This window comes from Allobosea sp. 05T439, from assembly GCF_056396005.1.
This window is the reverse complement of record NZ_JBFTKP010000028.1, coordinates 1-55,015: the sequence shown is the minus strand read 5'-3', so window position 1 is coordinate 55,015 and position 55,015 is coordinate 1. Positions and strand designations below refer to the sequence as shown.

Below are 55,015 nucleotides of genomic sequence, written 5' to 3'. Positions count from 1 at the left end.
ACCGGGAGCATTTCCAGCTTGACACCGATCTTGTCGGCGACCGCCTGTGCGAGATCGATCTCGAGCCCGACGATCTTGCCGGACGGCTCAAGGAAGCCCCATGGCTTGTAGTCGTTCTTCACGCCGACGGTGAGGACACCCTTTTCCTTGATCTTGGCGAGCGAGTCCTGCGCGAATGCCGGCATCGCGGCGAGCATCGCGGCGCAGGCGAGCGCGAGCGTGAAGGTACGTTTCATGGCAACCGGTCCCCGTTGTTCTGTTGGGGCCTAGAGTTTCGACCTATCCCCATTTCGAATTGTCGTCATGCGACGGTTTCTTGACGCTCAGCGTCAAACCGCCGTTCGGTAAGGGACACGTTCGCCGCGCGGCGGGTGATTGAAGCGGGCGCGATAGGCGCGAGAAAAATGGCTCGCGCTCGAAAAGCCGCAAGCGAGTGCGACCTCCAGCACCGACAGGCTGGTCTGGCGCAGGAGATGGCGGGCCCGCTCCAGCCTGAGGCCGAGATAGTGCTCTCCGAGCGAACGCCCGAGATGCAAGCGGAACAGCCGTTCCAACTGGCGCAGCGAGACGCCGGCCGTACGCGCGAGTTCGCCGCGCGAAAGCGGCGTTTCGAGATTCTGCTCCATGCGCCCGACAACCCGTAGAAGCGGCGCATGGCTGACGCCGAGCCGCTCGCGCAGCGGCATGCGCTGCGGMCCCTCGCCTTCGCGTACATGGGTCTGAAGGAACCACTCGCTGACGGCGAGAGCCAGTTCGCTGCCATGCTCGCGTGCGATGACGGCATGCATCATATCGAGCGGGGCTGTGCCGCCGCTCGATGTCAGGCGGTCACGGTCGATCTCGTAGAGCGAACGCCGCAGATCGAGCTCCGGATAGTCCTCGATGAAGGCTGGCGCATGTTCCCAGTGAATGGTGAAGCGGTAGCCCGTCAGCACATTGGCGCGCGCCAGGATATAGGGTCCGCCCGAGATACCTCCGAGCTTCACCCCGCGGCGCGCCAGCTGCCTGAGCCAGGCGAAGGTGGGCTGGTGCTGGAAGGCKGCAGGGTTTCCGCCAGCGCAGACGAAGACGTAGTCGAGACGGGCGTCATCGCMGACAGCGAAATCAGGCTGGATGCGGACGCCATTGGAGGCAGGCGCCGGTGATCCGTCGATCGAGACGTGGCTCCAACGATACAGGTCCCGCCCCGAGAGCCGGTTGGCGGCGCGCAGCGGCTCGATCGCCGTTGCATAGGCCAGCAGCGCAAAATCCGGAATCAGCAGGAAGCCGACATGGGTCGGCGCCTCTTCTTCACGCCTGTCGTTACTGGTCAAGATCGCGTCGCTGATAGTCATGTCCGTCAGACTATGTTCGTCAATCTCAGGATGACAAGCCCGGCGCGAATTCCTGTCCGGCATAGACGTCCCGGGTGCCCCGATGCGCTATTCGATTTTCTCCCTCGCCGCACAGACACTCAAGGGTCACCGTGGCTGGACCCCGGCCTGGCGCGATGCTGCGCCGAAGGCGGAATACGACGTCCTGGTCATCGGCGGCGGCGGCCATGGGCTGGCAACGGCCTATTACCTCGCGAGCCAGCACGGCATCACCAATGTCGCGGTGATCGAGAAGGGCTATATCGGCTCCGGCAATGTMGGGCGGAATACCACGATCATCCGCTCCAACTATCTGCTGCCCGGCAATACCCCGTTCTACGAATGGTCGCTGAAGCTCTGGGAGGGGCTGGAGCAGGACATCAACTACAACGCGATGGTCAGCCAGCGCGGCGTGCTGAACCTCTACCATTCCGACCCCCAGCGCGACGCCTATGCCAGGCGCGGCAATGCCATGCGGCTTGCCGGTGTCGATGCCGAGTTGCTCGACCGCGAGCAGGTCCGTGCCATGGCGCCCTTCCTGAACTACCGGGATGGCCGCTTCCCGATCCAGGGCGGTCTTCTGCAGCGCCGTGGCGGCTCCGTCCGGCATGATGCCGTCGCCTGGGGCTACGCCCGTGCCGCCGACCAGCGCGGTGTCGATATCGTGCAGAATTGCGAAGTCACCGGACTGACGATCGAAGGCGGCCGCATCACCGGCGTCGAGACGACGCGTGGCGCGATCAGGGCCAGGAAGGTCGCACTTGCGGTCGCCGGCAACTCCTCGCGGCTCGCCGGGATGGCCGGGATGCGGTTGCCAATCGAAAGCCACGTGCTGCAGGCCTTCGTCTCCGAGGGCGTGAAACCGCTGATCGACAACGTCGTCACCTATGGCGCCGGGCATTTCTACATCAGCCAATCAGACAAGGGCGGGCTCGTCTTCGGCGGCGATATCGATGGCTACAATTCCTACGCCCAGCGCGGCAACCTGCCGGTGATCGAGGACGTGATGGAATCGGCCATGGCCTTATGGCCGGGCCTTGGCCGCATCCGCATGCTGCGTCACTGGGGCGGCATCATGGACATGTCGATGGACGGCTCGCCGATCATCGACCACACCCCGGTCCAGGGCCTCTATCTCAATGCCGGCTGGTGCTATGGCGGGTTCAAGGCGACGCCGGCCTCCGGCTGGTGTTTCGCCCACCTGATCGCCCGCGACGAGCCCCATGAGGTCGCGACCGCCTATCGGCTCGACCGCTTCGCGACGGGCCGCCTCATCGACGAAAAGGGCGCTGGCGCCCAGCCGAACCTGCACTGAGCCGGCTCAGGAACCTTTCTCCATGCGCATTACCTGTCCCCATTGCGGCGCCCGCGACGTCCAGGAATTCACCTATCTCGGTGACGCCAATCCGCAGCGCCCCGAGGGAATGGCAACGACGGAAGCGGCGATGCACGATTATGTCTATCAGCGCGACAACCCGGCCGGGCGGCATCGCGAGCTCTGGTATCACGGCGCCGGCTGCCATGCCTGGCTGGTCGTGACGCGCGACACGAGGACCCACGCCATCGAGACCGTCGAGACGGCCAGGGCGCGCGCCACGGGAGATAGGGCATGAGCGCGAAGCAGCCCTTCCGCCGCGGCGATGGCGGCCTGATCGACAGGGCGAACGTCGTCAGCTTCCGCTTCGACGGCCGTTCCCATCAGGGCTATGCCGGCGACACCCTTGCTGCCGCCCTTCTGGCCAATGGCGTGCGCCTCGTCGGCCGATCCTTCAAGTACCACCGGCCCCGCGGCATCCTTTCGGCAGGTCCAGAGGAGCCGAATGCACTCGTCGAACTGCGCGCCGGCGCGCGCCGCGAGCCCAATACGCGAGCGACCGTGGCCGAGCTCTATGACGGGCTCGAGGCGCAGAGCCAGAACCGCTGGCCGTCGCTCGATTTCGACATCCTGTCGATCAACTCGCTGCTCGCGCCGGCGCTGACCGCGGGCTTCTACTACAAGACCTTCATGTGGCCGGCGGCCTTCTGGGAAAAACTCTACGAGCCGCTGATCCGCCGCGCCGCCGGCCTTGGCCGCGCCGCCATGGAGGACGATCCCGACCATTACGAGAAAGCGTTCGCCTTTTGCGACGTCCTCGTCATTGGCGGTGGGCCGGCCGGGATCTCTGCCGCGCTGGCGGCCGGCCGCAGCGGCGCCCGCGTCATCCTGTGCGATGAGGATTTTCGACCGGGCGGCCGGCTGATCGCCGACAAGCGCGAGATCGACGCCCGCGCCGGCTCCGAATGGGTCGCCGACGCGCTGGCGGAACTCGCCAGCCTTCCCGATGTCCGGATCATGACACGCACGACAGTGTTTGGCGTCTATGATCACGGCATCTACGGCGCTGTCGAACGCGTCTGCGACCATCTGCCGGTGCCAGCCGCGTATCAGCCACGTCAGCGCTCCTGGCGCATCAGCGCCAAACGCGCGGTGCTGGCGGCTGGCGCGATCGAACGGCCTGTCGTCTTTGCCGGCAACGACACCCCCGGCGTCATGCTGGCAGGTGCGGTGCGGATCTATCTCAATCGCTACGCCGTACTGCCCGGGCGCGAGGCGGTGGTCTTCACGGCCGGCGACGATGGCTGGGCCACGGCCCGTGATCTGGCCGCTGCCGGCGCGAAGGTCGTAGCGATCGTCGATCCGCGTCCGCAGGTGGATTCGGCATTGGTCGCACTCGGAAACGCGATCGGCGCGCGCGCCTTCGCCGGCAGCGCGGTCAGCCGCGCCTCCGGCGGCAAGGCCCTCAAGCAGGTCACGATCCGCGACGCGTCCGGCCGCGAGACAAGCCTTGCCTGCGATCTGCTTGCCGTCTCGAATGGCTGGAACCCGACGCTGCACCTGACCTCGCATCAGAACACGCGGCCGATCTGGGACGAGGCGATCCAAGCCTTCGTGCCGGGCACGATGCCGGCCGGGCTCAGCGCCGCCGGCAGCGCTGCCGGGCATTTCAGCCTGGCGCAGGCACTGGCGGACGGCGCCCGCCTCGGCAGCGAAGCTGCGGCCGATTGCGGTTTCGCGGCGAAGCCGCTGGCCTCCGCAGCGAAGACCGATCCTGAAGCGGTCTCGGTTTCTCCGCTCTGGCGGGTCAAGGGCGGCAAGGGTAAGGCTTTCGTCGATTTCCAGAACGACGTGACCGATACCGATGTCGAGCTGGCGGCGCGCGAGGGGTTCCGACCGGTCGAACACCTGAAGCGTTACACCACGCTCGGGATGGCGACCGACCAGGGCAAGACCTCGAATATCTCCGGCCTCGCGATCATGGCCGAGCAAACGGGCAAGACCATTCCCGAGACGGGGACGACGATCTTCCGGCCGCCCTATACGCCGGTCGCCATCGGTGCGCTTGCCGGACACCATCGCGGCCCGGATTTCCGGCCGATGCGGCTGGCGCCCACCCATCAATGGTCGAAGGACCAGGGCGCCGTCTTCGTCGAGACCGGGCTGTGGCTGCGCGGGCAGTATTATCCGAAAGCAGGTGAGGACCACTGGCTGACCACCGTCAATCGCGAGGTGCTCGCCGTGCGCAATGGCGTCGGCATCTGCGACGTCTCGACCCTCGGCAAGATCGACATCCAGGGCGATGATGCCGCCGAGTTCCTGGAGCGGGTCTATATCAATGGCTGGAAGGCCTTGCCCGTAGGCAAGGCGCGCTATGGACTGATGCTGCGCGAAGACGGTTTCGTCATGGATGACGGCACGACCTCGCGCTTGGCCGAGACGCATTTCCTGATGACGACCACCACGGCGAACGCCGCCAAGGTGATGCAGCATCTCGAATTCTGCCATCAGGTGCTCTGGCCGACGCTCGATGTCCGCATGGTCTCAGTCTCGGAGCAGTGGGCGCAGGCCGCGGTTGCGGGACCGAAGGCCCGCGATGTTCTGCGCGGCGTCGTCGATGCGCAACACGATCTCTCGAACGAAGCTTGCCCCTATCTCGCGGCGCGCAGCGTCACGGTCGGTGGCAGCATCCCGGCGCGGCTGTTCCGGATCTCCTTCTCGGGCGAGCTCGCCTATGAGCTCGCCGTCCCGGCCGATCATGGCGATGCAATGATGCGTGCCCTTATGTCGGCAGGGGCGCCGTACGGTATCACGCCCTATGGCACCGAGGCGCTCGGTGTGATGCGCATCGAGAAGGGCCATGTCGCAGGCAACGAGCTCAACGGCCAGACCACGGCCCGCGATCTTGGCCTGGGCCGGATGATGTCCGCCAAGAAGGACTTTGTCGGTCGCGTCATGGCAAGGCGCGAAGCCCTGATCGAACCGGATCGTCCCGCCCTGGTCGGCTTCAGGCCGGTGGAAATCGGGCAACGACTGCGAGCCGGCGCGCATTTCATCGGCCTCGGCAAGCCTGCGGCGATGGAGCATGACGAGGGCTACATGACCTCGGTCGCCTATTCCCCGGTGCTGAAGCACTGGATCGGCCTCGGCTTCTTGAAGAATGGCCCGAAACGCATCGGCGAACGCATCCGCGCCGTCGACCCGGTGCGCAACGGCGATATCGTCCTCGAAATCTGCAATCCGGTCTTCGTCGATCCCGAAGGAGCGCGCCTCCATGGCTGACGCCGTGACAACTGCCTGGACGCCACGCGGCTCCTGGGCCGGCATTCTGGCCTCGGGCGCCTTTGGTGCCGCCGGGCAGCCCGGCATCACGATCGAGGCGCGCGACGGCCTCGGCATCGCCAGCCTGATTGCTGGGGAGGGTCGGGATGAGGTGCTCACGCAGGCGCTCCAGCGCCGCACCGGGCTCGGCCTGCCGGTGACGCCGCGCATCGTCTCCAGCACGAGCCACAGTCTGGTCTGGGCCGGCCCGGATCAGTGGCATCTGATCGCGACGGATCGGAACGGTTTCGATGAGCTGCTGCGCGATCTCGCGCCGCTCGCGGCCGTCTCCGACCAGTCCGACGGGCGGGCTGCGCTGCGGCTTTCCGGACCGAAGCTGCGCGAGACGTTGGCGAAGGGCTGCATGCTCGATCTGCACCCTTCCGTCTTCCCCGCCGGTGCCGCCGCCTTGACAAGCATCGCTTATATGGGTGTGCATCTCTGGCGGATCACTGACGATCCGGAATCCGGTGACGCCGTTTTCGAGATCATGGTCGCACGCAGCATGGCAGGCAGTTTCTGGTCCTGGCTTTCCGCCTCCGCGGCGGAGTTCGGCTGCAGGGTGACGGCAACGGGACGAGGTTGAGCGCAGCGCGTCGCGCGCCCTCCAACCCGAAACCCGTCCCATTGTCCCAGCGAAGGGCCGCCCCTCGAAGGGCGGCATCAGCCATGTCCGACCGCATTTCGATCCTCACCCTTTCCTGCCCCGACCGTCCCGGCATCGTCGCCGCCGTCTCGACGCTGCTGTTCGAGGCCGGCTGCAACATCCGAGACGCACAGCAGTTCGACGACACCGAAACGGGCCGCTTCTTCATGCGCGTCGTCTTCGAGCGCCTCGCCGAGAGCAGGTCGCACGCCGAGATCACGGAAGCCTTCGGGAAACTGTCCCGGCGCTTCGCCATGGATTTCACGCTGCGCGAGCAGCATGTGCGGAAGCGCGTGATGCTGCTGGTCTCAAAATTCGACCACTGCCTCGCCGACCTGCTCTATCGCTGGCGCATCGGCGAGCTGCCGATGGAGATCGCCGGCATCATCTCTAACCACGGTCGCGACAGCATCGCCTCGACCGATATCGGTGACCTGCCCTTCCATCATTTGCCGATCACCCGACAGACCAAGATGGAGCAGGAGGCCCAGATCTGGCAGCTCGTACAGGAGGCCCGGACCGATCTCGTCGTGCTTGCGCGCTATATGCAGGTCCTGTCGGACGGGCTCTCGGCCAAGCTGCTTGGTCGCTGCATCAATATCCATCATTCCTTCCTGCCCGGTTTCAAGGGCGCCAAGCCCTACCATCAGGCGCATGAGCGCGGCGTGAAGCTGATCGGCGCGACCGCCCATTACGTGACGCCCGATCTCGATGAGGGTCCGATCATCGAGCAGGATGTCGAGCGCATCTCGCATCGCGATACGCCCGACGCGCTGGTGCGCAAGGGCCGCGATATCGAGCGGCGGGTGCTGGCGCGCGCCGTGCTGCATCATCTCGAGGACCGCGTCGTTCTGAACGGCAAGAAGACGGTCGTCTTCACCGACTGAGGTCGCCGCGATCGGGGCGATCAACGCCCGGGTCGTCTCAATCGTTGCGACATCCCTGGCGACGGAACCGACGCCAGGGATGATGACAGCGGGTTTCCAGCCATCCGCGGCTGGGAGGCGCGGCATTTCTGCTTGCTGTTGCATCACGCGGGCGGCAAGGAAGGATCGATGGCATCGTCACCTCTCCATCGTCTGGCAGCCGCCATCGGCCGCGTTGCTGCGCTGCCGCTACGAGGCCTGATCTCGTTCCTGATCCTGTTCGACGAGCTCGCGCGCCCGCTCTACCGCCCGGCCATTCGCTGGCTGTCGGAACGGCGGTTCGTGGCACGCGCCGAGGCGGCGATCGCCCGCATGCCGCGCTTTGCGATCCTGGCGCTGCTGGCAGCGCCGTTCGCGGTCGTCGAGCCTCTCAAGCTCGTCAGCCTCATCGTGATCGCGCGCGGCCATGTGATCAGCGGCCTGATCATGCTCGGGCTGGCGTATCTGGCGAGCTTCGTGATCGTCGAGCGCATCTACAATGCCGGCCGAAAGAAGCTCCTCACCATCAGCTGGTTCGCGCGCGGAATGGCTGTCATCACCGATTTGCGTGCGCGCACGCTGGACTGGGTGAGGCGCAGTCCGATCCATGCCTTCATGCTGCGCACGCGCGACGCCGTCCGTTCATGGTGGCGCGCACGACGGATCTGATCCCTTCAGGTCAGGAGACCTTGCGCGCGAGCACGAACAAGGCCCCGGTGGCAAGCAAGGACAGCAACACCATGAGCCCCGCCGTTGGCATCAGGCCAGCCCGCTCGATCAAGACCGCACAGACAAGCGGCGCCGCCGCCTTGACCACCAGCCCCGGCGCCGAGAGCTTGCCAAGCATCGCGCCGTATCCCGCCGGGCCGAAAAGCTGGAGCGGCACGGTTCCACGCACGATCGAACTCAGTCCGACGCTGATCCCGTAGGCGATCGCAAAGAGACCGGCGAGCACTGCGGTCGTCTGGCCCGTCATCAGCAGGACGAAACCGAGCGGCATCATCGCCGCCGAAACCCATGCCGTGGTCATCGGCGAGAGAGAAGCGCCGAACAGCATCTCCGCCAGCCGCCCGGCGACCTGGGCAGGGCCGACCATGGCACCGATGCCGACCGCGACTGCAGCGCTCAGGCCTAGCCCCTGCAATATGCTCAGCAGATGCACCGACATGGCTGAAACGACGAAGCCCTGCAGCGAGAAGGCGAGAGCGAGCAGTACAAAGGCGAGCCGGCGCGCCTCGCCTTCGAGATAATCGGCATGGAGCAACGCCGGAACGCTCGCGGCATGCCCGCGCTCTGCGGCCCGTTTGACACGCCCTGGCAGCCCAAGGAGATGCAAGGGCACGCAGAGCCCCAGCTGTAGCAGGCCGTAGAACCGGTAGATCTCGCGCCAGTCGAACTGCGCGAGCAGCGCCGTCGTCAGGGGCCAGAAGATCGTCAAGGCAAAGCCACCGATCAGAGTGAGCTGGCTGATCGAGCGCCGCGCACCGGCACCGCGCGACTGCGTCAGTGCCGCAAAGGCGGCGTCGTAGAAGACCATGGTCGAAATCATGCCAAGGGCAATCATCGCCGCGAAATAGCTCGGGCCGCCGCGTGCCTCGGCGAGCGCCAGCAGTGCCAACCCGGCAAGGGCCGAACCGATCGTCATCACCAGCCGTGCTCCTCGACGGTCCACCTGCCGGCCGACGGCGGGAGCAACGACACCGCCGGCAAGAAGGCTCGCGGCGAACCCGGCATAGGTCCATTCAGGAGCCCATCCGAAGCTTGCGGTCATATTCCGGGCCAGCACCGCGAAGGTATAGTAGAGGCAGCCATAGCCGGCGACCTGTGTCACGCCGAGGGTGAGGATGAGGCCGAGTCCGCGCCCCGTCGAGGGCACCGGCAAGGGCGAAGGCAGGCTCGGCATCGAGATCAGGTCATCCGGCAGACGGCATCACGGGGTGCGACCGGATGACCATTCTTCGACTCGCGGCCGGAGACAACGCCATCCTGCGAATACCTGAGCAGACATCATCGGCATGGGCGAACGAACGACCGGTCGGCAGCGGCGACGCGATAAAGTGTTACGCCGGGCTGCGGCGCCCCTGACCGCGAACCGCCCAAACAATCGTTACAACTCGGCACAACCACAATCTTTATCTTTGACATTCGCGTTGTTAGTGGCCAGTAACGCGCCCATAGAAGTATTCATAGATTAGATTTTTTCTAAATTAATAGTACAACTATTGCCTACCCTCTTGAAATGAACCGCCCACCATTCTGACAGCAGAGAGCCAACCGGTATGAGTGCCCAGGACGAGCCCCGCCGCAGTACAGCCACGACCACCCTCGCTGGTCGGGCAAAACGCAGCGCAGCGGGCAGCCTGCTGTTGGCACTGTCCCTCACAATTGGCCCCGCAATCGGAACAAGCTTCGCGCAGGCGCCAGCAAGCGCGCCGACCACCCAGCAGCCGGCGCCCCCCCCAGCCGCGACGACCGCGCCTGCGACGCCGGCGCCGAACATGGCCGCAAGCCCGAGCGGCGCCCATGAACAGACGGCTGTTTCCCAGCAACTGCCGGCACCGCAAGCTCCCGCCCCGGTCGCCGCTGCTGCGCTTCCTCATGACCTTTCGCCCTGGGGCATGTTCATGGCGGCGGACATCGTCGTTAAGGCGGTGATGCTCGGGCTTGCCTTCGCATCGCTGGTGACCTGGACGATCTGGCTCGCCAAGAGCCTGGAGCTGATGGCTGCCAAGACCAGGGCGCGGCTGGCCGCACGCCGGCTGGACGAGGCGGACAGCCTCGAGATCGCCGCCGAGAGGATCTCTGCCGGCCATGCACGACGCAGCGTCGTCGCCGAGCTGGTTCAGGCCGCTCGCGATGAAGTCCGCCGTTCGGCTGATCTCTCGGATGACGGCATCAAGGAGCGCGTTGCGATCGCGTTGTCACGGCGCGAGGCGCGTGCCGGCCGGGATATGGCGAAGGGCACCGGCCTGCTCGCGACGATTGGTTCGACCGCCCCCTTTGTCGGCCTGTTCGGCACTGTCTGGGGCATCATGAACTCCTTCATCGGCATCTCGCAGTCGAAGACCACCAATCTCGCCGTGGTCGCGCCCGGCATCGCCGAAGCCCTGCTGGCGACTGCGATCGGCCTCGTCGCGGCGATCCCCGCAGTCATCATCTACAATGTCTTCTCGCGCTCGATCGCAGGCTACCGCGCCGTGCTGTCGGACGCCTCGGGCGACGTCCTGCGCCACCTCTCGCGCGACCTTGAGCGTGCGCGGCGTGCGGCGCAGCGTCCCGGCCGCTCGCTGCATGCGGTGCCGCCGCTGATGTCGGCGGAGTGAACGATGGCCGTTTCGCTCAAGGATCCGCAGGACGGCGATCTGGCTGAGGTCTCCGAGATCAACGTCACACCCTTCATCGACGTGATTCTCGTGCTGCTGATCATCTTCATGGTCGCAGCCCCGCTCTCCACCGTCGATGTCGCCGTCGATCTGCCCGTCTCCAACGCGCAGCCGCAGCCGCGGCCCGAGAAGCCCGTCTTCCTTACCGTGAAGGGCGATCTCTCGCTCGCGCTCGGCAACGACCCCGTCCCGCGCGAAGCGCTGCAGAGTGTCCTCGACCGGCAAACCAGCAGCGACCGTGAGCAGAGAGTCTTCCTGCGCGCCGACGGGACTGTCGCCTATCGCGAGCTGATGGATGTGATGAACCTCCTGCGCAATGCCGGCTATCTGAAGATCGCGCTGGTCGGGCTCGAGGATACGGGCCAGGCGGCCGCGCCGGTCGCGGGTGTGAAGCCATGAAGACCGGGTCTCTCGATGGCAGCGCATCACGACGCCTCTGGCCGGCGCTATTGCGCTGGAGTTCGGCTGGGCTCGTCGTGGTGGCGGCGCATGGCGGTATTGCCTGGCTGGCCTTGAGCTGGCGGCCGGGAGAGGCTGCGGCCGGCGCGCCCGAGCCTGCCGTGATGATCGAGCTTGCGGCGGTTTCCGTTGCGCCCGAGGCCCCCGCTGCCGACCTGCCCCTTGCCCCCCAGGCGACCGAGGCCGAGCCGCCCCCACCAACCCCGGAGCCTGTTCCCGAGCCGGTCAAGGAGCCAGAGCCGCCTCCGGAACCCGAGGTGATACCCGAGCCGGTCCATCTGCCCGAGCCTGAGATCAAGCTGCCCGAACTGCCGCAGCTGCCCGATGCTGCAGCCGTGCTCGCTCCCCCGCCTCCGCCTGCCCCCGAGAAGCCGAAGGTCGTCGAACGCAAGCCGACGCCGCCCAAGCCACGCATCGTGGAGCGCCGCAAGCCGGTCGAGCGCGAGAAGCCACGGGCCAAGGAAGCCGCCGCGCCCCCCGCCTCGGCCGCGCCCGCCGCTGCTCCTTCCTCCGCGCCAACCGGTTCCGCTGCATCGCCCTCCGCCTCGACGGCGTCATGGCGCGGCATGCTGATCGCCCATCTCAATCGCTACAAGCGCTTCCCGGGCGGCGCGCGTCCCGGCACGGTGCAGATTGCCTTCTCGATCGATCGGGGCGGGCGTGTCCTGTCCGCGCGACTCGCCGGTAGCTCCGGCGATGCCACGCTCGATGAGGAGGCCGTCAGCATGATCCGCAGGGCAAGCCCCGTCCCGGCGCCTCCTGCCGGCGTCGGCGGGGGCGGCACGATCTCGCTCGCGGTGCCGGTGCGTTACAATCGCTGACGTGGCCCATCTGGAGTGCGGCGGAGCTCCGGGCCCCGGCTTGGCGATGAGTGATCAGTGCCCGGCCATGCATCGCCGGCATTCCGCTCCGGCACGCCAGAGCCTATAGAAGGGGCCGGCCCCGTTCCGGCCTCTGGACCCGCGGATAATCGTGCGCGATCCGGATTTGAAAAGACATCGTCATCATGCTTCGCCGTTTCTTCGCCTATTACGCACCGCATCGCGGCCTCTTCCTGCTGGATTTTTCCTGCGCAGTGCTGTCGGGCCTGCTGGAGCTCGCCTTCCCGATCGCGGTGAAGTTCTTCATCGACTGGCTGCTGCCCGGCCAGAACTGGGGATTGATCCTCGCCTGCGCCGCCGCACTGCTGGTGATCTACCTGCTCAATAGCGGGCTGATGGCGATCGTGACCTATTGGGGCCACATGCTCGGCATCAATATCGAGACCGAGATGCGGCGGAAGGCGTTCGACCATCTGCAGAAGCTCTCCTTCAGCTTTTTCGACAACCAGAAGACCGGCCATCTCGTGGCCCGCCTCACCAAGGACCTCGAGGAGATCGGAGAGGTCGCGCATCACGGGCCCGAAGACCTGTTCATCGCGATGATGACCCTGTTCGGCGCCTTCGTGCTGATGTTCATGGTCAGCCCCGAGCTTGCGCTCGTCACTGCCGCGATCGTGCCGCTGACCGGCTGGCTGACCGGCCGCTATGGCGGGCGCATGACGCATAACTGGCAGCAGCTCTTCGGGCGGGTCGGCAGCTTCAACGCGCGAATCGAGGAGAATGTCGGCGGCATCCGCGTCGTCCAGGCCTTCGCCAACGAGGAGCACGAGCGGCGGCTCTTCGCCCGTGACAACCAGAACTACCGCCAGACCAAGCTCGATGCCTACCGCATCATGGCGGCTACCATCTCGCTGAGCTATCTCAGCATGCGGCTGACCCAGATGGTGGTGATGGTCGCCGGCAGCTATCTCGTCATCACCGGCAGCCTGAGCCAGGGCGGTTTCGTCGGATTCCTGCTGCTCATCGCCGTGTTCTTCCGACCGATCGAGAAGATCAATTCGGTGATCGAGACCTATCCGAAGGGCATTGCCGGCTTCCGGCGCTATACCGAGTTCCTCGACACCGAGCCTGATATCGCCGACCGACCGAATGCGGTGACTGCGCCGAGACTCTCGGGCGAAATCCGCTATGCGGGCGTTTCGTTCGCATATCAGACCGGCCGCCCCGTGCTCAGCGGCATCGACCTGCATATCAAGCCGGGCGAAACGATCGCGTTCGTCGGCCCGTCCGGGGCCGGCAAGACGACGATCTGCTCCCTGCTGCCGCGCTTCTACGAAGTCAGCGGCGGAAGCATCACCATCGACGGCATCGATATCCGCGACATGACGCTGGCCTCGCTGCGCGGGCAGATCGGCATCGTGCAGCAGGATGTCTTCCTCTTCGCCGGCACGATGCGCGAGAACATCGCCTATGGCCGGCTCGAGGCGAGCGAGGCCGAGATCGTCGAGGCCGCGCGGCGCGCGCGGCTCGACGAGGTCATCGCGGCGATGCCCGACGGGCTCGACACCATCATCGGCGAACGCGGGGTCAAGCTTTCGGGCGGGCAGAAGCAGCGCCTCGCCATCGCTCGCATCTTCCTGAGGAATCCGCCGATCCTGATCCTGGACGAGGCGACCTCGGCGCTGGACACGCAAACCGAGCGCGCCATTCAGCAATCGCTTGCGGATCTGTCGCAGGGCCGCACCACGCTGATGATCGCGCATCGTCTCGCGACCATCCGCGATGCCGACCGGATCGTGGTGGTGGATTCGACCGGGATCGCCGAGCAGGGCAGCCATGCCGACCTGGTCAAGGCCGACGGCATCTACCGCCGGCTGCACGAGGCGTAAGCGACCGCCCGGTCAGGTATCGGCCCGAAACCGGGAAGACCGATGCGATCACAGTCAGATCATGGGACCGGACTTCGTTCCGGTTCCATGATCTAAACGATCTGGTTGTGCAACTCCGCGTCGCCACGCGCCAGCCGGTCGAGATTGTCGAGGAGGATGTCGACGACGTTCGTCTCATAGGCGCGCGTCTCGCCGGCGCTGTGCGGGGTGACGATGACGTTCGGCTGCCCCCAGAAGGGCGAGGCCGGTGGGAGCGGCTCGTCATGGAAGCAGTCGAGTCCGGCGCCAGCCAGGCGCCCCGAACCCAGCGCCGCCAGCAGCGCCGCCTCGTCGACGACACGGCCACGCGCAACATTGATCAGGAGAGAGCCCGGACGCATGGCGGCCAGCGCCTCGCTGCCGATCAGTCCTTCGGTCTCGGGCGTCAGCGGGCAGGTCAACGCCACGATATCGGCCTCAGCCAGAACCGTGCCCAGCTTGTCCGTCGCCACAATCGCATCGATGCCTGATACGGGCCGCTCGCTGCGGCGCACACCAATGATGCGCAGACCGAAAGCCGCAGCCAACCTCGCCAAACGCAGGCCGATCCGTCCAAGGCCGACGATGACAAGCGTCTTGCCGCCGAGCTCGTCCTCGCGTCGGGCGCGATCACCGATCATCGGCCGCCAATGCTTTGCCATCTGGTTGTCGCGAGCGAGGTGGATCTGACGGGTAAGGCCCAGGATGAGCGCCATCGCGTGTTCGGCAACGGCGCGCTCATTGCCCCCCTGCGCACTGGTGAGGCGAATGCCGGCCGCGGCGAAGGCGGCCTTGTCGAACTGATCCGTGCCGGCGCTGATCGACTGGACGAAGCGCAGGCGCGGGCAGGCGGCGATCAGCTCGTTGCGCCAGAGTCCGGAGACGACGAGGACATCGGCTTCGGGCGCGCGCGCCTTGAGTTCATCGAGGCTGCGAACCTCAAAGCTCCTCGCGGCGCGCGCCCGCGCGGAGAACTCCGCTCCCAACTGGTAGGCGGCATGCGCGAAGCCGATCGTGAGTTCTCTTTCCTGCGGCCAAGGCTTCATTGCATTCCCCCGTGATGACAAAACCCAGCTTAATCATGCGAAACGGCTCCGTCCCGCCCTTCCATGCATGCGCCCCCTAGGCGGCATCAGGAGGCAGAAAGGATGCCAGAGCAGCGGCGAGCCTCTGCCAGGACGGCTCGTCGCCGGGCAAGCCAAGCCGTAGCCAGCTCGCATTGTTCTGAAAGCGGCGGACATAGATGCCGTCGCGGCCGAGATGGGCGAAGAGTGCCGGTGCGTCCGGCGTCGCCAACAGCCTGAACAGGGAGGTGCCGCCAACGATCACGCCTCGCGACGCCAGCAAGGCATCGAGGCGGGCGGCATCGCTGGCCCGGGCACCGGCGGCCGCCGCGAGCCAGTCCGTGTCACTGAGCGCCTGCGCCCCGATATGAAGCGCCGGCCCCGCGACGGCCCAGGGACCGAGCGCGGCACGCAAGGCCTCCGTCAGGCGCGCCTCGCCGATCGCGAAACCCAGACGCAAGCCGGCAAGCCCGTAAGTCTTGCCAAAGGAGCGCAGGATCAGCGTCGCCGGTGGCAGCTCGGGGATCAGGCTCGCCTCGGGCATGAAATCGATGAAGGCCTCGTCGATGACGAGCAACCCGCCTCGTCCGGCCAGGTCACGCGCAACCGCCGTGAGTTGCGCGCGCTCAATCACCCGCCCATCGGGATTGTTCGGGTTGACCAGCACGACCACGCCCGCATCGCCCGCCTCCGCGGGCGTTGCGCTCTCCCGCACGTCCATCCCCGCCTTGCGCCAGGCCACCGCATGTTCGGCATAGGTCGGGCCGATCACGACGACTGGCCCGGTGTTCGCAAGACACGGCAGCAGTTCGATCAGGATCTGAGTGCCGGGCGCCGCGACGATGCCGGCCGTCTCGGGCACCCGGTACGTCTCGCGTGCCGCAGCGAGCAATGCCGCCTCGTCCCGCACTCCCGGCAGGCGCTGCCAGAGGCTTAACGGCAGCGCAGGAACCGGATAGGGGATGGGATTGATCCCGGTCGAAAGATCGATCCATGGCTCGGGCGCCTCCGGGAACAGCGCCTTCGCCTGTGCCAGATCGCCGCCATGCCAGACCTTGCCTGCCGCCTCAGCCATTCCCGCCCCGCATGAGCCTGTCCGATTCCCTACCGCTCCTCGCCGCCGCCCTGATCATCGAGGCGGGATTCGGCTACCCCCAGGGCTTGTATGCGCTGATCGGCCATCCCGTCACCTGGATCGGTGCGCTGATCTCCCGGCTCGACCGGATGCTCAATCGCGAGCGCGCCTCCTTCATCGTGCGCAAGGCGGCCGGCGGCCTCGCCCTCGCGCTGCTGCTTGCCGCCACATTCGCCATCTCATGGGGGCTGACCCTGCTCTGCCGCGGCCTCGGCCCGCTGGGCTGGCTGCCCCTCGCGCTCGTCGCCTCCAGCCTCATCGCACAGCGCAGCCTGCACGAGCATGTCGCACGGGTCGCCGAAGGACTGGAGCGGGACGGGCTCAAAGGCGGACGCATCGCCGTTTCGATGATTGTCGGCCGCAACCCCGAAACCCTCGACGAAGCCGGAGTTTCCCGCGCCGCAATCGAAAGCCTTGCCGAGAATTTCTCGGACGGGATCGTCGCTCCGGCTTTCTGGCTCGGCGTCGGCGGCCTGCCGGGCGGCGCGCTCTACAAGGCGATCAATACCGCCGATTCGATGATCGGCCACAAGACACCGCGCCACCTCGCCTTCGGCTGGGCGGCGGCGCGTCTCGACGACCTCGTCAACCTTCCCGCCTCTCGCCTCACCGCGCTGCTGCTGACCGCAGCCGCCGCACTCGACAAAACGTCAGACCCCGCCAATGCGTGGCGAGCTGTCCGACGCGATGCCCGCCATCATCGTTCGCCCAATGCCGGTTGGCCGGAAGCCGCGATGGCAGGTGCGCTCGGCCTCCGGCTGGCGGGCCCGCGCGTCTATGGCGATGTCAGGGTCGACGACGGGTGGATGGGGGACGGCCGGGCCGAAGCGGAAGCGGCGGATATCCGGCGGGCGCTCGCTCTCTATCGGAGGGCGTGTCTGCTGCTGTGGGGGCTCGCCGTTGCGGGGGCCGTCACCGCGCTCGCCCTCTAGTTCATCGGACCGGGCATCGCATCGGGAACGACGATCTCACCTTCTGTGTTTGCTTCGACTTTCCCGAAAGCTGCGATCCACGTTTCGGGTCGATGCCCTGGCCTCAGAACTCGATCCCGGCCTGTGCCTTCACGCCCGCCGCGAAGTGATGCTTGACCACCGTCATCTCGGTGACGAGGTCTGCGACGGCGATCAACTCGGGCTTGGCATTGCGGCCGGTGACGACGATGTGCAGATCAGGGCGCCGGCTCGCCAATGTCTCGACCACCTCCGCCAGCGGCAGATAGTCGTAGCGCAGCGCGATATTGAGTTCGTCGAGCACGAGCAGGCGTATCTCCGGATCGTCCATCAACGCCTTGGCCTTGGCGAAGGCGCGCCCGGCGGCAGCGATGTCGCGGGCCTTGTCCTGCGTTTCCCAGGTGAAGCCTTCGCCCATCGTGTGCCAGACGATGCGATCGCCGAAGGCGTCGAGCGCCTTGCGTTCACCTGTCGCCCAGGCGCCCTTGATGAACTGCACCACCCCGACGCGCCAGTCATGGCCGAGAGCCCGCAGGATCAATCCGAAGGCGGCGGTCGACTTGCCCTTGCCTGGCCCCGTATTGACGATCAGGAGTCCCTTTTCGATCGTCTTGGCGGCGACCTCGGCATCCTGCACCGCCTTGCGCTTTTCCATCTTGGCCTTGTGGCGGGCGGCCTCGTCAGCATCGATCGTCATCGGAACCTCCTGCTCATTTCACCTGCATCGGCAGACCGGCGACCATGAAGATCACCCGGTCGGCCCGCGCCGCAAGCATCTGGTGCAACCGCCCCGCCTCGTCGCGGAACCGTCGGGCGAGCGCATTCTCGGGCACGATACCGAGCCCGACCTCGTTGGAAACCAGGACCACCGGGCCACGTGCCGAAACGCAGGCCTCGACCAGTTCCCGGCTTGCAGCCGCCACATCCTGCTCTGCCAGTATCACGTTGGTCAGCCAGAGCGTCAGGCAGTCCACCAGGGCAGGTTGCCCCGCGGGAACCGCGCGGATCGACTGCGCCAGGGCCAGCGGCGCATCGATGGTCATCCAATCCTGCGACCGGCGGGCGCGGTGCTCGGCAATCCGGGCGCGCATCTCATCGTCATAGGCCTGCGCCGTGGCGAGATAGATCCAGGGCGCCGGCACCATCTCGATCAGGGCCTCGGCATGGCGGCTCTTGCCGGAGCGGGCGCCGCCCAGAACGAGGGTAAGAGGGGAAAGGATCGCTGCCACTGCCAAAATCTCAACCCAGGGAAGATCAGCCTAAGGAACGGACCTGGCGAGCGAAGCGAAACAAGCCGGGACAGGCCATCAGAGATCACATCGCTTCACTGCGCTCGCAATCACGATCGCTGCATTGCACAGCACCGTGCAGATGGCTAATGATCATCCCCGACGGTGCCTCTGCAAGGAGGTGAAAAGGGAACGCGGTGCGATACCGCGGCTGCCCCCGCAACTGTAAGCGGCGAGTTTCGCGCCATCGGCCACTGGGATTGTCCCGGGAAGGCGGCGAGAGATCCGGACCCGCGAGCCAGGAGACCTGCCGTCGATGAGTGATGCAATCCAGCGGGCTGCCGGCGGGGTGGCCAAGGAGACCGAGATGACGACGAATACGGCTTCGATCACCACCCAGGCCAGCGCATCCGAGCGCGTCAAGGCTGTCGCAGCTGCCCTGGCACTCGGCGCAGCCCTGATCTTCACCGTCGGCTTCGCCCATTCGACCAGCGTTCACAACGCAGCCCACGACACGCGCCACACCCTCGCCTTTCCCTGCCACTGAGGGAAAGGCAACATGGTCAATCGTGTTCTCACGGTCAGTCTTCTGGCCGGGCTTCTTGCTGGGCTCCTGGTCGCAGCACTCCAGCATGTCACCACCACGCCGCTGATCCTCAAGGCGGAAACCTTTGAGACGGCGTTGCGCGCAGCCGAGCTTCAGCACGCCAGCTTCACCGGCGATGCCAGGATCGTCCTTGCCCATGGCGGCGCCGACGCAGCCGACCACGCCGAGTGGAAGCCACAGGACGGCTTGCAGCGCACGGCCTTCACCACCATCGTCACCATTGCGACCGCGATCGGCTTTGCCGCCCTGCTGCTCGGCGGCATGATCGCAGCGGGCGATGCCATCACTGAACGGACCGCACTGATCTGGGCGGCTTGCGGCTTCCTGGCCTTCGGCCTCGTGCCGGCGACCGGGCTCGCACCGGAATTGCCCGGCAGCGCGTCAGCCGAACTGCTCCACCGCCAGACCTGGTGGATCGCCACCGCGCTCGTCACCGCCGGCGGCCTCTGGGTCTTCCTGCGGACGGAGGCGAGCTGGCTGCGGGCACTTGCCGTGCTTGCCATGCTCGTCCCGCATCTGATCGGCGCACCACATCCCGCCGCCCCGGAGAGCAAGGTCCCGGCCGAAATCGCAGCGCATTTCGCCGCGCTCTCGCTCGCGCTCCAGGCTGCCCTCTGGCTCGCTACCGGCTTTGCCGTCGGCGTGCTCTGGCCCTGGGCGACGCGCCGTGCCGCAGCCCCGGCCAAGGCCTGACGCTGAGCGCGATCCCCCGGGATCGCGCCGGAAGCAAAGGAACCGGCCTATGCCCGAAGGCGATGTCACCATTTTCGTCTGCGTCGCCTGCCGGCGCGCGCGGGCGGACCTGCCGGAGGGTTACGACCAGCCCGGACTGGGTTTTGCCGAGGCGCTGCGCGAACGCATCGCGCGCGACGGCGGGACGCTTCCGGTCGAACCCGTCGACTGCCTCGCGGTCTGCAATCGCCCCTGCACCGTCGCCTTGGCGGCCGACGGCAAATGGACCTATCTGATCGGCGATCTCGACGCAGACACCCATATCGCCGAAATCGTTGACGCAGCTGCAAGCTTTGCAGCCAGCGCAAACGGTATCGTTCCCTGGAAAGAAAGACCCGCTTCGTTCCGCAAGGGCGTGGTCGCGCGCGTACCGCCTCTCCCGGCGCGCCAACAAGGATGAGATCATGAACGCTCCCCAAGCCCGCTCGCTGGGCAAGATCCCCTGCACGATCATCACCGGCTTCCTCGGGGCCGGAAAGACCACACTGGTGCGGCACCTGCTGGAGAATGCAGGGGGCAAGCGCATCGCCGTGCTGGTCAATGAGTTCGGCGATCTCGGCTTCGACGGTTCCTTCATCGACGGCTGCGGCATTTCCGGCTGCACCGCGGAGGACATCGTCGAGCTGCCGAATGGCTGCATCTGCTGCACCGTCGCCGACGACTTCGTGCCAGCGCTGGAAAAGCTGCTCGACCGGCCGAACCCGCCGGAACACATCCTGATCGAGACCTCGGGGCTTGCCCTGCCGAAGCCGCTGGTCAACGCGTTCAATTGGCCGGCCATTCGGTCACGTGTCACGGTCGATGGTGTCATCGCCGTGGTCGATGGTCCGGCCGTGGCGGATGGCCAGTTCGCGGATGATCCCGCCGCTCTCGCTGCGCAGGCGGCGCAGGATGCCGCGGTCGGGCACGACAACCCGCTCGAAGAAGTGTTCGAGGACCAGATCCTCTGCGCCGACCTGATCCTGCTCAACAAGAGCGACCTCGTCGATGCGGCCGGCCGCGAACGCGTCAAGGCCGAGATCGCCGCGCATCTGCCGAAGGCGATCAAGATCGTCGAGACGGCCCATGGCAAGGTCGAGCCCGCCCTGATTATTGGCCTCAACGCGGCTGCCGAGGCCGATCTCGCTGGACGCCCCTCGCACCATGAGAGCGCCGAGGACCACGACCACGACGATTTCGAAAGCCTCGATTTCGCTCTCGCCGCGGCGACATCGCCCGAGGAGCTGGCGGCCCGCGTTGCCAGGGCCGCGGAGGCCGAGGGCGTGCTGCGCCTGAAGGGTTTTTCGGCGATTCCCGGTAAGCCGATGCGGCTCGTCGTCCAGGGTGTCGGGCGTCGGGTCAGCCATCATTACGACCGCGCCTGGGCGGCCGGCGAAGCCAAGGATGGTCGCCTCGTGGTGATTGGCCTGAAGGGCTTTGATCGCAAGTCCGTGGAGGCCGCCCTCGCGGGCTGAGCCATGCACCTCCTCCCCTCAAGCGAGATCAGGCTTGACGACGGCGAAGACGCCGTCGATCTCGCCCTGCCGCCAGGGGATGTGCTGGTGCTCTCCTTCGCCGACAGCGACCTTTCGGCGCTGACGGCCGCGGCCGGCGCAAGCGAGCTCGCCGTCAGGCTCGCCTCGCTGCGCCGGCTGAAACACCCGCTCTCCGTCGATTTTCTCGTCGAGAAGACGGTGGCGCATTCGCGCTTCGTGCTGATCCGCTGTCTCGGCGGGCTGGACTACTGGCGTTACGGCATCGAGCAGCTTGCGGAAATCTGCCGACGGGGCGGGATACCGCTCGTCGTGCTGCCCGGCGACGACCGGCCTGATGAGCGGCTGGCCGAGTACGGCACCGTCGAACCGCATTTCGCGGCGGAGCTTCTCGCCTATTTCCGCGCCGGCGGCGGTGCGGAGAATATGCACCGGCTGCTTGGACGGGTGGATGCGTTCCTTCGCCGCGAAAGCGATGCTTCGGACCTCGCGCCCACTCCCTTGCCCGCGCTCTTCGCCCTTGGTGCGGGCGGTGCTCCGCTCGCATGGCGTGAAGCGCTCTCACAGCGCCCCGTCGCGAACGCGCTAGTCCCGATCCTGGTCTATCGCTCCAGCGTCGCCGCCGGAGACACCGCCATGGCGGAGGCGATCGCAGAGGCGCTGAGTGCGCGCGGCCATGCCCCGTTGATTCTGGCCCTTACGAGCTTGAAGGACCCGGCCGTCACCGGCGAACTTGCGGCCCTKATCGCCGCGCGCAAGCCCGCCGCCATCATCACCACCACCGCGTTCTCGGCCCGCAACAGCGCCGATTTCGTGCTGGACACCGCCGATTGCCCGATCCTGCAGGCCGTGCCGGTCGGCAGCCCGCGCGACGCCTGGGAGGCCTCGCCGCGCGGGCTTTCCGGGGCCGACCTCGCCATGCAGGTGGCGCTGCCTGAATTCGACGGACGGTTGGGGGCGCTGCCCGTCGCCTTCAAGGCCGAGATGACGGACAGCAGGACCGGCCTGACGAGCCGCCGGTTGGTTCCTGATCGCGATGGTGTCGCCGCCCTTGCCGATCTCGCCTCAGGCTGGATCGCGCTGGCCGGCAAGCCGGCTGCCGAGCGCAACCTCGCCCTGGTCATGTCCGACTACCCGGCGCGCGGAGGACGGGCCGGCTTTGCAGTCGGGCTCGATACCCCAGCCAGCGTCGGGGCCATTTGCGAACTGCTGGCGCAGACCGGATACGATGTCGGCCCCTCCGCGCAGAGTGTCATCCCGGACGAGCCAAGGCAGAGCCGGGACGGTCACCTTGCTCATGGTGACGACACGCGTTTGATGCAGGCGCTGACTGAAGGGCCAGCAGAGTTTGCAGTCCCGCTCGCCGATTATCACGCCTGGCTCGGCGCCATTCCCGGCGCGGCAGGCGCGGCACTCATCGCGGCCCATGGCGAACCTGAGGCGGATCGTGACTGCGATGGCTCGGCCTTCCGTTTCCGTGTGGTCCGCAATGGCCGTCTCACCATCGCGCTGCAGCCCGCTCGCGACACGACGCCCGACCGCAAGCTGCGCTATCACGATCCCGATGCGCCGCCGGGCCATGCCTATCTCGCCTTCTATCTCGGCCTCCGGCGGATTGCCGATGCCGACGCACTGATCCATCTCGGTACGCATGGCACGACCGAGTGGCTGCCGGGCAAGGCGGTGGCTCTTTCAGCGAGCTGCTGGCCTCGGCTTGCGGTTGGCGGCCTGCCGGTGATCTACCCCTATGTCGTCGATGACCCCGGTGAGGCGGCCCCTGCCAAGCGCCGGCTTTCGGCCGTGACGCTCGGCCATCTCCCACCCGAACTGGTGCATGTGGATGCAGCCGGCGAAGTGGCTCTGCTGCGTGATCTCGTCGAGGAGTTTTCGCAAGCGCAGGTCCTCGATCCGCGCCGCGCCGAGATCGTCGCCCGTGAAATCCGCGGGCGAGCCGAAGCAAGCGGGCTGGCGGAAGCCTGCGGTGTCACGCCCGATCTCGACATGGCGAGCGCACTGAGCCAGCTCGACGCGCATCTCTGCGACATCGCCGAACTGCCCTTCCGGGATGGGCTGCATGTCTTCGGGCGGGCTGCGCACGATCCCGCGTCATCCCGCAACGAGCGCGACAACTTGCTGCGCGCTCTGGCCGGGCGGTTCGTTCCGCCCGGCCCTGCCGGCTCGCCGCATCGCGGGCAAAGCGATGTGCTGCCGACCGGCCGCAACCTCTCGACGCTCGATCCGCGCGCGATCCCGACCCGGGCCGCCGCGCGCCTCGGCTCGCGCGCCGCGGCGTCGCTGATCGCACGCCATCTCCAGGACCACGGCGATTATCCACGCCGGATCGTGATGGATCTCTGGGCCTCGCCCACTCTGCGTTCCGGTGGCGAGGACATCGCACATGCGCTTGCCCTGATGGGCGTCGCGCCGCTCTGGGATCACGCCTCGACGCGAGTGACCGGATTTTCCGTCATTCCCCTGGCCAAGCTCGATCACCCGCGCATCGACGTCACCATCCGTATCTCCGGCGCCTTCCGCGACACATTCCCAGGTCAGATCGCACTGCTCGACGCCGCTGCGCGCGCCGTAGCAGTGCTGGACGAAGCCGATGAATGGAACGAGCCTGCTGCAGCCCGCCGGCGCGGCGAAGACGCCGCACGCATCTTCGGCCCGGCACCCGGCCGCTTCGGCGCGGCCATGGCCGACCGCGCGCTCGACGGGCAATGGGAGAGCCGCGGCGAGCTTGGCGCCGCCTATCTCGCGGCCAGCGATCATGCCTTCGGTGGTACGGAGGGCCTTGCCAGCGCCGATCCCGGCTTCGCGCGTCGCGTCGCCTCGGCAAGCGCCTTCGTTCATGTCAGCGACACGGCGGGGCGCGACATTCTCGAAGCGACCAGCGCGGCCGATGTGATCGGCGGTTTTGCCGCGGCAGCGCAGGCGCTCGGCAGCGAGGCCGCACTCTACAGTCTCGACAGCTCCAACCCGGAAGCGCCGAAAACGCGCACCCTGGCCGAGGACATTGCGCGCATCGTCCATGGCCGGCTCTGCCACCCGCGCTGGATTGCGGGCCAGCTTGCCCATGGCTGGCGCGGCGCGGCCGAACTTGCCGAGACCGTCGACACACTCTTCGTCTATGCGGCCAGCACAGACGCGGCCTCGGACGGACTGTTCGACGCCGTATTCCAGGCCTATTGCGCGGATCCGGCCATCTGGAGCGCGCTGGAACAGGCCAATGCGCCCGCGGCTGCCTCGATCCGCGCGCGGCTGACGGAAGCCGAGCGGCGCGGCCTCTGGCAGACCCGGCGCAATTCCGTGGCCGCCTTCCTCGCCAGCAAGGACGCGGCGGAATGACCGCCCCGACGCAAGAAGCGCTCCGGCGCGGCTGGTGCCCGAGCACGCTCCGGCCGATGGAAACCGGGGACGGCTGGCTCGTGCGGCTGCACCCGCCGGGCGGGCAGATGCAGCCCGCACAATTGCGACGCGTGGCGGATCTGGCCGAAGAGACGGGCAATGGCCTCGTCGAGATTTCCAGCCGCGGCAATCTCCAGATCAGGGGTGTGCGGCAGGAGGCCCATCCCGCCCTTGTCGAGGCCTTGCTCGCGGAGCGGCTCGTCGACGAAGCCGGCGGGCCCGGGCCGCAGCGCCTGGTGCTCACCTCACCGCTCGCCGGGCAGGATCCGAGCGACCTGATCGATGCCGCCATTCTGGCCGCATCCCTGGAACGTCAGGGGCGCGCCATCTCAGGGTTGCCGCCCAAGACCAGCGTCATCGTCGATGGCGGCGGCGAGCTCGCACTCGATGGCTTTGCCGGCGATCTGCGCGTGGTTGCGATTGACCAGGGTTCCGTCGTGATCGGCCTGCCGCAAGGCGGCTGGTTTGGCCCGGTCGCATCCGGTGATGCAGGCGCCGTGACGGCAGGGCTGTTGCAGGGCTTTGCGGCATACCGGCGGGCCGAGGCTGACAGGATCCATCGCCTGCGTGATCTCGACCACGACCAGATTAGCGCGCTGACCGAGGCCCGCTCGATAGCGCCGGCCGGTGCGCCGGCGGCTCGCTCCGCGCCGAGGCGGGTCGGGCTCTTCGCGTTGCGCGCCTCCCGTTTTGCCCTGATCGCTGGGCTGCCGTTCGGCCGCTCGGACACTCGGACATTGTCGCGGCTATGCGAGGCCGCCGGCGCGCATGGCGTCAGCGAAATCCGCTTTTCGCCCTGGCGCGGGCTGGCTTTCCTGGGCCTCGAGCACGATGCCGCCGCGAGCCTCGCCGCACGATGCGAGGCACTGGGGCTGATCACCCGCGACGCCGATCCACGGCTTGCAGTGCAGGCATGCTCCGGCAAGCCGGCCTGCCTGCGCGGCGAGACGCAGACGATGGGCGATGCCGCAGTCCTGGCCGAAGCGGCAGCCTCGCTCCTTGCTGCTGGCCTCAGCCTGCATCTATCGGCCTGCGTCAAATCCTGCGCGCAATCAGGCCCCGCCGACCTCACGCTGGTCGGGCATGACGGCCGCTATGACGTCGTCATCGGCGGAACGACGCGGGACAAGCCGATGGCGAGGCTTGACCTTTCGCAGATTGTGCAGCGTCTGCAGCCGGGACAGGACATTCACACCCGCCTGACCGCAGGCCGGTTTTCAGGACCACAGGTTTGAACACGCGCTACGACTATATCCGCGAGGGTGATGCGATCTATGAGCGCTCCTTCGCCATCATCCGGGCCGAGGCCGACCTCTCCCGCTTCTCAGGCGCGGCCGCCCGCGTGGTGGTACGCATGATCCATGCCTGCGGCATGACCGACCTGCCGCGCGATGTCGAGATGTCAGCCGATTTCACGGATGCGGCGGAGGCTGCGCTGCGCGCCGGCGCTCCGATCCTGTGCGACGCCAAGATGGTCGCGAACGGCGTGACCCGCGCCCGTTTGCAGGCCAGCAACGCAGTGATTTGCACGCTGGACCAGGCTGAGGTGCCGGCACTGGCCAAACAGGCCGGCACAACGCGCTCGGCCGCGGCCATGGAGCTGTGGCGGCCGCATCTCGCGGGAGCCTTGGTCGTCGTCGGCAATGCCCCGACCTCGCTTTTCCGGCTGCTCGAAATGTTCGATGCCGGTGCGCCAAAACCGGCAGCCGTGATCGGCATCCCGGTCGGTTTCGTCGGTGCAGCCGAATCGAAGCAGGCGCTGGCACAGGACGGCCGCGTGCCCTTCCTTGTCGTGCATGGGCGCCGCGGCGGCTCTGCGATGGCGGCCGCTGCCGTCAACGCCCTGGCGCAAGAGAAGGAGTGAGCCGGTGAGCATGGACCGGTCCTTGCCCCAGAACGCAGGCACCCTGCTCTTCGGCGTCGGCCTGGGGCCCGGCGACCCCGACTACATGACGGTCCGGGCCCGCGACATCATCACGACCGCCGACCGGCTGGTGCATTTCTGCAAGAAGGGCAGCCGTGGCAATGCCCGCGTGACAGCCGACGCGGTGATCCCGCCGGATCCAGCGCGCGAGATCGTGCTCGCCTTTCCGGTGACGACCGAGGTTCCTGTCAGCGAGGACGGCTATACCGGGCCGATCGCCACCTTCTACGATGAATCCGCCGAATTGCTCGCAGCCGAGATGGCGGCGGGCCGGACCGTCGCGGTGCTCTGCGACGGCGATCCGTTCTTCTACGGTTCCTTCATGCATCTATGGCGGCGCCTCGCCCACCGTTTCCCGACCGAGGTTGTACCGGGCGTCACCGGCATGGCCGGCGCCTGGGTTCGTGCAGGTGCCCCGATCACCTGGGGTGACGACGTCATGACCGTGCTGCCCGGCACCTTGCCCGAGGCGGAACTGCGTCGTCGCCTGGTCGACACCGATGCGGCCGTGATCATGAAGCTTGGTCGCAACCTGCCGAAAGTACGCCGCGCGCTGAAGGCAGCCGGGCTGATCCATCGCGCGATCTATGTCGAGCGGGCAACGATGGCGGGGCAGGTCGTGACCCGGCTCGATGAGAAGACCGATGACGTTGCCCCCTATTTCTCGATGATCCTCGTTCCAGGCGAGGGCCGGCGGCTATGAGCGGCTCGCTCACCATCGTCGGCCTCGGCCCTGGAGAGCCGCACTGGCTGACGCCGGCTGCACAAGCCGCGCTCGAAGCGGCTACCGACCTCGTCGGGTATGGTCCCTATCTGGACCGACTGGCGGTGCGCGGGGGGCAGACGAAGCACGCATCCGACAACCGGGTCGAGATCGCACGCGCTCGCTATGCGTTGCAGCTTGCAGCCGAGGGTCGCGCAGTCGCGGTGGTATCAGGCGGCGATCCCGGCGTCTTCGCGATGGCAGCGGCGGTGTTCGAGGCACTCGAGGCCGGCGAAACCGGCTGGCTTGCGCTGCCGATCAGCGTCGAGCCCGGGATTACCGCGATGCTCGCCGCAGCGGCGCGGGCCGGCGCGCCGCTTGGCGGCGATTTCTGCGCAATCTCGCTCTCTGACAACCTCAAGCCCTGGGACGTGATCACCGCGCGGCTGGAAGCGGCGCTGAGCGCCGATTTCGTGATCTCGCTCTATAACCCGATCTCGAAGGCTCGGCCCTGGCAGCTCGGCGAGGCCCTAACGCTGGCTGCCCGGCATCGCGCGCCTGAAACACCCGTGATCTTCGCGCGCGCTGTCGGACGACCGGACGAAGTCCTGCGCGTATTGCCGATGAGCGAGGCTGTGGGGGCGGCAGGCTCGGCCGACATGGCAACGCTCGTGATGATCGGTGCCTCGAGCACGCGATCGATCGCCCGCCCGGGCCAGGCGCCGATCGTCTATACGCCGCGTTCGGTGACGAAGATCCCCTGCGCCACCAGCCAGGGCAGGACCTGATCGATATGGTCGACGGTTGCGACATCGGGTTTGGGCGGCCGCTCGACCATGATCACGGGAAGGCCGAGCCGGCGCGCCGCCGTCAGCTTGCCGACTGTCGCCGGACCGCCGGAATTCTTCGAGACGAGAATCTCGATGCCCTCCCGGCGCATCAGATCCTCCTCTTCATCGGCCTCGAACGGGCCGCGCTGCTGGATGACCTTGATGCCGTTGAGCGGCAGCCGGTCGCCGATCGGCTCGATCACCCTGACGAGATAATGGTGCTGCGGCGCGTCGGCGAAGGCCGGCAGCTCGAGCCGTCCGACCGTCAGGAAGACGCGACGCGGCTGCGTGCCCAGCGTCTCGACTGCAGCTTGAATGTCCGGCACCGAGCGCCAGCGATCACCCGGCCGCGGCTTCCAGGATTCACGGCGGATCGCGATGATCGGCACGTTCTCGGCCTTGCAGGCCGCCTCCGCATGGAACGGCATGATAGCTGCGAAGGGATGCGTGGCATCGACCACGGCAACGACCCGGTTTTCTATGAGATAATGCCGCAGGCCTTCGATGCCGCCGAAACCACCGACACGCACCGGCAGATTGAGGGGTTTGGGATCGGAGGTATGTCCGGCCAGCGAGACAACCGCGCGGATTTCCGGCGCCTGGTCAGCAAGAAGCTGATCAAGCGCGACAGCTTCGCTGGTGCCGCCGAGGATCAGGACCGTCATGACATTGTTTTCGCCTGAATCCGACGAACTGTCGAGGGCATCCGCCTCGGCCACCGAGCCTTGGCTCTCCCTCGTCGGGCTTGGAGAAGACGGCCGCGCCGGGCTTTCGCCGGACGCGCTTGCCGCGCTTGAAGGCGCCGAGCTCGTCTATGGCGGCGCCCGGCATATCGCCCTGATCGGGCCGGTTGCGGGCGAGGCTGCGCCCTGGCCGCAGCCCTTCCGCAATGCGCTGCCGCTGATCCTCTCGCAGAGAGGCCGCAAGGTCTGCGTGCTCGCCACGGGCGACCCGTTCCATTACGGAATCGGTGCCGGCCTGGCGAAGGCACTCGGCCCGGACGAGATGCGGATCTATCCGCAGCTCTCTTCCTTTGCGCTCGCCTGCAACCGGCTGCGCTGGCCGCAAGAGGAATGCGGCCGCGTCTCGCTGCATGGTCGTGCGCTGGAACGCATCATCCCCTTTCTGCAGCCGGGCCGGCGCGTGCTCGCTCTGTCCTGGGATGGTTCGACCCCGGGAAAGCTGGCTGAATTGATGAGCGCACGCGGCTTTGGTGCCTCGCGCCTCGTGGTGATGGAGGCGCTCGGCGGTCCACGCGAACGTATCCGCGAGTGCAAGGCGCAGGCCTTCGATCTCGGCACAGTCGACCCGCTCAACCTGATCGCGCTGGATCTGGTCGCAGAGCGTGAAGCGCGTATCCTCCCACTCGCCTCCGGACTGGATGACGACTGGTTCGAGCATGACGGCCAGATCACCAAGGCCGATATCCGTGCGATCACGTTGTCCGCCCTGCGACCCCGTGCTGGAGAACTGCTCTGGGATGTCGGCGCCGGTTCGGGCTCGATCGGGCTCGAATGGTGCCTGCGCAATCCCGGCAACCAGACCATCGCCTTCGAGGCCAGGCCCGAGCGGGCTGCGCGGATCACCCGCAACGGCTCAGCCCTCGGTGCGCTCCGAATCGAGGTCGCCATCGGCGCGGCACCTGCGAGCTTTCCCGGCCGCCCGGTCCCGGATGCGGTCTTCATCGGCGGCGGCATGACCGAGCCCGGAGTTTTCGAGGCTGCATGGGGTGCGCTGAAGTCGGGCGGTCGCCTCGTCGCCAATGTGGTGACGCTGGAGGGCGAGGCACGGCTTGCGGCGCTTTACGCCGCGCATGGCGGCACCTTGCGCCGGATCGGCGTCAGCCATCTCGACGCGGTCGGCAGCATGCATGGCTGGCGCGCCGCGATGCCGGTGACACAATGGCGGGTGGTGAAGCCGTGATCGTGGCGGGGATCGGATTACGCCCGGGCACCAGCGAGGTGGATATCCTCGCCTGCCTCGACCAGGCGCTCAGGCAAGCCGGCGTGGCGCCGACCGCGTTGCGCCTCGCCACCATCTCCAGCCGTTCGCGCGAGGCGGGTCTCCTTGCCACGGCGCGGAGCCGCAACGCCGAACTCGTCGCGATTCCAGACGAAGCGCTCAAGGGCTACGAGGCCGCCTGCGCAACCCGCTCGACCCGCATCGCCTCTCTCTATGGCGTCGGCTCCGTCGCGGAGGCGGCTGCGCTTGCGGCCGCCGGCCCGGGATCGGTGCTGATCCAGCCACGGATCGCCACTGCCCGCGTCACCTGCGCGCTGGCGCGGAGCGCCACGTCATGACCATCCATTTCATTGGCGCCGGCCCAGGTGCCGCCGATCTCATCACCCTTCGCGGGCGCGACCTGATCGCCGCCTGCCCGGTCTGCCTTTATGCCGGCTCGCTGATCCCGCGCACGATGCTCGACTGGTGTCCACCGGGCGCGCGCATCGTCGACACCGCCCCGCTCGATCTCGATGCGCTCATTGGCGAGATGCAGACCGCCCATGAAGCGGGGCAGGACGTGGCTCGACTGCATTCGGGCGATCTCTCGATCTGGAGCGCCTGCGGCGAACAGATGCGTCGGCTCGATGCGCTCGGCATCCCCTTTACGGTCACGCCCGGCGTGCCGGCCTTCGCCGCGGCGGCAGCGACGCTGAAGCGCGAATTGACGCTGCCCGGCGTCGCGCAATCGCTGGTCCTGACACGCACCTCGGGCCGCGCCTCGGCTATGCCMGAGCGCGAAAAGCTCGCGACCTTCGCGGCCTCGGGCACGACGCTCGCCATCCATCTCTCGATCCACGTGATCGGACAGGTCGCCGCCGAGCTGACACCGTTCTACGGAGCAGATTGCCCCGTCGCCGTCGTCTTCCGGGCGTCCTGGCCAGATGAGCGCGTGCTGTGCGGAACGCTGAGCACGATCGTGGCCGAGGTCCAGGCCTCGGGGTTGGAACGGACCGCGCTGATCCTCGTCGGCCCCGCGCTCGGCTCGCAGGATTTTGGCGAGAGCGCCTTGTATTCCACAGGCTACGACCGGCGTTTCCGGCCGAGCGGTGGTGGCGTGTGACACGCTCGGGCTCACCCCACCTTGCGGAATGGCGTACGCGCCAGAAGGCCACCGGTGCGATCGAAAATCGCGATCTCCAGCTCACTGTCCGGCACGCCGAGGGAATGCGCGGCGTTCACCCAGGCATGCCGGCCGACGGTTTCGGCCAATGGCAACCCCTCGGCCTGGGCACGTTGCAACACCTCGAGCGCCGTATTGGCCCCGGGCACCCAGGCAGCCAGGTGCTCACTGCCGCCCGCCTCCAGAATCCGCGCCGCCAGCCAGGCGAAATCGACCGGACCCGCGCGCGAGTGCAGGTCGAGCATGCCCTGCCCGAGCTTGACCATCTTTGCGAAGCCGCCGGCGACCGTGACGCGGTGGACCGGGTGGCGCCGCAGATATTTCAGCATGCCACCGGCGAAATCCCCCATGTCGATCAGAGCCTGCTCCGACAGGCCATGGAGACGCCGGATAGCGGCTTCGGAGGTCGAGCCGGTGGCGCCTGCGACATGGGTGAGACCAGTCGCGCGCGCAACATCGATGCCGCGATGGATCGAGTGAATCCAGGCCGCGCACGAAAAGGGTATGACGATTCCGGTCGTACCGAGAATCGAGAGCCCACCGACGATGCCGAGGCGCGGATTCATGGTCTTTCCGGCGAGGGCCTCCCCACCGGGGATCGCGATGGTGACGGAGACGTCGCGCGGACCGCCCGTCGCCGCAATGACCTCCGTCAAAGCCTGCCGGATCATCTCGCGCGGCATCGGGTTGATGGCGGGTTCGCCGACCGGCAATGGCAAGCCGGGCAAGGTGACTGTGCCGACACCCTCGCCGGCGCGAAAAACAATGCCTGCGCCAGGCGCGGCCGGGCCGACCCGCGCAACCACCAGCGCGCCATGCGTAACGTCGGGATCGTCGCCCGCATCCTTGATGATGCCGGCCTCGGCGCCCTCCGCAAGCGCGGACTGCCGGGCCAGGGCAAAGGCCGGCCGCTGGCCGCCCGGCAGCGTGATCTCGACGGGATCGAGAAACGAGCCGGCCGCCCAGCCGCAATAGGCGGACTTGGCGGCGGCGGCAGCGCAAGCGCCCGTCGTCCAGCCGCGTCGCAATTCGCCTTGGGGCGGCAAGTCTTCCATGAGCGCCTGCATAGCGCAGCAAGAGGGCTCCGTCAGGAGCCCGCGGAGATCATCGCATGAGCGGAAAAGGCCTCCTCATCGCCGCGCCGCGCTCCGGCTCGGGCAAGACGACGATCACGCTCGGTTTGCAACGGGCGCTGGTGAAGCGAGGGCTGACCGTACGCGGGCTGAAATGCGGGCCGGACTATATCGACCCGGCATTCCACGCGGCCGCAACCGGCGCACCGAGCGCCAATCTCGACAGTTTTGCGATGCCGGACACCTTGCTCGGCCAGATCGCAGGCGAGGCTGCAGAGGCGGCCGATATCGTCGTCGCAGAGGGCTCGATGGGCCTGTTCGACGGCGTGCCGGGCGAGATGGGGCATACGGGCGCGAGCGCCGATATCGCGGCCTTCTGCGGCTGGCCGGTCGTGCTGGTCGTCGATGTCTCCGGTCAGGCGCAGTCGGCCGGCGCGGTGGCTCTCGGCTGCGTGCGTTATGACGAGCGCATCCGTGTCGTGGGCGTGATCCTCAACAAGGTGGCAAGCGAACGCCATCGCCGGCTTGCCTGCGCCGGCATGGAGCGGATCCGCTTGCCCGTGCTCGGAGCCCTGTCGCGCGAGGCAAGCCTGATCCTGCCCGAGCGCCATCTCGGCCTTGTGCAAGCCGGCGAGACAGAGGATCTGCATGGCCGGCTCGATGCGCTCGCAGACGCGATCTCTGCCGCGGTCGACCTCGATGCGATCCTTGCCGTGGCCGAACCGACGGACCTCCCGGTAACCCGGCATGGCGCTCCCGCCCTGCCCGCCCCGGGACGCTGCATCGCCATTGCCCGCGATGCCGCCTTCAGCTTCGTCTATCCGCATGTCGAAACCGGCTGGCGTGCGACCGGCGCAACGCTCCTTCCCTTTTCGCCGCTCGCCGACGAATCGCCGCCGGAGACTTGCGACAGCTGCTGGCTGCCGGGCGGCTACCCGGAGCTTCATGCCGGCCGGATCGCCGGCGCCAGCCGCTTCCTGGCCGGCTTGCGCCGCTTCGCGGAGACCCGGCCAGTCCATGGCGAGTGCGGCGGCTACATGGTGCTTGGCCGAACGCTGATCGATGCCGACGGCACCGCCCATGCCATGGCGAACCTGCTCTCGGTCGAGACCAGCTTCGCGAAGCGCAAGATGAATCTGGGTTACCGCCGCGCCGTGCTCCAGGCGAATGGTCCGCTGGGTTCGGCCGGGCAGGCACTGACCGGGCATGAATTCCACTACGCGACGATCATTTCGGTTGGCGATGACGCGCCCTTCGCGATGGTGACCGATCCGCATGGCTCGGCTCCGGTTCCCGCCGGCGGCCGGCGGGCGCTGGTAACCGGCTCCTTCTTCCACGCTATCGCCCGCTTCACCGGGCAGCCATGAGCGGGCCTCCGGTCTTCGACGAGGCCTTTGCGGCGCAATTCGAGACGCTGCTCGCCTGGCGGCGCGATGTGCGCCGCTTCCGGTCGGAGCCGGTGCCCGAAGCGTTATTGGCGCATCTCTTGAAGCTGACCGAACTCTCTCCCTCGGTCGGCCATTCGCAGCCCTGGCGCTGGTTGCGCGTCACGGACGCAGAGCAGCGTGCGGCGGCGCAGACCAGTTTTACGCATTGCAACGCCGAGGCGCTCGGTGACTACGCCGGCGAGCGAGCCCGGCTCTATGCCAACCTGAAGCTCGAAGGCCTGCGCGAAGCCCCCGAGCAGTTTGCGGTGTTCTGCGACCACGGCACGGAGCAAGGTCATGGGCTCGGCCGGCGCACCATGCCGGAGATGCTCGATTATTCCGTGGTCGCCGCGATCACTCAGTTCTGGCTGGCAGCGCGCATGCACGGCATCGGCGTCGGCTGGGTCTCCATCCTCGAACCCGAGGCGATCGCGGCTGCGCTTGGCGTGCCGCCGCAATGGAAGCTGATCGCCTGGCTCTGCGTCGGCTATCCGCAGGAGGAGCATGCCGATCCGGAGCTGATCCGGCATGGCTGGGAGATCGGGACAGGCCGCGACTGAGATCTCATCGCGCGTGTTCAGCGCGGCGATCCCGGGGCCGCATGCGCCGCCCCGGGATGATCTAGCCCTTTGTGTTTGCATCGGCTTTCCCGAAAACCGCAATCCACTCTTCGGGCCGATACTTTAGACCGCGACCTTGAACTTGGCCTGGGTCTTGGCCTTGATCTCATCCAGCGAAACGCCGTCCGCCAGCTCGATCAGGGTCATGCCGCCGCCATTCGCCTTGTCCACGGCGAAGACACCGAGATCGGTGATCACCATGTCGACGACGCCGGCGCCTGTTAGCGGCAGGTCGCAGGCCTCGAGCAGCTTTGCCGATTCGGAGCCGTCCTTGTTCTTGGCGACATGCTCCATCACCACGACGACCTTCTTGACACCGGCAACGAGATCCATCGCGCCGCCCATGCCCTTCACCATCTTGCCGGGGATCATCCAATTGGCGAGATCGCCGTTCTCGGCCACCTGCATCGCGCCGAGGATCGACAGATCGATATGACCGCCACGGATCATGCCGAAGGAATCCGCCGAGGAGAAATAGCTCGTCGTCGGCAGTTCGGTGATGGTCTGCTTTCCCGCATTGATCAGGTCGGGATCTTCTTCGCCCTCAAAGGGGAACGGCCCCATGCCGAGCATGCCGTTCTCCGACTGGAGCTGCACGCTCATGCCGGCGGGAATGTAGTTCGAGACCAGCGTCGGGATGCCGATACCGAGATTGACGTAGAAACCGTCCTGCAGCTCCCTGGCGGCGCGGGCGGCCATCTGCTCACGTGTCCAAGCCATGGTCCTTGTCTCCTCAAGCCGTCGGACGGGGACGGGTGGTGCGCTGTTCGATGCGCTTGACCGGGTTCGGCACATGCACGATGCGCTTCACGAAAATGCCGGGCGTGTGCATGTGATCGGGATCGATCTCGCCGGCCGGCACGAGGTGCTCGACCTCTGCGACCGTGAAGCGCGAGGCGCTCGCCATCATCGGATTGAAGTTCCGCGCCGTCTTCCGATAGACGAGGTTGCCCTCGGTATCGCCCTTCCAGGCATGAACGATCGAGATATCGGCGAAGAGGCCGCGCTCCATGATGTAGCGCTCGCCATTGAACTCGCGTTCCTCCTTGCCCTCGGCGATCAGCGTACCGACACCGGTCTTGGTGAAGAAGGCGGGAATGCCAGCCCCGCCGGCACGAATCCGCTCGGCAAGAGTGCCCTGCGGCGTGAATTCAAGCTCGAGTTCACCAGCCAGGTATTGCTGGGCGAAAAGCTTGTTCTCGCCGACATAGGAACTGATCATCTTCTTGATCTGGCGGGTTTCCAGCAGCAGACCAAGCCCCGCGCCGTCGACGCCGGCGTTATTGGAGATAAAGGTCAGGTTCTTGGCGCCGGAATCACGGATCGCCTCGATCAGGGTGTCGGGAATGCCGCAGAGGCCGAAGCCGCCGGCCATGATCGTCATGCCGTCCTTGACGATACCGGCGAGCGACGCCTTTGCGTCGGGGTAGACCTTCTTCATCGCGATGCCTTTGCCGCTGGGATCAGGGGGAGAGGAGCGTTCCTCCCAAGGACTAGCCGAGCCCATGGTGCGGTTGCAACATGGACGAGGGCGCGKGTGGGCATGCGTGCCTCCCCTCGTACCCCGAGGGGAGAAGAAGGAGCCGCGTCAGGACGCCGGACAGACGGCTCCCGTATCGACCCAGGCCTGCATAAGCGCACCGAATTGCGCATTGCTGCCTGGTGCCGGAACACGACCGAGTCCCGGGTTCCAGGCCCAGAGCACCAGGGTGTCGCTGGTGACATGCTTGACGATTGCCGCGAGGTCGCGGCTGCCATTGCGGTTCTGGTCCTTGAGCTGCTCGCAGATCTGACCGAGCGACTTACCCTCCCAGGCCATCGAGGCCGGCGCCAGCGCCCAGTGACCATCGCCCGGAATCCGCGCCGGGTCGAAATTCTGCTTTCCGTGGCAGGTCGCGCATTCCAGCCCCGGTGCGCCGTGCCCGTCCTTGCCGCGCACGACGAGCGGCTGATGCAGGCGCCTCGCATCGGCCTGCCGCGGGCGTTCGGTCGCCGGGTGGCAGTTCATGCAGCGCGGATGCTGCAGCACCGTGCCGATCTCGCCGAACAGGGCGACCGAGCGATCGCGCTGGTTGGCGATGGCGCTGAAGCTCTCGGCTGGACGCAGCGAGGCGGGCGGGGCCTGTCGCGTCGTTTGCGCCGAGGTGAGCGCGGTCCCGGCCAGACAGAGTCCCGCACCTGCCAGGACGGCGTGAAGGAGGGGCGCCCGCATCAGACCGTGCCTCCGACCATGGGCAATTGCCGCGGACGCGGTTGCCCGAGCTTTGCCAGTGCATTGGCGACCGCCGGGCCGATCGGCGGCACGCCCGGCTCGCCGACGCCGGTGGGCGCTTCGGTCGAACGGATGATCAGGACCTCGACCTCCGGCATCTCGTGAATGCGCAGCGAGCGATAGGTATCGAAATTGGCCTGGACCGGCCTGCCCTGGTCGAGCGTGATCTCGCCGTAGAGCGCATGGCCAAGACCAAAGCCGATGCCGCCTTCCATCTGCGCCCGGATGATGTCGGGGTTGACCGCGACCCCGCAATCCACCGCGCACCAKACCTTGTGAACCTTCGGCTCACCATCAGTGCCGAGCGAGACCTCCGCGATCTGGGCAACGAAGGAACCGAAGCTCTCGACCACCGCGACGCCGCGGGCGCGGCCGTCGACCGGGCCGGAGCCATTCCACTTCGCCAGTTCGGCGACAGCCTTGAGCACGCCGACGGCACGCGGATGCCGGTTCATCAGGTTAAGCCTGCCGGCAACCGGATCCTGCCCCGCCGCCTGCAGCAGCTCGTCGATGAAGCACTCGACCGCATAGGCCGTGTGCGTATGGCCGACGGAGCGCCACCACAGGGTCGGCACGCCAACCTTGGGGTTGTTCACCTCGCAGTGGAAATCGGCAATCTCGTAGAAGAGTTCGTTGGCGCCTTCGACCGAGGTTGCGTCGATGCCGTTCTTCACCACCATCGCCTCGAAGGGCGTGCCGAGGAAGAAGGACTGGCCGACGATGCTGTCGGCCCAGGCCGTGATCTTGCCGTCGTTCACGGCACCGCGCAGGCGATGCACGAAGAGCGGGCGGTAATAGCCGCCGGAGAGGTCATCCTCGCGGGTCCAGACCAGCTTGACCGGACGGTTGGGGCCGATCGCCTTGGCGACCATGGCGAGTTCCGCTGCCAGATGCTGGCTGACCTGCGCACGCCGGCCAAAGCTGCCGCCTGCCAGCATGGTCTCGAGCCTGACCTTCTCTGGCGGCAGGCCAAGGATGGTTGCGATGGTCATATGCTCGGTGGTCTGGAACTGGCTGCCGAAGCGGGCGAGCGCCTCGCTGCCATCCCATTGCAGATAACCGTCGAGCGGCTCCATCGGCGCGTGCGCCAGATAGGGGAAGACGAACTCGGCTTCGATCACCGTCCCAGCCTTGGCGAGCGCGGCCTCGGCATCGCCATGCGAACCGGCGACCACACCCTTCTGGCGGGCAAGCGCGCGATATTCGGCGATGAGTTCGCGGCTGCCGCGCTTTTCGGCCGCGCTCTCGTCCCAGGTCACTTTCAGGGCTTCGCGGCCCTTCAACGCGGGCCACATGCCATTGGCATAGACGGCGACGCCGGAGCCGATCTGCTTGACGTCGACGACGCCCTTGACCTTGAGCGCCTCGGCCGCGTCGAAGTTTCCGACCGTGCCGCCGAAGCGCGGTGGCCGGGCAACGACGACGGTCAGCATATTGGGAGCGTGGATGTCGATGGTGAACTCGGCCTTGCCGCGCGACTTGTCGGCACTGTCGAGCCGCCTGACCGCGCCCTCCTTGCCGATCAGGCGGTAGGCCGAAGCCGGCTTCAGCGGCACGTTTTCCGGTACGGCAAGCTCCGAGGCCGCCTCGGCGAATTCGCCAAAGCGTCCCTGTTTGCCGGAGGCATGGCTCAGGACGCCGGCCTCGACCTTGATCTCGGAGGCTGGGACCTTCCACGACTGCGCTGCGGCCTGGACCAGCATGGCACGGGCCGTGGCTCCAGCCTTGCGCATCTGTTCCCAGCTATTGGCGATCGCGGTCGAGCCGCCGGTTCCCTGCACGCCGAATGCGAGATTGGCATAGAGCTTGACGTCGGCCGGCGCATGCTCGCTGCGCATCTGGCCCCAGTCTGCGTCCATCTCCTCGGCGACGAGCGTCGCAAGCCCGGTGAATGGCCCCTGGCCGAACTCGATATGCTTGATCAGCACCGTGACGGTGCTGTCAGGCGCGACGCGGACGAAGGCATTGGGTGCGAAGGTGGCGTTTCCGCCCGGGCGAAACGCAGCGCCTGCCCCGGACTGGGCACGGGCCACTTGCGGGAGATGCAGCCCGATGACGAGGGCGCCAGCTCCCTTCAGCAGCGAGCGGCGGGAGAGGTTCTGATCGTGAACGGTCATGGCTCAGCCCTCCAGCGTGCGGGCAGCATCATGGATCGCGGCGCGGATGCGGACATAGGTTGCGCAACGGCAAAGATTGCCGTTCATCGCGAGATCGATGTCGCGATCGCTCGGCTTCTTGTTTTCCGTGAGCAGCGCAACCGCGCTCATCACCTGGCCCGACTGGCAGTAGCCGCATTGCGGTACGTCGCGTGCCGTCCAGGCGGCCTGAACGGCATCGGCTTCCTTGCCCGAAATCGCCTCGATCGTGGTGATCTCGGCATCGCCCACCGCCGAGACCGGCGTGACGCAGGAGCGCAGCGGCTTGCCGTCCATGAAGACCGTGCAGGCGCCGCATTGCGCGACACCACAGCCGAACTTGGTGCCGGTCAGGCCGAGATTGTCGCGGATCGCCCAAAGCAGGGGCGTATCGTCGTCGACATCGACGCTGTGCGTCCTGCCGTTGACTTTGAGTGAGACCATGGCTGCCTCCGGATCGCTGGACATGACACAGCGCGGCACCATGGTGCGGATCKAGAGGCTCGCTCTCGACGGCCCGATCTGACATATCAGAAGCGGGCGGGTGATCCGTCGTCTTGGGTCGCGCGACTAGACGAATTAGACCGTTTGAGTCTAATTGGAATAGTCGCGCTCAGTTTGGATCTTGTCAAGACTGCAATGTCCGACAGAAGCGAGAGTTCCGGCGTGGCCGCCGATGATGCCACCGGTCGCATCGATCAGATCGCCGATGCGGCCCTGCGCCTGTTTGCCCGCTACGGCTACAAACGCACCTCGATGGACGACATCGCCAAGGAAGCCGGGCTGGCCAAGGCGACGCTCTACCTCCATTTCAAGGGCAAGGATGATGTGTTCCGGGCCATGCTCGCGCTGCTCGGCAGGCGTGTCGAAGCACGTTGCCGTGAAGTCCTGATCAGCCAGGCCCCCTTCCCGGAACGCCTCACGGCACTGTTGAGAGCTCATTTCGCCACGGCCTTCGAGAGCCTCGGCACGGGTGAACACCTGGTCGAGTTGAAGGCCGTCATCGCCAGCATTGCCGGGCAGGAGCTGCTTGTCTTCGAAGACATCTTCGCCAGGCATGCGCGCAACCTCATCGAGGAGGCGCAAGCGAAGGGCGAGATCTCGCTGAAACGCACGGGCCTTAGCCCCACGATGCTGATCAACACGCTGATGCAGGCGGCCGCCGGTGCCAAGCTCGGCCCCCTGCCCTCCTGCGCGGACTACCAGCAGCGGCTCGACGCGATCGCATCGGTCACGGCTGCTGCCGTCCTGCCGACCGGCTAGTATGACAGGGCCGGCATCGGCTCTAAGCCTTTCGTCTAAACCGCCATTCCTGGGCAGATGCACATGGATTCATGCGCACGGGCGTGGCGTTGACAGGCGCGCTGCGCGCGGTGCAGCATGACTGCAAGGGGAAACGAACAATCCAAGAATCATTGAGGTGGCGACCATGTGTGCGTGGTATGTCTGAGGATATTATTCTCTCCACCTCGGGGCTAACCAAAGAATTCGCGGGATTCACCGCGGTCAATGGCGTCGACCTCAAGGTCAGGCGCGGCAGCATTCATGCGCTCATCGGCCCAAATGGTGCCGGCAAAACGACATGTTTCAATCTGCTGACCAAGTTTCTTGCGCCAACCAAGGGTTCGATCGTCTATAACGGCCAGGACATCACGCGCCAGAAGCCGGCCGAGATCGCCCGGCTCGGGCTGGTCCGGTCCTTTCAGATTTCGGCGGTTTTCCCGCAACTGAGCGTGATGAAGAACGTCCGGATCGCGCTGCAGCGCAAGCGTGGCGACTCCTTCGATTTCTGGCGGTCCGAGGATGTGCTGAAATCGCTCGATGCCGAGGCGCTGCGCCTCGTCGAGGCCGTCGGCCTCTCGACCTTTGCGGACCTGCCGGCGGGAGAACTCTCCTACGGTCGCAAGCGCGCGCTTGAAATCGCGACCACGCTGGCGCTCGATCCGGAGATGCTGCTGCTCGACGAACCGATGGCCGGAATGGGCCGTGAGGATGTCGAACGCATCGCGGCGCTGATCCGGAAAATCTCGGCCAACCGCACCATCCTGATGGTCGAGCACAACCTCTCGGTCGTCGCCTCACTCTCCGACCGCATCACCGTGCTGGCGCGTGGGCAGGTGCTTGCCGAAGGCGACTACGCCACGGTCTCGAAGGATCCGCGCGTGGTCGAAGCCTATATCGGATCGGGAGTCGGCCATGCTCACTGAGGCGACCGGGGCCGCAGCGCCTGCGAGCGCTGTCAAACCGCTGCTCGCGGTCCGCGGGCTCGAGGCCTGGTATGGCGAGTCGCATGTGCTGCATGGCATCGATTTCGACGTCGCGCCGGGCGAAGTGGTGACCTTGCTCGGCCGTAACGGCGCCGGCAAGACCACGACGTTGAAGTCGATCATCGGCATCATGGGCAAGCGCAAGGGCTCGATTTCGTTCGACGGTACCGAGACGATCAACCTGCCCTCGCGCACCATCGCCCGGCTCGGCATCGGCTTCGTTCCGGAAGAACGCGGCATCTATTCGAGCCTGAATGTCGAGGAGAACCTTCTGCTGCCGCCGCAGGTGAAGCCGGGCGGATTCAGCCTCGACCAGATCTTCGAGCTCTTTCCCAATCTGAAGGAGCGGCTGAAGAGCCAGGGCACCAAGCTGTCGGGCGGAGAGCAGCAGATGCTGGCGATCGGGCGCATCCTGCGCACGGGCGCGAATCTCCTGCTGCTCGACGAGCCGACCGAGGGGCTGGCCCCCGTGATTATCGACCAGATCGGCCGCACCATCGCGAAACTGAAACACGATGGCTTCACCATCATCCTGGTCGAGCAGAATTTCCGCTTCGCCGCAACGGTGGCCGACAGGCACTATGTCGTCGAGCAGGGCAAGGTGGTCGACATGATTCCGAACGAGGCGCTTGAGCGAAACATCGACAAGCTCCACGGTTATCTCGGGGTTTGAACAATCGCGTCGAGAACGACGTCATTTCAGGGAGGGACGGCATGAAACTCAAGACATTGCTGCTGGGCAGCGTATTTGGCGCGCTGCTGGTGAGCCCGGCGCTGGCGCAGCAGATTTCCGTCAAGGCCGGTGTGCTCAACGACCGTTCCGGCCTCTATGCAGACCTCTCCGGCGAAGGCTCGGTGGTTGCGGCCCGCATGGCCGTCGAGGATTTCAAGGCCGCCGAGAAGGGCATCAAGGTCGAGATCATCTCCGCCGACCACCAGAACAAGCCCGATGTCGGCTCGACCATCGCCCGGCAATGGTACGATCAGGACGGCGTCGACATCATCCTTGACGTGCCAACCTCATCGGTGGCGCTGGCCGTCAACCAGATCACCAAGGAAAAGAACAAGATCCATATCAACTCGGGCGCAGCGACCTCAGACCTCACCGGCAAGGCCTGTTCTCCGAACACGATCCACTGGACCTATGACACCTATGCCCTCGCCCAGGGCACGGGCGGCGCCATGGTGAAGGCCGGCGGCGACAGCTGGTTCTTCCTGACCGCCGACTATGCCTTCGGTCACGCTCTGGAGCGCGACACTGCCGCGATCGTCACCAAGAACGGCGGCAAGGTGCTGGGGGCCGTACGCACGCCCTTCCCGGGCACCGATTTCTCGTCGTTCCTGCTCCAGGCTCAGGCTTCCAAAGCCAAGGTCATCGGCCTCGCCAATGCCGGCGGCGACACGATCAACTCGATCAAGCAGGCGGGCGAGTTCGGCATCGTTGCAGGCGGGCAGAAGCTCGCGGGGCTGCTCGTCTTCCTCACCGACGTGCACGCGCTCGGCCTGCAGACGGCGCAAGGCCTGGTCCTGACGGAAGCCTTCTACTGGGACACGAACGACCAGACCCGTGCCTGGTCGGAGCGCTTTGCGAAGGCCCATGGCGGCAAGAAGCCAACCATGGTCCAGGCCGGCGTCTATTCCGGCATGCTCCACTATCTCAAGGCCGTGGAGGCTGCGAAGAGCAAGGATACCGCGGCCGTGATGGCCAAGATGAAGGAATTGCCGACCGACGATCCGCTCTTCGGCAAGGGGTCGGTCCGCGTCGACGGCCGCAAGATGCACGACATGTACCTTTTCGAGGTCAAGAAGCCGTCCGAGTCCAAGGCACCATGGGATTACTACAAGCAGATCGCGGTTCTGCCGGCAGAACAGGCCTTCAAGCCGCTCAGCGAGAGCGAGTGCCCGCTCGTCAAGAAGTGAACGAGGCTTCGTCCGCGCTTGCTTGGTTCCTGCGTCATCCCGGGCGATCCTAGGGAGACCCGGGATCCACATGCTCCGGCACATCTCCCGGGTCGGGTCTTCGGCCGGCCCGGGATGATGGCAGCAGGAGATGGCGTATCCGTACGTCGGTCCTTGGCAGCATTTTCAGGATGAGTTGAGCAAGGCATGTTCGAGCTTCTCGGAATCCCACCACAAGCGCTGTTCGGCCAGGTCCTGCTTGGCCTGATCAACGGCTCGTTCTATGCCATCCTCAGCCTCGGGCTGGCGGTGATCTTCGGGCTGCTCAACATCATCAACTTCACCCATGGCGCGCAGTATATGATGGGCGCCTTCGTGGCCTGGATGTGCCTGAACTATCTCGGCATCAACTACTGGGCCGCATTGCTGCTGGCACCGCTGATCGTCGGGATCGTGGGCGTCCTGATCGAGCGGTTCCTGATCTCGCGGCTGGCCCATCTCGACCATCTCTACGGGCTGCTGCTGACCTTCGGCCTCGCACTGATCATCCAGGGCCTGTTCCGCAACAATTACGGCTCGTCGGGCCTGCCCTATCAGATCCCGCCGCAGCTGGCGGGCGGGCATAATCTCGGCTTCATGTTCCTGCCGAACTACCGCGCCTGGGTCGTCATCGCGTCGCTCGTCATCTGCCTGGCGACCTGGTTCGTGATCGAGAAGACGAGGCTCGGCGCCTATCTTCGCGCCGCCACCGAGAACCCGACGCTGACACAGGCCTTCGGTATCAATGTGCCGCTGCTGGTGACCCTGACCTACGGCTTCGGCGTCGCTCTGGCGGCGTTCGCCGGCGTGCTCGCGGCGCCGATCTACTCGGTCAATCCAAACATGGGGGCCGACCTGATCATCGTCGTCTTCGCCGTCGTCGTGATCGGCGGCATGGGCTCGATCATGGGCGCGATCGTCACCGGGTTCGGCCTCGGCCTGATCGAAGGCGTGACCAAGGTTTTCTATCCCGAAGCGTCCGCGACCGTGATCTTCATCATCATGGTCCTGGTGTTGCTGGTGAAACCAGCCGGGTTGTTCGGGCGGCCCGCGTGATGGCACCGTCCCGCATGATTGGAAGGAGCTGACCATGGCCGACGCGCTTTCCGCCGACGTTCCCGCGGGCGGCCTCGCAGTCGCCGAGACCACGAAGGGAACCGAGCGCCTGCATCGGGCGATCTTCATCGGGCTCGCGGTCCTGGTCGCCGTCGCGCCTTTCCTCGCCTATCCCGTCTTCGTGATGAAGGTGATGTGCTTTGCGTTGTTCGCGCTCGCCTTCAACCTTCTGCTTGGCTATGGCGGTCTGCTCTCCTTCGGCCATGCGGCCTATTTCGGCATGGCAAGCTATGTCAGCGCCTATACGGCCAAGAACTGGGGCTTGACGCCCGAGCTCGCGATCCTGTCCGGGACGCTGATCGCCGGTATGCTTGGCGCCGTCTTCGGCTCGCTCGCGATCCGCCGGCAAGGCATCTACTTCGCCATGATCACGCTGGCACTGGCGCAGATGGTGTTCTTCTTCTCGCTGCAGACACCGCGCTTCACGGGCGGCGAGGACGGCATCCAGTCAGTGCCGCGCGGCAAGCTCTTCGGCCTGATCAGCCTCGCCGACGACCGGGCGCTGTATTACGTGGTCGCAGTCATCTTCATGGCCGGGCTGCTGCTGATCTACCGCATCATCCATTCGCCCTTCGGCCAGGTCTGCAAGGCGATCCGGGACAACGAGCCGCGCGCGATCTCGCTCGGCTACCGCGCCAATCGCTACAAGCTCGCGGTCTTCGTCCTTTCGGCTGCGCTGGCGGGGCTGGCGGGCGCGACCAAGGCCATCGTCTTCCAGCTCGCCTCACTCACCGACGTGCACTGGTCAATGTCCGGCGAGGTCGTGCTGATGACGCTGGTCGGCGGTCTCGGAACCGTGTTCGGGCCGATCGTCGGTGCGCTCGTCATCGTCTCGATGCAGAATTATCTCGCCAGCCTTGGCGCCTGGGTCACGGTCGTGCAGGGCGTGATCTTCGTGATCTGCGTGATGCTGTTCCGCGAGGGCATCGTCGGCGTGATCTCGAGGGCCATCAAGCGACCGCTCTGACGTCAGCGCGGCCGCATCAGGAAATCAGCGACGGCTGCCCGGTCGGCCTCGCGGGCGAGCCCGGGCGCGCTCATCCAGCTGCCTTTGAACATGGCCTCGGGATCGGCGAGATAGGCTTTCAGCCGCTCCGCGTCCCAACTGAGGCCCTGCGCGCCGGCCGCTTTCAGCGCCGGCGAGTAATCGAAACCTGTGGCCGTGCCGATGCGGCGGCCGGACAGGCCGGCGAGATGCGGACCCGCCATGCCCGGCTTGGCCGGGTCGAGGCTGTGGCAGGCCTGGCAGGTCGCGAACAGACGCTCGCCCGCCCCGCTCTCCTGGGCTGCGCCAGGCTGCGCGGCAAACAGAACCGCCGTGATCGCAGATGCGACAGGCGCGCTCCTCACGCCTGCTTCACCGTCTGGATCCGAACAAGTCGGTCATTGCCGCTCTCGCCGCCCCAGGCCTCGCCGGAACGCCCGTCCATCTGGCGGACATTGGCGCCGGGCTTGTCGCTCGGGAGACTGCTGAAGGCTTCGGTGACGGGATCGAAATGGACGATGGCATTGGCCGAAAAGTCCGTCAGCCAGACTTTGTCCGCATCATCGACATAGACCGAATAGGTGCGCGGTTTGTCACCCGGCAATTTCCAGGTCTTCCAGCTGTTGCTGAGCGTGTCATAGGCCGAGACATTGCCGGAATTCCATTCGCTGACCCAGATGCGATTCTTCGAATCCGACCAGACCCGCCGCGCGCCCTGACCAGGCGTCGGTGGTTCGACCACCGTGATCTCGAAGGTGCCGGGATTGATCTGGGCAATATGGTTGCCCGCCAGCGAGGCGTACCAGATCTCGCCGGAGGGCGTTCTGGTGATGCCATAGGCGCCCGGCCCGCGTGGCGCATCCTTGATCTCCATCCTGGCGGTCTTCGGATCGAAGCGACCGACGATCCCATTCTGGCCCGTGAACCAGAGAATGCCTTCCTTATCGAAGACCCCGGTATTGAGATTGGCGCTCTCGCGCCCCGCTGGCAGCTTGAAGAGATCGACCTTGTGGGTCTTGTCGTCGACGCGGGCAATGGCGTTCTGGCCACCTTCCGTCACCCAGGCGGCTCCGTCCGGGCCCCTGATCACGCCATGGGGTGCGGCCCCCTGGCCGAGTTCGACCACCTTGAGCTGGCTCGAACGCGGATCGAAGCGGCCGAGCGTGCCGTTGCGCTGACCGCAGACCCAGATCGTGCCGTCGCCGGCATCGGTGACATCGCGCGAGCCCTTGATCGCGGGGATATCGAAATAGGTGATGTTGAATCTGGACCCCGGCGCCGTCGGTCCGGCCGCCGCCGCCCGGCCGACCAGGGCCGGCGCCGCAAGCCCGACGAGGCCAAGCTGAAGAAAGGACCGGCGCAGCATGAAGCGTCTCCTCCTGTACCGGCCGGGCGCAACGCCTCGGCCGGTTTCCAGCTTGGGACGACAAGATGGTGAAACTGCGCCGACTCTCCCCTGCCGCTCAGAGCTGCCGTCGAACTCCGACGGGCAGGCTCGAAACCCGCGCCATTTCGCCGCTCAGGAAACGTTCCGGCGCCACCAGATAGTCACGCGCCATCGTCATGGCGTCGACGCCCCAGAAGACTTCGCCGTCGATCAGCAGGCTCGGCACGCCGAAGACCCCCGCCGCGACGGCCTCTTCCGTGGCCAGGCGCAGCGCATCCTTGACCGGCTGTTCGCCGATACGGCCGAGCGCAGCAGGATCTCCGGCCGCGGCCGCCACCTCGGCCAGCACGGCTGGATCGTTACCGTCGCGCCCCTGCCCCCAGATCAGCCGAAAGGCTTCGCGGACCGCGCCCTTCTGCCCATCGAGCGCGGTCAACAGGCGCAGCATGGCGAGCGGGTTGAACGGGTGGCTCGGCGGGAAGCGGAAGGGCACGCCCAGCGATTGGGCCAGGTGCGTCGCGAGACGATAGGTGTGGACACGCTTCGGCGCGATCTCGGCCGGGCCGAGCTGGCCCCAATGCTTGAGCACGGCACCAAAGACGATCGGCTTCATCACGACAGGCCGCAGCTCTTCAATCGCGTCGAGCTTCGTCAATGCCAGATAGGCAAAGGGTGAGATGAGGTCGAAATACCAGATGGCAGGCTTGGTCATTCGCATCCTCATTTGATCAGCTTGGACACGGCGCGGAATTGCGGGTGTTCCGCCGTCCGCAGCCATTCGAACAGGACCATCTCGGTCGTGACCATCTCGGCGCCATGAGCGGACATGCGCCGGATCGCAGCCTCCTTGTTCTCCGCAGCGCGTGAGCCGATCGCGTCCTGCACCACGAGGACGCGGCGCCATTGCGTCAGCAGCCCAAGAACCGTCTGGCCGACACAAACATGCGCCTCGCAACCGCAGACAATCAGCTCTTCGTCCTCTTCCAGCGCGCCGAGAAAGGCCGGTTCGGCACAGGCATCGAAGCTCATCTTGGTCACCACCGGACCGGCGCCCGACAGTTCCGGCACCGTGCTGCCGAGCCCGGCCGGGTTCTGCTCGGTCATCACCACGGGAACATCGAGCAGGGCCGCCGCCTCGACGAGCCGTCGTGCATTCGCGACCATGCGCGGCCCGTCATGGATCACGGGCATCAGGCGCGCCTGAAAATCGATGATGACGAGGCGGGCGCGCTCGACCTTCAGCAGTGTCATGGACGCTCTCCCTTCATCAGCAATTGTCCGATCTGGACATCGACATAGCGTTCCATCAGGGCGCGCGCCTGCGCCCCGAACATCCTCAGCCGCTGCGTATGGGCGAGCAACAGCACGCCCGAAGCATGGGCGAAGGCATCGGCCATGGCCAGCCGTGCCGTCTCCTGATCGCGGCCCATCTGTTCGACCGCGTGCCTGATTGGCGAGAGCCCCGCCTCCAGGGCCTCGTTCAGGGCCTTGTCCCGCTCGCGGCCGAGCCCATGGGGGCGCATGCCGCCACGGAACAGGTAGAAGCCGAGATCGAGATCCCTGGGATGAGCCGCATAGAAATCGAAGAAGGCGAGCGCTGCCAGGCGGAAGCGGGCTTCCGGCGTAGCAGCCCCTTCGACCGCCTTGTCGACATGGTCGCGCAGTGCCGACAGCGACTGGCCAAGGACCTCGGCATAGAGCGCCTCCTTGGAATCGAAATGGAAGTAGAGCGCCGCCGGCGTGTAGCCGGCCTCAGCCGCGATGCCGCGCAGCGAGGCGCCATCCAACCCATCGCGCTCGAAGATCGTGCGTGCGGCGTCGAGGATCAGCCCGCGCCTGAGTTCCGTGACCGCCCGCTTGCGGCGACCTCGCATCGTCTCGGCCACTGCCACCTCAGCATCGCTCCAGATTTGAGTTGACGAAAATTCTAACGGCGTTCAATTTTACGGGCAACACTCAAATATCAAGAGGACACGCCCATGCTGATGGATGCTGCGGGCTACCGCGAGTCGCTGCGCGCCTATCATCCGCGGGTTTTCGTCAACGGCCAGCGTGTCGAGAGCGTGGCTGACGAGCCCTTGCTCGCTCCGGGCATCAACGCGGTCGGGATCACCTACGACCTCGCCCATCAGGAGGCCCATCTCCCGGTGATGACGGCGCGGCAGACAAGCTCCGGCAAGACCGTCAACCGCATGCTGCACATCAACGAAAGCTCCGGCGACCTGCTCGCCAAGCTCGAGGCGGTTCGGCTGGTCTGCAATATCTCGGGCTGCGCCCAGCGCTATCTCAGCCATGATGCGCTGAATGCGCTCTGGCAGGCGACAGCGCTCACCGACGCCCGTCACGGCACCGATTATGCGCAACGCTTCCGCGCCTATCTGCACGAGGTTCAGGACAAGGACCTGACGCTCGGCGTCGCCATGACCGACGCCAAGGGTGACCGTTCGAAGCGACCGGGCGCACAGGCGAACCCGGATTCCTATGTTCACATCAAGGAGCGGCGGAAGGACGGCATCGTCATTCGCGGCACCAAGGCCATCGTCACCGGCGCGCCCTATATGCACGAATTCCTGGTGATGCCCTGCCGAACCCACGTGCCGGGCGACGAGGATTTCGCGGTCTGCTGCGCCGTGCCCTGCGATGCCGCGGGCGTCACCATCGTAGCGCGACCTGCCGGACGCCCCGGAGATCGAGCCGCGAAATTCTCGTCGCAATACGGCCAGTCGACCGGCGTCGTGATGTTCGACGATGTCTTCGTGCCATGGGACCGCGTCTTCCTTGCCGGCGAGACCGAGGAAGGCGGCTTCCTGACCACGAGCTACGCGACGCATCACCGCCATTCCTGCATCGGCGCCAGAGCCGGGTTCGGCGATCTCCTGATCGGCGCCGGCGCACTGATGATCGAGGCCAACGGGCTCGATACCGAGCGCCACGGCCATGTCCGCGAACAGATGGTCGAGTTGATCAAGATCACCGAAGGATTTTTCGCCTGCGGTGTCGCGGCCTCCGTCTACTGCCAGAAAGATCCAGCAGGCTCGGTGATGCCTGACAGCGTCTTCTCCAATATCGGCAAGCTGCTGTTGGCCACGCAGATCTACGACATGCACCGCATCGCCCATTACGTATCGGGCGGGTTGATCGTGGCGCTGCCAGGCCCGGATGAGGACCATAATCCCGAGACCGCTGCCTCGTTGTCTGCCGTGCTCGCGGGCCGCCCCGATATCCCGCACGCGCAGCGCGCCGAGGTCGCGCGCTTCATCGAGGATCTCACCGTCTCGAAGGAGGCCGGCTGGTATTCGGTGATCTCGCTGCATGGCGGCGGCTCGCCGGAAGCGATGAAGCGCGAGATCTGGCGCAACTACCCGGTGGCGGAGAAGGTCGAACTGGTCGAGAGCCTGCTCGGACGGGGCGTCCTCGCCGATGGCGGCAGGGTCTCGAAGCAGCCTGGGCGCTGTTGTGTCGCCGGTTGCGAGGTGCCGGAAATGCCGGGCGGGGCCCCGCGCGAAGCGGCTGAATAGCGCAACCCGTCAGCCTCTGATCCCCTTCATTCCCCGTCCCGGGACGGGATAGCCGGCGCGCCGGACCTGACCAGAGGACCAACATGACCGTGCACGCCCTTGCCTCGACCCATCAGGTGCTGAACCAGGCGCGCCCAGCCACGGGCTGGAACGCCTTCTCCGACGACGCGGTGCTGCAGGGCGTCGTCACGCGCCAGGCTCCCTGGGTTGCAGGCAGAGCGATGGCGCTCGGCGCCCATGCCGGCGATGAGACGGTGCAGGATCTGGCGCGTCTCGCCAACAGGTTTACGCCGGAACTCAGGACGCATGATCGCTTCGGCAACCGCATCGACTGGGTCGAATTTCATCCAGCCTGGCACGAATTGATGGCGCTCGCCTTCCGGCACGAGGTGCCCTCGCTGGCCTGGACGACGACGGAGCCGAACGGCCATGTCGCGCGTGGCGTCCTCTCCTATGTCTGGAACCAGATCGAACATGGGGTCGGCTGCCCGACCGGCATGACCTATGCCGCCTGGCCGGGCCTGGCCCAGCCTGAGTTCTCGCTCTGGCGCGAGAAGATCACCTCTGGCCAGTATGACAAGCGCCCACTCCCGGTCTCACAGAAGACAGGGGCGAGCATCGGCTATGCGATGACCGAGAAGCAGGGCGGATCGGACCTCCGGCAGACCCAGACGACCGCGCGCTATCTGGAGGATACGCCGGAGGGGCGCGTCTATCTGATCACCGGACACAAATGGTTCTTCTCGGTCCCGCAATCGGACGGGTTCTTCACACTCGCGCGCAGCGAGAGCGGCGTCTCCTGCTTCTTCGCCCCCGGCTTCCTGCCGGATGGCAGCCGCAACCGGCTGCAGATCCAGCGGCTGAAGGACAAGGCGGGGAACCGCTCGAACGCCTCGTCGGAGGTCGAATTCCGCGAGTGCCTGGGCTGGCTGGTCGGCGAAGAGGGGCACGGCATCCGCGAGATCCTCGGCCACGCCCATCTGACCCGGCTGGATTTCGCCATCGGCTCGGCGGGGCTGATGCGGCAGGCGCTGACCCTGGCGCTCAACCACACACAATCGCGCAGGGGCTTTGGCTCCTCGCTGGCCGAACAGCCGATGATGACCAATATTCTTGCCGATCTCGCAATCGACTCCGAAGCCTCGACCCTGATGGCCTTCCGCGTCGCCGCCGCAACGGACGCGATGGAGAGCAGCGAGCAGGAGCGGCATGTCGCACGGGTTTCGACACCGCTGGCGAAATTCTGGAACTGCAAGCGCGCGGCCGCCTTCGTCGTCGAGGCGCTGGAATGCCATGGCGGCAACGGCTTCATCGAGGAGAACCCGATGGCACGGCTCTATCGCGAGGCGCCGCTGAACGCGATCTGGGAAGGCACCTCGAACATGATGTGCATGGACGTCCTGCGCTCGTTCAACCGCGATCCACATACGAAGGAGGCCTTCATGGCCGAGCTCGGCTCCGCTCGGGGCGTCAACCGTGCGCTCGACCGCTGGCTCGACAGGCTCGACGACGAGGTGGCCAAACCGCGCAATGACGACGGCCATGGCCGCCGGCTCGCCAACCTGATGGCCTATGCGCTGCAGGCCTCGGAGCTGAAGAAGCACGCGGACGAGGCGGTGTTCGAGACCTTCTGCCGCTCCAGGCTCGATGCCGACTGGGGTTATGTCTTCGGCACGCTCGATCCATCGCCGGAACTGGCCGGCATCGTGAAGCGCGCGAGCGTGGCGCGGGGGTGAGCCATTCTGGCCTCGCCGCCGGACGGGGCGGTGAAGAGAGCCCCGGGGGCCGTGCCCGAACCTGGATGGTTCAAGGCTGGCATGGACCCCGGTCCTGCGCTTCTCATCGGCCGGGTGACGCCCGGGTTCCGGGCGCACCAGGCCTTCAATCACGCGCAGCAGGCTGCGGCCATCGGCACCGTCTCGTACTCGTCGTGGCGCTTGACGAAACTCATGGTCGAGTCCTCATTGCGGCCCTTGGGGGCGCGGTCGAGGATCATCAGTGTGCCGATCAGCTCCTCCGGGCCCCGCGCATAGCTCGAATAGGTATGAAACACCTCGCCGGCTTCGTTGCGGATGAATGAGCTCAGTCCGGGCAGTTCGTCATGCGCATTGCCCACCGGCGTATCGGTGAAATTGTAGCGGACGCTCTCCCCCTTGAGCTGCTCGGGCGTGAACGAGACGTGGTAGTCGAAATTGAAGTCGCTGCCATGGGACGAGACCCAGGGGAAGCGCCAGCCCATGCGACGCTTATAGGCCTCGATCTTCTGCAGCGGCGCGCGCGAAACTGCGACCAATGTCACGTCGTGATTGTTCAGATGCGCCAGCGTGCCGTCGAGATGATCAGCCAGGAAGGAACAACCGGGGCAACCTGCCTCCCATTCCGGCCCGAACATGAAATGATAGATCATCAGCTGGCTGCGCCCGTCGAACAGCTCCGCCAGCCGCCGCCTCCCTGTCAGGGTGTCGAAGACATAGTTCTTCTCGACCCGGACCCAGGGCAAGGCGCTTCGCTCGGCATTCACCGCGTCGCGCAGACGCGTCTCTTCCTTCTCGCGGGCGAGCAGAACCTTGCGCGCGGCAAGCCAGTCCTCGCGTGAAACAACCGGGTGTTGCTGCATGGCCTTCCTCCTTCAGAAACGCCCCTCTTGACAAGATAAGTTGATATCAACATAAAAACTTCATGTCAAAGCCCATCCCCCTTTCCGCCGAGAACCGACTGCCCTTCGAGACCACATTGCATGTGCGGGACCATTGCCTGTGCCTGCATGTGCAGCGGGCAGCCAGGGCACTTGCGCGGCGCTTTGACGAGGCTTTGCGACCGTTTGAGCTGACGAACCAGCAATTCTCGCTGCTGATGTCGCTCAATCGCCCGCAACCACCGAGCCTCGGCCCGGTGGCAAACCTCCTTGCCATGGACCGCACCACCCTGACGGCGGCGCTCAAGCCGCTCGAGCGGCGCGGTCTCGTTTCGGTCGACAGCGATCCGGATGATCGGCGCAGCCGGCTGCTGACATTGCAGCCAGCCGGGCATGCATTGCTCCTCCTCGCCGTCCCGACCTGGGAGCGCATCCACCGCGAGGTCGACGCGCTCTTGCCCGGGACGGATCCTGACCGTTTCCGGCACGATCTCAGGGCACTGTCCCAGCCCTGACTGCTACCGCCTATGGCGGCGGCCGTGTCCCAACCCACACCACCAAAAACAAGCAAGGAACGACCATGCCCCAGATGATCTTCGTCAACCTGCCGGTGAAGGACCTGCAGAAGTCCATGGCCTTCTTCAAGGCGCTCGGTTTCAACTTCAACCCGCAATTCACCGATGACACCGCCGCCTGCATGGTGATCAGTGACACCATCTTCGCAATGCTGCTGACGCACGAGAAATTCGCAGGCTTTGCACCGCAGCCGATTGCCGACGCGACCAAGGTCACCGAGGTCCTGACCTGCCTGTCGCGCGAAAGCCGCGCCGATGTCGACACGATGGTCAATGCTGCGGTCGCCGCCGGCGGCAAGACCTATGCGAAACCGCAGGACCACGGCTTCATGTATGGCCACGGCTTCCAGGATCTCGACGGCCATGTCTGGGAGGTGATGTGGATGGATCCCGCGGCCGTGCAGCAAGGCTGAGCAGGCCGCCTGAAAAAAGGGCAGCGATACTGCCCTTTTCCTCTTGCAGTCGCGAGAGTGCCGCCCTATCTCCTGTGCACCGCAGCAGAGATGCTGTGGCGCCCTCCTTGGGCGTTTCCTCCCTAGACTTCGGGCTGCGCCTTTGGCGTGGCCCTTTTTTCTTGGGTGATGGCCGCCCAGCGCCCCCAGTCGGGACGACGCTGAGCCCAGCGCGACACACGTCATGCCGCCAGGCTCGCCGGCCTCGAGATGCCGACCGCTCCATGCGCGATCGAAGAGGAGGCGCCGCTATCTCCCCATCACGGCGCCTCCTCCCGCGGGCCGAGGCCTCGCCCGGGTATTCCCGGTACGAGTAACGACGCGCGCAGGGAGCATTCACTGCTTCGACCTGCACTCGAGGCCAGGCGATCGGTATCGCGTCAGATCACTCACGCGACGCGTCCTGAAAGCGAAACACCGAGCACACTCCGCATAGGGAGGCGGGCCGATCTGTTCGATGACGCGGGCATTAATGCTTCGTCATGCTACATCGAGCCGGATCGGAGCCAAGGCCGCGCTAACCCGCCAGAAGCTCATCAGGGCTCAGGATCACCGCACCGAAATGGTGGCGCCAGAGCCGGACACCCAATTCGCCGGAACGATCCAAGGAGGAGCCGACGGTCAACCAACTCAGGAGCGCCGGACTGAGCCCGGCATCAAAGAGGGCAAAGCCGGCGGCGAGGACGCAGGTGTCGGCCTGCAGGCCGCAGACCAGCACACGCTCCAGCTGCATGCCTTGGAGATGGTCGATCATCGCGGCCGGCGGCAGATAGCCGTGCTTGACGAAGACGCGATCGGCGGGAACCAGGCTCTCGTCCGACAGGCCGGGTTTCCAGCCCAACTGACGCTCGAAAGGCGTCACTGCCTCGTCATGCCTCTCGACCGTCGCGACTGAGGGCATACCGGCTACGACAGCCGCAATACCCTGGATCAGCCATTCCGGCGGCGAAAAGCTGGCTTGCACGTCCACGATCAGCAGGGCCTGGCGCATGCTGCGTTTAAGCGCGGGCAGCCTTCGGCTGCAACTCCGATGGCTGTCATTCGACCGAGCTCATGCACGCGGCCGGAATGCCCGCGCCTTAGCATCGGCCCGAAAAGTGGATTGGGATTTTTCGGGGAAGCCGATGCAAAGACAAAGGGTTAGATCATCGGACTGGATACGATATCCGGTCCGATGATCTAGAAGCTGACCCTGACCTGGGCCTGGCCGCCGAGGCGGTTGGTGGAGCCGGAGAGTTCGCCGTCGAGCCGGGCGCCGAGCGTGACGGAGGGGCTGAGCCTGAGGTCGAGCCCGGCGGCGAGCAGCGCGCTGTTGCGGGCGGGCCTGG

General features: G+C 66.3%; 56 protein-coding genes and 1 riboswitch (1 of these 57 cut by a window edge). Of the genes, 35 read left to right on the top strand and 21 right to left on the bottom strand.

Going from position 1 to position 55,015, the window contains the following annotated elements:
- Together AC1DIO_RS25435 and AC1DIO_RS25430 are read right to left on the bottom strand one after the other, a co-directional pair.
- A protein-coding gene (locus AC1DIO_RS25435; protein ID WP_441490331.1) for a transporter substrate-binding domain-containing protein crosses the window boundary here: on the bottom strand, positions 1-236 show its 5' end (the start). 586 nt of this gene lie to the left of the window's left edge; the window shows 236 of its 822 coding nt (coding positions 1-236); the start codon lies at positions 234-236; its stop codon lies beyond the left edge, outside the window.
- A gap of 93 nt (positions 237-329) precedes the next feature.
- The gene (locus AC1DIO_RS25430; RefSeq protein ID WP_476854270.1) at positions 330-1,334 is read right to left on the bottom strand and encodes a GlxA family transcriptional regulator; all 1,005 of its coding nucleotides are present in this window, start codon (positions 1,332-1,334) and stop codon (positions 330-332) included.
- Positions 1,335-1,416: 82 nt separating this feature from the next.
- Between AC1DIO_RS25430 and AC1DIO_RS25425 the strand changes: the two genes are divergently transcribed.
- From AC1DIO_RS25425 to AC1DIO_RS25400, 6 genes are all read left to right on the top strand, one after another.
- Positions 1,417-2,667 (top strand): sarcosine oxidase subunit beta family protein, encoded by a 1,251-nt coding sequence (locus tag AC1DIO_RS25425; protein WP_441507517.1) that lies wholly within the window; start codon positions 1,417-1,419, stop codon positions 2,665-2,667.
- A 22-nt stretch (positions 2,668-2,689) separates the two neighbouring features.
- Complete coding sequence (locus AC1DIO_RS25420) at positions 2,690-2,965, top strand: sarcosine oxidase subunit delta (RefSeq protein WP_441507516.1); 276 nt, start codon at positions 2,690-2,692, stop codon at positions 2,963-2,965.
- The gene (locus AC1DIO_RS25415; RefSeq protein WP_476854269.1) at positions 2,962-5,949 is read left to right on the top strand and encodes a sarcosine oxidase subunit alpha family protein; all 2,988 of its coding nucleotides are present in this window, start codon (positions 2,962-2,964) and stop codon (positions 5,947-5,949) included. Before AC1DIO_RS25420 ends, AC1DIO_RS25415 begins: the two co-directional genes overlap by 4 nt.
- A complete protein-coding gene (locus AC1DIO_RS25410) occupies positions 5,942-6,574 on the top strand; it encodes a sarcosine oxidase subunit gamma (protein ID WP_441507514.1) in 633 nt (210 codons plus the stop codon). Before AC1DIO_RS25415 ends, AC1DIO_RS25410 begins: the two co-directional genes overlap by 8 nt.
- Before the next feature lie 83 nt (positions 6,575-6,657).
- Complete coding sequence (gene purU, locus AC1DIO_RS25405; RefSeq protein ID WP_441507513.1) at positions 6,658-7,521, top strand: formyltetrahydrofolate deformylase; 864 nt, start codon at positions 6,658-6,660, stop codon at positions 7,519-7,521.
- A gap of 168 nt (positions 7,522-7,689) precedes the next feature.
- Entirely contained in the window at positions 7,690-8,208 is a 519-nt protein-coding gene (locus tag AC1DIO_RS25400; RefSeq protein WP_441507512.1) for a hypothetical protein, read from the top strand.
- A gap of 10 nt (positions 8,209-8,218) precedes the next feature.
- Here the strand turns inward: AC1DIO_RS25400 and AC1DIO_RS25395 are convergent, their stop codons facing one another.
- Positions 8,219-9,442: an MFS transporter gene (locus AC1DIO_RS25395; protein ID WP_441507511.1), complete on the bottom strand. Its 1,224-nt coding sequence runs from the start codon at positions 9,440-9,442 to the stop codon at positions 8,219-8,221.
- 376 nt (positions 9,443-9,818) lie between these two features.
- Here AC1DIO_RS25395 and exbB point away from each other — a divergent pair, with 376 nt between their 5' ends.
- The 4 genes from exbB (at position 9,819) to AC1DIO_RS25375 (ending at position 14,091) form a co-directional block, all read left to right on the top strand.
- A complete protein-coding gene (gene exbB / locus AC1DIO_RS25390) occupies positions 9,819-10,862 on the top strand; it encodes a tonB-system energizer ExbB (protein ID WP_476776619.1) in 1,044 nt (347 codons plus the stop codon).
- A 3-nt stretch (positions 10,863-10,865) separates the two neighbouring features.
- Positions 10,866-11,321, top strand: a complete 456-nt coding sequence (gene exbD / locus AC1DIO_RS25385; protein WP_441490341.1) for a TonB system transport protein ExbD — start codon at positions 10,866-10,868, stop codon at positions 11,319-11,321.
- Positions 11,318-12,202 carry an energy transducer TonB family protein gene (locus AC1DIO_RS25380; RefSeq protein WP_441507509.1) on the top strand — a complete coding sequence of 295 codons (885 nt, stop codon included), beginning with the start codon at positions 11,318-11,320 and terminating at the stop codon, positions 12,200-12,202. Before exbD ends, AC1DIO_RS25380 begins: the two co-directional genes overlap by 4 nt.
- A gap of 185 nt (positions 12,203-12,387) precedes the next feature.
- The gene (locus tag AC1DIO_RS25375) at positions 12,388-14,091 is read left to right on the top strand and encodes an ABC transporter ATP-binding protein (RefSeq protein WP_441507508.1); all 1,704 of its coding nucleotides are present in this window, start codon (positions 12,388-12,390) and stop codon (positions 14,089-14,091) included.
- A gap of 92 nt (positions 14,092-14,183) precedes the next feature.
- On the opposite strand, the gene AC1DIO_RS25370 is transcribed toward AC1DIO_RS25375, so the two are convergent.
- Both AC1DIO_RS25370 and cobD read right to left on the bottom strand, forming a co-directional pair.
- On the bottom strand, positions 14,184-15,155 hold the full coding sequence (locus AC1DIO_RS25370) for a D-2-hydroxyacid dehydrogenase (protein ID WP_441507507.1): 972 nt from the start codon (positions 15,153-15,155) through the stop codon (positions 14,184-14,186).
- Positions 15,156-15,231: 76 nt separating this feature from the next.
- Entirely contained in the window at positions 15,232-16,248 is a 1,017-nt protein-coding gene (gene cobD, locus AC1DIO_RS25365) for a threonine-phosphate decarboxylase CobD (RefSeq protein WP_441507506.1), read from the bottom strand.
- Between the two features lie 11 nt (positions 16,249-16,259).
- Here cobD and cbiB point away from each other — a divergent pair, with 11 nt between their 5' ends.
- A complete protein-coding gene (cbiB, locus tag AC1DIO_RS25360; RefSeq protein ID WP_476768309.1) occupies positions 16,260-17,240 on the top strand; it encodes an adenosylcobinamide-phosphate synthase CbiB in 981 nt (326 codons plus the stop codon).
- A gap of 103 nt (positions 17,241-17,343) precedes the next feature.
- Here the strand turns inward: cbiB and cobO are convergent, their stop codons facing one another.
- Together cobO and cobU are read right to left on the bottom strand one after the other, a co-directional pair.
- Positions 17,344-17,955: a cob(I)yrinic acid a,c-diamide adenosyltransferase gene (gene cobO, locus AC1DIO_RS25355; RefSeq protein ID WP_441507504.1), complete on the bottom strand. Its 612-nt coding sequence runs from the start codon at positions 17,953-17,955 to the stop codon at positions 17,344-17,346.
- Between the two features lie 13 nt (positions 17,956-17,968).
- Positions 17,969-18,493, bottom strand: a complete 525-nt coding sequence (cobU, locus tag AC1DIO_RS25350) for a bifunctional adenosylcobinamide kinase/adenosylcobinamide-phosphate guanylyltransferase (RefSeq protein ID WP_476854268.1) — start codon at positions 18,491-18,493, stop codon at positions 17,969-17,971.
- Positions 18,494-18,633: 140 nt separating this feature from the next.
- A riboswitch (cobalamin riboswitch) is annotated at positions 18,634-18,816 on the top strand.
- Between cobU and AC1DIO_RS25345 the strand changes: the two genes are divergently transcribed.
- From AC1DIO_RS25345 to cobJ, 9 genes are all read left to right on the top strand, one after another.
- Positions 18,804-19,034, top strand: coding sequence for a CbtB domain-containing protein (locus AC1DIO_RS25345; RefSeq protein WP_441507502.1), 231 nt, complete (start codon positions 18,804-18,806; stop codon positions 19,032-19,034). (Overlaps the previous riboswitch by 13 nt.)
- A gap of 12 nt (positions 19,035-19,046) precedes the next feature.
- On the top strand, positions 19,047-19,787 hold the full coding sequence (locus tag AC1DIO_RS25340) for a CbtA family protein (RefSeq protein ID WP_441507501.1): 741 nt from the start codon (positions 19,047-19,049) through the stop codon (positions 19,785-19,787).
- Positions 19,788-19,836: 49 nt separating this feature from the next.
- A complete protein-coding gene (locus tag AC1DIO_RS25335; protein ID WP_441490350.1) occupies positions 19,837-20,226 on the top strand; it encodes a DUF1636 family protein in 390 nt (129 codons plus the stop codon).
- Between the two features lie 4 nt (positions 20,227-20,230).
- Positions 20,231-21,280: a cobalamin biosynthesis protein CobW gene (gene cobW / locus AC1DIO_RS25330; protein ID WP_441507500.1), complete on the top strand. Its 1,050-nt coding sequence runs from the start codon at positions 20,231-20,233 to the stop codon at positions 21,278-21,280.
- 3 nt (positions 21,281-21,283) lie between these two features.
- Positions 21,284-24,646, top strand: a complete 3,363-nt coding sequence (gene cobN, locus AC1DIO_RS25325) for a cobaltochelatase subunit CobN (protein WP_476776621.1) — start codon at positions 21,284-21,286, stop codon at positions 24,644-24,646.
- Positions 24,643-25,941 (top strand): precorrin-3B synthase, encoded by a 1,299-nt coding sequence (gene cobG / locus AC1DIO_RS25320; protein WP_441507498.1) that lies wholly within the window; start codon positions 24,643-24,645, stop codon positions 25,939-25,941. Before cobN ends, cobG begins: the two co-directional genes overlap by 4 nt.
- Complete coding sequence (locus AC1DIO_RS25315; RefSeq protein ID WP_441507497.1) at positions 25,938-26,570, top strand: precorrin-8X methylmutase; 633 nt, start codon at positions 25,938-25,940, stop codon at positions 26,568-26,570. The genes cobG and AC1DIO_RS25315 overlap by 4 nt, the downstream gene beginning before the upstream one ends.
- A 10-nt stretch (positions 26,571-26,580) precedes the next feature.
- Entirely contained in the window at positions 26,581-27,333 is a 753-nt protein-coding gene (locus AC1DIO_RS25310) for a precorrin-2 C(20)-methyltransferase (protein WP_441507496.1), read from the top strand.
- Entirely contained in the window at positions 27,330-28,121 is a 792-nt protein-coding gene (cobJ, locus tag AC1DIO_RS25305; RefSeq protein WP_441507495.1) for a precorrin-3B C(17)-methyltransferase, read from the top strand. The genes AC1DIO_RS25310 and cobJ overlap by 4 nt, the downstream gene beginning before the upstream one ends.
- Here the strand turns inward: cobJ and AC1DIO_RS25300 are convergent.
- The gene (locus tag AC1DIO_RS25300) at positions 28,064-28,828 is read right to left on the bottom strand and encodes a cobalt-precorrin-6A reductase (protein WP_441490356.1); all 765 of its coding nucleotides are present in this window, start codon (positions 28,826-28,828) and stop codon (positions 28,064-28,066) included. The two genes, cobJ and AC1DIO_RS25300, sit on opposite strands and share 58 nt — an antisense overlap.
- On the opposite strand from AC1DIO_RS25300, the gene cbiE reads away from it, so the two are divergent.
- Genes cbiE through cobM form a run of 3 tightly spaced genes read left to right on the top strand, consistent with a single transcriptional unit; the run spans position 28,827 to position 31,227 of the window.
- Positions 28,827-30,086 (top strand): precorrin-6y C5,15-methyltransferase (decarboxylating) subunit CbiE, encoded by a 1,260-nt coding sequence (gene cbiE / locus AC1DIO_RS25295; protein ID WP_441490357.1) that lies wholly within the window; start codon positions 28,827-28,829, stop codon positions 30,084-30,086. The two genes, AC1DIO_RS25300 and cbiE, sit on opposite strands and share 2 nt — an antisense overlap.
- A complete protein-coding gene (locus AC1DIO_RS25290) occupies positions 30,065-30,463 on the top strand; it encodes a cobalamin biosynthesis protein (RefSeq protein ID WP_441490358.1) in 399 nt (132 codons plus the stop codon). Before cbiE ends, AC1DIO_RS25290 begins: the two co-directional genes overlap by 22 nt.
- Complete coding sequence (gene cobM, locus AC1DIO_RS25285; RefSeq protein ID WP_441490359.1) at positions 30,460-31,227, top strand: precorrin-4 C(11)-methyltransferase; 768 nt, start codon at positions 30,460-30,462, stop codon at positions 31,225-31,227. The genes AC1DIO_RS25290 and cobM overlap by 4 nt, the downstream gene beginning before the upstream one ends.
- 11 nt (positions 31,228-31,238) lie before the next feature.
- Here cobM and AC1DIO_RS25280 read toward each other — a convergent pair whose 3' ends face one another.
- Positions 31,239-32,342: a cobalt-precorrin-5B (C(1))-methyltransferase gene (locus AC1DIO_RS25280; RefSeq protein ID WP_441490360.1), complete on the bottom strand. Its 1,104-nt coding sequence runs from the start codon at positions 32,340-32,342 to the stop codon at positions 31,239-31,241.
- Between the two features lie 56 nt (positions 32,343-32,398).
- On the opposite strand from AC1DIO_RS25280, the gene AC1DIO_RS25275 reads away from it, so the two are divergent.
- Complete coding sequence (locus tag AC1DIO_RS25275) at positions 32,399-33,727, top strand: cobyrinate a,c-diamide synthase (protein ID WP_476854267.1); 1,329 nt, start codon at positions 32,399-32,401, stop codon at positions 33,725-33,727.
- Positions 33,724-34,347 (top strand): 5,6-dimethylbenzimidazole synthase, encoded by a 624-nt coding sequence (gene bluB / locus AC1DIO_RS25270; RefSeq protein ID WP_441507493.1) that lies wholly within the window; start codon positions 33,724-33,726, stop codon positions 34,345-34,347. The genes AC1DIO_RS25275 and bluB overlap by 4 nt, the downstream gene beginning before the upstream one ends.
- A gap of 123 nt (positions 34,348-34,470) precedes the next feature.
- Here bluB and AC1DIO_RS25265 read toward each other — a convergent pair whose 3' ends face one another.
- The 5 genes from AC1DIO_RS25265 to AC1DIO_RS25245 all read right to left on the bottom strand — a co-directional run bounded on the left by AC1DIO_RS25265 (position 34,471) and on the right by AC1DIO_RS25245 (position 39,258).
- On the bottom strand, positions 34,471-35,127 hold the full coding sequence (locus AC1DIO_RS25265) for a 3-oxoacid CoA-transferase subunit B (RefSeq protein ID WP_441507492.1): 657 nt from the start codon (positions 35,125-35,127) through the stop codon (positions 34,471-34,473).
- A 13-nt stretch (positions 35,128-35,140) separates the two neighbouring features.
- Positions 35,141-35,848, bottom strand: a complete 708-nt coding sequence (locus tag AC1DIO_RS25260; RefSeq protein ID WP_441490364.1) for a CoA transferase subunit A — start codon at positions 35,846-35,848, stop codon at positions 35,141-35,143.
- A 147-nt stretch (positions 35,849-35,995) separates the two neighbouring features.
- Positions 35,996-36,619 carry an Isoquinoline 1-oxidoreductase subunit gene (locus AC1DIO_RS25255; protein ID WP_441490365.1) on the bottom strand — a complete coding sequence of 208 codons (624 nt, stop codon included), beginning with the start codon at positions 36,617-36,619 and terminating at the stop codon, positions 35,996-35,998.
- A complete protein-coding gene (locus AC1DIO_RS25250; RefSeq protein WP_441490366.1) occupies positions 36,619-38,796 on the bottom strand; it encodes a xanthine dehydrogenase family protein molybdopterin-binding subunit in 2,178 nt (725 codons plus the stop codon). Before AC1DIO_RS25250 ends, AC1DIO_RS25255 begins: the two co-directional genes overlap by 1 nt.
- A 3-nt stretch (positions 38,797-38,799) precedes the next feature.
- Positions 38,800-39,258 carry a (2Fe-2S)-binding protein gene (locus AC1DIO_RS25245; RefSeq protein WP_441507491.1) on the bottom strand — a complete coding sequence of 153 codons (459 nt, stop codon included), beginning with the start codon at positions 39,256-39,258 and terminating at the stop codon, positions 38,800-38,802.
- 195 nt (positions 39,259-39,453) lie between these two features.
- Here AC1DIO_RS25245 and AC1DIO_RS25240 point away from each other — a divergent pair, with 195 nt between their 5' ends.
- The 6 genes from AC1DIO_RS25240 to AC1DIO_RS25215 all read left to right on the top strand — a co-directional run bounded on the left by AC1DIO_RS25240 (position 39,454) and on the right by AC1DIO_RS25215 (position 45,102).
- On the top strand, positions 39,454-40,077 hold the full coding sequence (locus tag AC1DIO_RS25240) for a TetR/AcrR family transcriptional regulator (RefSeq protein WP_441507490.1): 624 nt from the start codon (positions 39,454-39,456) through the stop codon (positions 40,075-40,077).
- Between the two features lie 179 nt (positions 40,078-40,256).
- Positions 40,257-41,021: an ABC transporter ATP-binding protein gene (locus AC1DIO_RS25235; RefSeq protein WP_441507489.1), complete on the top strand. Its 765-nt coding sequence runs from the start codon at positions 40,257-40,259 to the stop codon at positions 41,019-41,021.
- Positions 41,011-41,754, top strand: a complete 744-nt coding sequence (locus AC1DIO_RS25230) for an ABC transporter ATP-binding protein (RefSeq protein ID WP_441507488.1) — start codon at positions 41,011-41,013, stop codon at positions 41,752-41,754. The genes AC1DIO_RS25235 and AC1DIO_RS25230 overlap by 11 nt, the downstream gene beginning before the upstream one ends.
- Before the next feature lie 41 nt (positions 41,755-41,795).
- Positions 41,796-43,001 carry an ABC transporter substrate-binding protein gene (locus AC1DIO_RS25225; RefSeq protein ID WP_441490371.1) on the top strand — a complete coding sequence of 402 codons (1,206 nt, stop codon included), beginning with the start codon at positions 41,796-41,798 and terminating at the stop codon, positions 42,999-43,001.
- A gap of 186 nt (positions 43,002-43,187) precedes the next feature.
- Complete coding sequence (locus AC1DIO_RS25220) at positions 43,188-44,075, top strand: branched-chain amino acid ABC transporter permease (protein WP_113518014.1); 888 nt, start codon at positions 43,188-43,190, stop codon at positions 44,073-44,075.
- 34 nt (positions 44,076-44,109) lie between these two features.
- Positions 44,110-45,102: a branched-chain amino acid ABC transporter permease gene (locus AC1DIO_RS25215; RefSeq protein ID WP_441507487.1), complete on the top strand. Its 993-nt coding sequence runs from the start codon at positions 44,110-44,112 to the stop codon at positions 45,100-45,102.
- A 2-nt stretch (positions 45,103-45,104) separates the two neighbouring features.
- Here the strand turns inward: AC1DIO_RS25215 and AC1DIO_RS25210 are convergent, their stop codons facing one another.
- From AC1DIO_RS25210 to AC1DIO_RS25190, 5 genes are all read right to left on the bottom strand, one after another.
- Positions 45,105-45,485 (bottom strand): c-type cytochrome, encoded by a 381-nt coding sequence (locus AC1DIO_RS25210; protein ID WP_441507486.1) that lies wholly within the window; start codon positions 45,483-45,485, stop codon positions 45,105-45,107.
- The gene (locus AC1DIO_RS25205; protein WP_441507485.1) at positions 45,482-46,486 is read right to left on the bottom strand and encodes a Vgb family protein; all 1,005 of its coding nucleotides are present in this window, start codon (positions 46,484-46,486) and stop codon (positions 45,482-45,484) included. The genes AC1DIO_RS25210 and AC1DIO_RS25205 overlap by 4 nt, the downstream gene beginning before the upstream one ends.
- A gap of 97 nt (positions 46,487-46,583) precedes the next feature.
- Positions 46,584-47,219: a 2-hydroxychromene-2-carboxylate isomerase gene (locus tag AC1DIO_RS25200; RefSeq protein WP_441507484.1), complete on the bottom strand. Its 636-nt coding sequence runs from the start codon at positions 47,217-47,219 to the stop codon at positions 46,584-46,586.
- A gap of 8 nt (positions 47,220-47,227) precedes the next feature.
- Positions 47,228-47,758 (bottom strand): isochorismatase family protein, encoded by a 531-nt coding sequence (locus AC1DIO_RS25195; protein ID WP_441507483.1) that lies wholly within the window; start codon positions 47,756-47,758, stop codon positions 47,228-47,230.
- Positions 47,755-48,393 (bottom strand): TetR/AcrR family transcriptional regulator, encoded by a 639-nt coding sequence (locus AC1DIO_RS25190; RefSeq protein WP_441507482.1) that lies wholly within the window; start codon positions 48,391-48,393, stop codon positions 47,755-47,757. Before AC1DIO_RS25190 ends, AC1DIO_RS25195 begins: the two co-directional genes overlap by 4 nt.
- Positions 48,394-48,486: 93 nt before the next feature.
- On the opposite strand from AC1DIO_RS25190, the gene AC1DIO_RS25185 reads away from it, so the two are divergent.
- Positions 48,487-50,025, top strand: coding sequence for a 4-hydroxyphenylacetate 3-hydroxylase family protein (locus tag AC1DIO_RS25185; protein ID WP_441507481.1), 1,539 nt, complete (start codon positions 48,487-48,489; stop codon positions 50,023-50,025).
- A gap of 83 nt (positions 50,026-50,108) precedes the next feature.
- Entirely contained in the window at positions 50,109-51,761 is a 1,653-nt protein-coding gene (locus AC1DIO_RS25180) for an acyl-CoA dehydrogenase family protein (protein ID WP_441507480.1), read from the top strand.
- A gap of 149 nt (positions 51,762-51,910) precedes the next feature.
- Here AC1DIO_RS25180 and AC1DIO_RS25175 read toward each other — a convergent pair whose 3' ends face one another.
- Complete coding sequence (locus AC1DIO_RS25175) at positions 51,911-52,642, bottom strand: DUF899 domain-containing protein (RefSeq protein ID WP_441490380.1); 732 nt, start codon at positions 52,640-52,642, stop codon at positions 51,911-51,913.
- Positions 52,643-52,704: 62 nt separating this feature from the next.
- Here AC1DIO_RS25175 and AC1DIO_RS25170 point away from each other — a divergent pair, with 62 nt between their 5' ends.
- Together AC1DIO_RS25170 and AC1DIO_RS25165 are read left to right on the top strand one after the other, a co-directional pair.
- Entirely contained in the window at positions 52,705-53,175 is a 471-nt protein-coding gene (locus tag AC1DIO_RS25170; RefSeq protein WP_441490381.1) for a MarR family winged helix-turn-helix transcriptional regulator, read from the top strand.
- A gap of 65 nt (positions 53,176-53,240) precedes the next feature.
- Positions 53,241-53,648 (top strand): VOC family protein, encoded by a 408-nt coding sequence (locus AC1DIO_RS25165; RefSeq protein WP_441490382.1) that lies wholly within the window; start codon positions 53,241-53,243, stop codon positions 53,646-53,648.
- Between the two features lie 556 nt (positions 53,649-54,204).
- Here AC1DIO_RS25165 and AC1DIO_RS25160 read toward each other — a convergent pair.
- Positions 54,205-54,678, bottom strand: coding sequence for a cysteine hydrolase family protein (locus AC1DIO_RS25160; RefSeq protein ID WP_441490383.1), 474 nt, complete (start codon positions 54,676-54,678; stop codon positions 54,205-54,207).
- Positions 54,679-55,015: the final 337 nt, after the last annotated feature.

Excerpts from the sequence above, each read along its gene's own strand:
- AC1DIO_RS25420 (WP_441507516.1), top strand. The coding sequence starts at position 2,690 with ATGCGCATTACCTGTCCCCATTGCGGCGCCCGCGACGTCCAGGAATTC.
- AC1DIO_RS25415 (WP_476854269.1), top strand. The coding sequence starts at position 2,962 with ATGAGCGCGAAGCAGCCCTTCCGCCGCGGCGATGGCGGCCTGATCGAC.
- AC1DIO_RS25410 (WP_441507514.1), top strand. The coding sequence starts at position 5,942 with ATGGCTGACGCCGTGACAACTGCCTGGACGCCACGCGGCTCCTGGGCC.
- purU (WP_441507513.1), top strand. The coding sequence starts at position 6,658 with ATGTCCGACCGCATTTCGATCCTCACCCTTTCCTGCCCCGACCGTCCC.
- AC1DIO_RS25400 (WP_441507512.1), top strand. The coding sequence starts at position 7,690 with ATGGCATCGTCACCTCTCCATCGTCTGGCAGCCGCCATCGGCCGCGTT.
- AC1DIO_RS25395 (WP_441507511.1), bottom strand. The coding sequence starts at position 9,442 with ATGCCGAGCCTGCCTTCGCCCTTGCCGGTGCCCTCGACGGGGCGCGGA.
- exbB (WP_476776619.1), top strand. The coding sequence starts at position 9,819 with ATGAGTGCCCAGGACGAGCCCCGCCGCAGTACAGCCACGACCACCCTC.
- exbD (WP_441490341.1), top strand. The coding sequence starts at position 10,866 with ATGGCCGTTTCGCTCAAGGATCCGCAGGACGGCGATCTGGCTGAGGTC.
- AC1DIO_RS25380 (WP_441507509.1), top strand. The coding sequence starts at position 11,318 with ATGAAGACCGGGTCTCTCGATGGCAGCGCATCACGACGCCTCTGGCCG.
- AC1DIO_RS25375 (WP_441507508.1), top strand. The coding sequence starts at position 12,388 with ATGCTTCGCCGTTTCTTCGCCTATTACGCACCGCATCGCGGCCTCTTC.
- AC1DIO_RS25370 (WP_441507507.1), bottom strand. The coding sequence starts at position 15,155 with ATGAAGCCTTGGCCGCAGGAAAGAGAACTCACGATCGGCTTCGCGCAT.
- cobD (WP_441507506.1), bottom strand. The coding sequence starts at position 16,248 with ATGGCTGAGGCGGCAGGCAAGGTCTGGCATGGCGGCGATCTGGCACAG.
- cbiB (WP_476768309.1), top strand. The coding sequence starts at position 16,260 with ATGAGCCTGTCCGATTCCCTACCGCTCCTCGCCGCCGCCCTGATCATC.
- cobO (WP_441507504.1), bottom strand. The coding sequence starts at position 17,955 with ATGACGATCGATGCTGACGAGGCCGCCCGCCACAAGGCCAAGATGGAA.
- AC1DIO_RS25345 (WP_441507502.1), top strand. The coding sequence starts at position 18,804 with ATGAGTGATGCAATCCAGCGGGCTGCCGGCGGGGTGGCCAAGGAGACC.
- AC1DIO_RS25340 (WP_441507501.1), top strand. The coding sequence starts at position 19,047 with ATGGTCAATCGTGTTCTCACGGTCAGTCTTCTGGCCGGGCTTCTTGCT.
- AC1DIO_RS25335 (WP_441490350.1), top strand. The coding sequence starts at position 19,837 with ATGCCCGAAGGCGATGTCACCATTTTCGTCTGCGTCGCCTGCCGGCGC.
- cobW (WP_441507500.1), top strand. The coding sequence starts at position 20,231 with ATGAACGCTCCCCAAGCCCGCTCGCTGGGCAAGATCCCCTGCACGATC.
- cobG (WP_441507498.1), top strand. The coding sequence starts at position 24,643 with ATGACCGCCCCGACGCAAGAAGCGCTCCGGCGCGGCTGGTGCCCGAGC.
- AC1DIO_RS25310 (WP_441507496.1), top strand. The coding sequence starts at position 26,581 with ATGGACCGGTCCTTGCCCCAGAACGCAGGCACCCTGCTCTTCGGCGTC.
- cobJ (WP_441507495.1), top strand. The coding sequence starts at position 27,330 with ATGAGCGGCTCGCTCACCATCGTCGGCCTCGGCCCTGGAGAGCCGCAC.
- cbiE (WP_441490357.1), top strand. The coding sequence starts at position 28,827 with ATGACATTGTTTTCGCCTGAATCCGACGAACTGTCGAGGGCATCCGCC.
- AC1DIO_RS25300 (WP_441490356.1), bottom strand. The coding sequence starts at position 28,828 with ATGACGGTCCTGATCCTCGGCGGCACCAGCGAAGCTGTCGCGCTTGAT.
- AC1DIO_RS25290 (WP_441490358.1), top strand. The coding sequence starts at position 30,065 with ATGGCGGGTGGTGAAGCCGTGATCGTGGCGGGGATCGGATTACGCCCG.
- AC1DIO_RS25280 (WP_441490360.1), bottom strand. The coding sequence starts at position 32,342 with ATGGAAGACTTGCCGCCCCAAGGCGAATTGCGACGCGGCTGGACGACG.
- AC1DIO_RS25275 (WP_476854267.1), top strand. The coding sequence starts at position 32,399 with ATGAGCGGAAAAGGCCTCCTCATCGCCGCGCCGCGCTCCGGCTCGGGC.
- bluB (WP_441507493.1), top strand. The coding sequence starts at position 33,724 with ATGAGCGGGCCTCCGGTCTTCGACGAGGCCTTTGCGGCGCAATTCGAG.
- AC1DIO_RS25265 (WP_441507492.1), bottom strand. The coding sequence starts at position 35,127 with ATGGCTTGGACACGTGAGCAGATGGCCGCCCGCGCCGCCAGGGAGCTG.
- AC1DIO_RS25260 (WP_441490364.1), bottom strand. The coding sequence starts at position 35,848 with ATGAAGAAGGTCTACCCCGACGCAAAGGCGTCGCTCGCCGGTATCGTC.
- AC1DIO_RS25255 (WP_441490365.1), bottom strand. The coding sequence starts at position 36,619 with ATGCGGGCGCCCCTCCTTCACGCCGTCCTGGCAGGTGCGGGACTCTGT.
- AC1DIO_RS25245 (WP_441507491.1), bottom strand. The coding sequence starts at position 39,258 with ATGGTCTCACTCAAAGTCAACGGCAGGACGCACAGCGTCGATGTCGAC.
- AC1DIO_RS25240 (WP_441507490.1), top strand. The coding sequence starts at position 39,454 with ATGTCCGACAGAAGCGAGAGTTCCGGCGTGGCCGCCGATGATGCCACC.
- AC1DIO_RS25235 (WP_441507489.1), top strand. The coding sequence starts at position 40,257 with ATGTCTGAGGATATTATTCTCTCCACCTCGGGGCTAACCAAAGAATTC.
- AC1DIO_RS25230 (WP_441507488.1), top strand. The coding sequence starts at position 41,011 with ATGCTCACTGAGGCGACCGGGGCCGCAGCGCCTGCGAGCGCTGTCAAA.
- AC1DIO_RS25225 (WP_441490371.1), top strand. The coding sequence starts at position 41,796 with ATGAAACTCAAGACATTGCTGCTGGGCAGCGTATTTGGCGCGCTGCTG.
- AC1DIO_RS25220 (WP_113518014.1), top strand. The coding sequence starts at position 43,188 with ATGTTCGAGCTTCTCGGAATCCCACCACAAGCGCTGTTCGGCCAGGTC.
- AC1DIO_RS25215 (WP_441507487.1), top strand. The coding sequence starts at position 44,110 with ATGGCCGACGCGCTTTCCGCCGACGTTCCCGCGGGCGGCCTCGCAGTC.
- AC1DIO_RS25205 (WP_441507485.1), bottom strand. The coding sequence starts at position 46,486 with ATGCTGCGCCGGTCCTTTCTTCAGCTTGGCCTCGTCGGGCTTGCGGCG.
- AC1DIO_RS25200 (WP_441507484.1), bottom strand. The coding sequence starts at position 47,219 with ATGACCAAGCCTGCCATCTGGTATTTCGACCTCATCTCACCCTTTGCC.
- AC1DIO_RS25195 (WP_441507483.1), bottom strand. The coding sequence starts at position 47,758 with ATGACACTGCTGAAGGTCGAGCGCGCCCGCCTCGTCATCATCGATTTT.
- AC1DIO_RS25185 (WP_441507481.1), top strand. The coding sequence starts at position 48,487 with ATGCTGATGGATGCTGCGGGCTACCGCGAGTCGCTGCGCGCCTATCAT.
- AC1DIO_RS25180 (WP_441507480.1), top strand. The coding sequence starts at position 50,109 with ATGACCGTGCACGCCCTTGCCTCGACCCATCAGGTGCTGAACCAGGCG.
- AC1DIO_RS25175 (WP_441490380.1), bottom strand. The coding sequence starts at position 52,642 with ATGCAGCAACACCCGGTTGTTTCACGCGAGGACTGGCTTGCCGCGCGC.
- AC1DIO_RS25170 (WP_441490381.1), top strand. The coding sequence starts at position 52,705 with ATGTCAAAGCCCATCCCCCTTTCCGCCGAGAACCGACTGCCCTTCGAG.
- AC1DIO_RS25165 (WP_441490382.1), top strand. The coding sequence starts at position 53,241 with ATGCCCCAGATGATCTTCGTCAACCTGCCGGTGAAGGACCTGCAGAAG.
- AC1DIO_RS25160 (WP_441490383.1), bottom strand. The coding sequence starts at position 54,678 with ATGCGCCAGGCCCTGCTGATCGTGGACGTGCAAGCCAGCTTTTCGCCG.